53 protein-coding genes (2 of these 53 running past the window's edge) are annotated in these 57415 nt (G+C 65.0%); 22 read left to right on the top strand and 31 right to left on the bottom strand.

Annotation, left to right across the window (positions count from 1 at the left end; all coding sequences use genetic code 11):
- The 3 genes in view from CU669_RS05465 to CU669_RS05460 are tightly spaced (at most 1 nt apart) and all read left to right on the top strand, a layout consistent with a single transcriptional unit that may run on beyond the window.
- Positions 1-303, top strand: partial view of a CHAT domain-containing protein gene (locus CU669_RS05465; RefSeq protein ID WP_112142817.1) — the end only. Its footprint begins 2661 nt before the window's first position; only the last 303 of its 2964 coding nucleotides appear in the window; its start codon lies beyond the left edge, outside the window; the stop codon is at positions 301-303.
- Positions 300-1019 carry a hypothetical protein gene (locus tag CU669_RS21320; protein WP_161539591.1) on the top strand — a complete coding sequence of 240 codons (720 nt, stop codon included), beginning with the start codon at positions 300-302 and terminating at the stop codon, positions 1017-1019. Before CU669_RS05465 ends, CU669_RS21320 begins: the two co-directional genes overlap by 4 nt.
- Position 1020: 1 nt before the next feature.
- Complete coding sequence (locus CU669_RS05460; protein WP_161539590.1) at positions 1021-2958, top strand: CHASE2 domain-containing protein; 1938 nt, start codon at positions 1021-1023, stop codon at positions 2956-2958.
- A gap of 6 nt (positions 2959-2964) precedes the next feature.
- Here CU669_RS05460 and CU669_RS05455 read toward each other — a convergent pair whose 3' ends face one another.
- Together CU669_RS05455 and CU669_RS05450 are read right to left on the bottom strand one after the other, a co-directional pair.
- Entirely contained in the window at positions 2965-3345 is a 381-nt protein-coding gene (locus CU669_RS05455; protein WP_112142815.1) for a cyclic nucleotide-binding domain-containing protein, read from the bottom strand.
- A complete protein-coding gene (locus CU669_RS05450) occupies positions 3342-4931 on the bottom strand; it encodes a Crp/Fnr family transcriptional regulator (protein WP_112142814.1) in 1590 nt (529 codons plus the stop codon). The genes CU669_RS05455 and CU669_RS05450 overlap by 4 nt, the downstream gene beginning before the upstream one ends.
- 94 nt (positions 4932-5025) lie before the next feature.
- On the opposite strand from CU669_RS05450, the gene CU669_RS05445 reads away from it, so the two are divergent.
- Entirely contained in the window at positions 5026-6090 is a 1065-nt protein-coding gene (locus CU669_RS05445) for a Crp/Fnr family transcriptional regulator (RefSeq protein ID WP_112142813.1), read from the top strand.
- A 118-nt stretch (positions 6091-6208) separates the two neighbouring features.
- On the opposite strand, the gene CU669_RS21040 is transcribed toward CU669_RS05445, so the two are convergent.
- The 16 genes from CU669_RS21040 to ftsE all read right to left on the bottom strand — a co-directional run bounded on the left by CU669_RS21040 (position 6209) and on the right by ftsE (position 22853).
- A complete protein-coding gene (locus tag CU669_RS21040) occupies positions 6209-6418 on the bottom strand; it encodes a hypothetical protein (RefSeq protein WP_146747677.1) in 210 nt (69 codons plus the stop codon).
- A 129-nt stretch (positions 6419-6547) separates the two neighbouring features.
- Positions 6548-7888, bottom strand: coding sequence for a flagellar filament capping protein FliD (gene fliD / locus CU669_RS05435; protein WP_239988558.1), 1341 nt, complete (start codon positions 7886-7888; stop codon positions 6548-6550).
- Between the two features lie 212 nt (positions 7889-8100).
- Positions 8101-9456, bottom strand: a complete 1356-nt coding sequence (locus tag CU669_RS05430) for a glycerate kinase type-2 family protein (RefSeq protein ID WP_112142811.1) — start codon at positions 9454-9456, stop codon at positions 8101-8103.
- Positions 9457-9458: 2 nt separating this feature from the next.
- Positions 9459-9662, bottom strand: a complete 204-nt coding sequence (locus CU669_RS05425) for a 2-hydroxymuconate tautomerase family protein (protein WP_112142810.1) — start codon at positions 9660-9662, stop codon at positions 9459-9461.
- Positions 9662-10549 (bottom strand): DMT family transporter, encoded by an 888-nt coding sequence (locus CU669_RS05420; RefSeq protein WP_112142809.1) that lies wholly within the window; start codon positions 10547-10549, stop codon positions 9662-9664. The genes CU669_RS05425 and CU669_RS05420 overlap by 1 nt, the downstream gene beginning before the upstream one ends.
- Before the next feature lie 70 nt (positions 10550-10619).
- The gene (locus tag CU669_RS05415; RefSeq protein ID WP_112142808.1) at positions 10620-12818 is read right to left on the bottom strand and encodes an SLC26A/SulP transporter family protein; all 2199 of its coding nucleotides are present in this window, start codon (positions 12816-12818) and stop codon (positions 10620-10622) included.
- 150 nt (positions 12819-12968) lie between these two features.
- Positions 12969-13517, bottom strand: coding sequence for a hypothetical protein (locus CU669_RS21550; RefSeq protein WP_192884582.1), 549 nt, complete (start codon positions 13515-13517; stop codon positions 12969-12971).
- A 59-nt stretch (positions 13518-13576) separates the two neighbouring features.
- A complete protein-coding gene (locus CU669_RS21035) occupies positions 13577-14548 on the bottom strand; it encodes a hypothetical protein (protein WP_146747675.1) in 972 nt (323 codons plus the stop codon).
- Positions 14549-14765: 217 nt separating this feature from the next.
- On the bottom strand, positions 14766-15089 hold the full coding sequence (locus CU669_RS05400; protein ID WP_112142805.1) for a hypothetical protein: 324 nt from the start codon (positions 15087-15089) through the stop codon (positions 14766-14768).
- A gap of 1 nt (position 15090) precedes the next feature.
- A complete protein-coding gene (locus tag CU669_RS05395; RefSeq protein ID WP_112142804.1) occupies positions 15091-15888 on the bottom strand; it encodes a hypothetical protein in 798 nt (265 codons plus the stop codon).
- 18 nt (positions 15889-15906) lie between these two features.
- Positions 15907-16167: an RNA-binding S4 domain-containing protein gene (locus CU669_RS05390; protein WP_112142803.1), complete on the bottom strand. Its 261-nt coding sequence runs from the start codon at positions 16165-16167 to the stop codon at positions 15907-15909.
- Between the two features lie 38 nt (positions 16168-16205).
- Positions 16206-19649 carry an LAGLIDADG family homing endonuclease gene (locus CU669_RS05385; RefSeq protein ID WP_112142802.1) on the bottom strand — a complete coding sequence of 1148 codons (3444 nt, stop codon included), beginning with the start codon at positions 19647-19649 and terminating at the stop codon, positions 16206-16208.
- 234 nt (positions 19650-19883) lie between these two features.
- Complete coding sequence (locus CU669_RS05380) at positions 19884-20627, bottom strand: lysophospholipid acyltransferase family protein (protein WP_112142801.1); 744 nt, start codon at positions 20625-20627, stop codon at positions 19884-19886.
- The gene (locus tag CU669_RS05375) at positions 20624-21247 is read right to left on the bottom strand and encodes a YdcF family protein (RefSeq protein WP_112142800.1); all 624 of its coding nucleotides are present in this window, start codon (positions 21245-21247) and stop codon (positions 20624-20626) included. Before CU669_RS05375 ends, CU669_RS05380 begins: the two co-directional genes overlap by 4 nt.
- Positions 21244-22137, bottom strand: a complete 894-nt coding sequence (locus CU669_RS05370; RefSeq protein WP_112142799.1) for a cell division protein FtsX — start codon at positions 22135-22137, stop codon at positions 21244-21246. The genes CU669_RS05375 and CU669_RS05370 overlap by 4 nt, the downstream gene beginning before the upstream one ends.
- Positions 22134-22853 carry a cell division ATP-binding protein FtsE gene (gene ftsE, locus CU669_RS05365; RefSeq protein WP_112142798.1) on the bottom strand — a complete coding sequence of 240 codons (720 nt, stop codon included), beginning with the start codon at positions 22851-22853 and terminating at the stop codon, positions 22134-22136. Before ftsE ends, CU669_RS05370 begins: the two co-directional genes overlap by 4 nt.
- Positions 22854-22973: 120 nt before the next feature.
- Here ftsE and CU669_RS05360 point away from each other — a divergent pair, with 120 nt between their 5' ends.
- Positions 22974-24011: a DUF3426 domain-containing protein gene (locus CU669_RS05360; RefSeq protein ID WP_112142797.1), complete on the top strand. Its 1038-nt coding sequence runs from the start codon at positions 22974-22976 to the stop codon at positions 24009-24011.
- 400 nt (positions 24012-24411) lie between these two features.
- Here CU669_RS05360 and CU669_RS05350 read toward each other — a convergent pair whose 3' ends face one another.
- Genes CU669_RS05350 through argH form a run of 4 tightly spaced genes read right to left on the bottom strand, consistent with a single transcriptional unit; the run spans position 24412 to position 29681 of the window.
- Positions 24412-26751, bottom strand: a complete 2340-nt coding sequence (locus tag CU669_RS05350) for a DUF4175 domain-containing protein (protein WP_112142796.1) — start codon at positions 26749-26751, stop codon at positions 24412-24414.
- 1 nt (position 26752) lies between these two features.
- On the bottom strand, positions 26753-28018 hold the full coding sequence (gene lysA, locus CU669_RS05345; protein WP_112142795.1) for a diaminopimelate decarboxylase: 1266 nt from the start codon (positions 28016-28018) through the stop codon (positions 26753-26755).
- Positions 28015-28266, bottom strand: a complete 252-nt coding sequence (lptM, locus tag CU669_RS05340) for an LPS translocon maturation chaperone LptM (RefSeq protein WP_112142794.1) — start codon at positions 28264-28266, stop codon at positions 28015-28017. Before lptM ends, lysA begins: the two co-directional genes overlap by 4 nt.
- On the bottom strand, positions 28266-29681 hold the full coding sequence (gene argH, locus CU669_RS05335) for an argininosuccinate lyase (RefSeq protein WP_112142793.1): 1416 nt from the start codon (positions 29679-29681) through the stop codon (positions 28266-28268). Before argH ends, lptM begins: the two co-directional genes overlap by 1 nt.
- A gap of 115 nt (positions 29682-29796) precedes the next feature.
- Here argH and CU669_RS05330 point away from each other — a divergent pair, with 115 nt between their 5' ends.
- The gene (locus tag CU669_RS05330; RefSeq protein ID WP_161539589.1) at positions 29797-30210 is read left to right on the top strand and encodes a bacteriohemerythrin; all 414 of its coding nucleotides are present in this window, start codon (positions 29797-29799) and stop codon (positions 30208-30210) included.
- 9 nt (positions 30211-30219) lie between these two features.
- Here CU669_RS05330 and CU669_RS05325 read toward each other — a convergent pair whose 3' ends face one another.
- The 3 genes from CU669_RS05325 to CU669_RS22130 all read right to left on the bottom strand — a co-directional run bounded on the left by CU669_RS05325 (position 30220) and on the right by CU669_RS22130 (position 36037).
- Positions 30220-34050, bottom strand: coding sequence for an efflux RND transporter permease subunit (locus tag CU669_RS05325; protein WP_161539588.1), 3831 nt, complete (start codon positions 34048-34050; stop codon positions 30220-30222).
- A gap of 3 nt (positions 34051-34053) precedes the next feature.
- The gene (locus CU669_RS05320; protein ID WP_112142792.1) at positions 34054-35643 is read right to left on the bottom strand and encodes an efflux RND transporter periplasmic adaptor subunit; all 1590 of its coding nucleotides are present in this window, start codon (positions 35641-35643) and stop codon (positions 34054-34056) included.
- 85 nt (positions 35644-35728) lie between these two features.
- On the bottom strand, positions 35729-36037 hold the full coding sequence (locus CU669_RS22130) for a DUF2946 family protein (RefSeq protein WP_407671553.1): 309 nt from the start codon (positions 36035-36037) through the stop codon (positions 35729-35731).
- Here CU669_RS22130 and CU669_RS21030 point away from each other — a divergent pair.
- Together CU669_RS21030 and CU669_RS05305 are read left to right on the top strand one after the other, a co-directional pair.
- The gene (locus tag CU669_RS21030) at positions 35987-36454 is read left to right on the top strand and encodes a nicotinamide mononucleotide transporter (RefSeq protein ID WP_146747674.1); all 468 of its coding nucleotides are present in this window, start codon (positions 35987-35989) and stop codon (positions 36452-36454) included. The two genes, CU669_RS22130 and CU669_RS21030, sit on opposite strands and share 51 nt — an antisense overlap.
- The gene (locus CU669_RS05305) at positions 36451-36657 is read left to right on the top strand and encodes a hypothetical protein (protein WP_112142789.1); all 207 of its coding nucleotides are present in this window, start codon (positions 36451-36453) and stop codon (positions 36655-36657) included. The genes CU669_RS21030 and CU669_RS05305 overlap by 4 nt, the downstream gene beginning before the upstream one ends.
- Positions 36658-36797: 140 nt before the next feature.
- Here CU669_RS05305 and CU669_RS05300 read toward each other — a convergent pair whose 3' ends face one another.
- Positions 36798-37892 (bottom strand): GGDEF domain-containing protein, encoded by a 1095-nt coding sequence (locus CU669_RS05300; RefSeq protein WP_112142788.1) that lies wholly within the window; start codon positions 37890-37892, stop codon positions 36798-36800.
- Between the two features lie 41 nt (positions 37893-37933).
- Here CU669_RS05300 and CU669_RS05295 point away from each other — a divergent pair, with 41 nt between their 5' ends.
- Positions 37934-38926, top strand: coding sequence for a prenyltransferase (locus tag CU669_RS05295; RefSeq protein WP_239988557.1), 993 nt, complete (start codon positions 37934-37936; stop codon positions 38924-38926).
- An 83-nt stretch (positions 38927-39009) separates the two neighbouring features.
- Here CU669_RS05295 and ychF read toward each other — a convergent pair whose 3' ends face one another.
- The 4 genes from ychF to CU669_RS05275 all read right to left on the bottom strand — a co-directional run bounded on the left by ychF (position 39010) and on the right by CU669_RS05275 (position 41981).
- On the bottom strand, positions 39010-40113 hold the full coding sequence (gene ychF, locus CU669_RS05290; protein ID WP_112142787.1) for a redox-regulated ATPase YchF: 1104 nt from the start codon (positions 40111-40113) through the stop codon (positions 39010-39012).
- A 16-nt stretch (positions 40114-40129) separates the two neighbouring features.
- A complete protein-coding gene (locus CU669_RS05285; protein ID WP_112142786.1) occupies positions 40130-40516 on the bottom strand; it encodes a GxxExxY protein in 387 nt (128 codons plus the stop codon).
- Positions 40517-40669: 153 nt separating this feature from the next.
- On the bottom strand, positions 40670-41365 hold the full coding sequence (gene pth, locus CU669_RS05280; RefSeq protein ID WP_112142785.1) for an aminoacyl-tRNA hydrolase: 696 nt from the start codon (positions 41363-41365) through the stop codon (positions 40670-40672).
- 1 nt (position 41366) lies between these two features.
- Positions 41367-41981, bottom strand: a complete 615-nt coding sequence (locus CU669_RS05275) for a 50S ribosomal protein L25/general stress protein Ctc (protein ID WP_112142784.1) — start codon at positions 41979-41981, stop codon at positions 41367-41369.
- A gap of 145 nt (positions 41982-42126) precedes the next feature.
- Here CU669_RS05275 and CU669_RS05270 point away from each other — a divergent pair, with 145 nt between their 5' ends.
- The 13 genes from CU669_RS05270 (at position 42127) to CU669_RS05210 (ending at position 57223) form a co-directional block, all read left to right on the top strand.
- The gene (locus CU669_RS05270; protein WP_112143032.1) at positions 42127-43338 is read left to right on the top strand and encodes an MFS transporter; all 1212 of its coding nucleotides are present in this window, start codon (positions 42127-42129) and stop codon (positions 43336-43338) included.
- On the top strand, positions 43335-43961 hold the full coding sequence (locus tag CU669_RS05265) for an HD domain-containing protein (RefSeq protein WP_112142783.1): 627 nt from the start codon (positions 43335-43337) through the stop codon (positions 43959-43961). The genes CU669_RS05270 and CU669_RS05265 overlap by 4 nt, the downstream gene beginning before the upstream one ends.
- Positions 43962-44136: 175 nt before the next feature.
- The gene (locus CU669_RS05260) at positions 44137-44511 is read left to right on the top strand and encodes a response regulator transcription factor (RefSeq protein WP_112142782.1); all 375 of its coding nucleotides are present in this window, start codon (positions 44137-44139) and stop codon (positions 44509-44511) included.
- An 18-nt stretch (positions 44512-44529) separates the two neighbouring features.
- On the top strand, positions 44530-46578 hold the full coding sequence (locus tag CU669_RS05255; RefSeq protein WP_112142781.1) for a hypothetical protein: 2049 nt from the start codon (positions 44530-44532) through the stop codon (positions 46576-46578).
- 1 nt (position 46579) lies between these two features.
- A complete protein-coding gene (locus tag CU669_RS05250; protein WP_112142780.1) occupies positions 46580-46807 on the top strand; it encodes a hypothetical protein in 228 nt (75 codons plus the stop codon).
- A 2-nt stretch (positions 46808-46809) separates the two neighbouring features.
- On the top strand, positions 46810-49542 hold the full coding sequence (locus CU669_RS05245) for a sensor histidine kinase (RefSeq protein ID WP_112142779.1): 2733 nt from the start codon (positions 46810-46812) through the stop codon (positions 49540-49542).
- 52 nt (positions 49543-49594) lie between these two features.
- Positions 49595-51265 (top strand): helix-turn-helix domain-containing protein, encoded by a 1671-nt coding sequence (locus CU669_RS05240; RefSeq protein WP_146747673.1) that lies wholly within the window; start codon positions 49595-49597, stop codon positions 51263-51265.
- A 280-nt stretch (positions 51266-51545) separates the two neighbouring features.
- Positions 51546-52292 carry a response regulator transcription factor gene (locus CU669_RS05235; RefSeq protein ID WP_112142777.1) on the top strand — a complete coding sequence of 249 codons (747 nt, stop codon included), beginning with the start codon at positions 51546-51548 and terminating at the stop codon, positions 52290-52292.
- Between the two features lie 5 nt (positions 52293-52297).
- A complete protein-coding gene (locus CU669_RS05230) occupies positions 52298-53623 on the top strand; it encodes an ATP-binding response regulator (RefSeq protein ID WP_112142776.1) in 1326 nt (441 codons plus the stop codon).
- A 66-nt stretch (positions 53624-53689) separates the two neighbouring features.
- Positions 53690-54241 carry a SiaB family protein kinase gene (locus CU669_RS05225; RefSeq protein ID WP_112142775.1) on the top strand — a complete coding sequence of 184 codons (552 nt, stop codon included), beginning with the start codon at positions 53690-53692 and terminating at the stop codon, positions 54239-54241.
- A gap of 7 nt (positions 54242-54248) precedes the next feature.
- Complete coding sequence (locus CU669_RS05220; protein ID WP_112142774.1) at positions 54249-54641, top strand: DUF1987 domain-containing protein; 393 nt, start codon at positions 54249-54251, stop codon at positions 54639-54641.
- A 7-nt stretch (positions 54642-54648) separates the two neighbouring features.
- Entirely contained in the window at positions 54649-55668 is a 1020-nt protein-coding gene (locus CU669_RS05215; RefSeq protein WP_112142773.1) for a sensor histidine kinase, read from the top strand.
- A gap of 190 nt (positions 55669-55858) precedes the next feature.
- The gene (locus tag CU669_RS05210; RefSeq protein WP_239988556.1) at positions 55859-57223 is read left to right on the top strand and encodes a sensor domain-containing diguanylate cyclase; all 1365 of its coding nucleotides are present in this window, start codon (positions 55859-55861) and stop codon (positions 57221-57223) included.
- Positions 57224-57227: 4 nt separating this feature from the next.
- Here CU669_RS05210 and CU669_RS05205 read toward each other — a convergent pair whose 3' ends face one another.
- A protein-coding gene (locus tag CU669_RS05205; RefSeq protein WP_112142771.1) for a hypothetical protein crosses the window boundary here: on the bottom strand, positions 57228-57415 show its 3' portion. 10 nt of this gene lie beyond the right edge of the window; 188 of the gene's 198 nt are visible here — the last part of the coding sequence; its start codon lies beyond the right edge, outside the window; the stop codon is at positions 57228-57230.

Genomic DNA, 57415 nt, shown 5'->3' with positions numbered 1-57415 from the left:
GCCTGCAATACCGCTTCGGCGGGGGGAAGCTTCGGCGGCGAGGCCCTGTCCAGTCTGGCCGACGTCTTTTTTCATGCTGGCGCCCGTTCGGTTCTGGCGTCTCATTGGCCGGTTCCCTCGGCGTCCACCACCCAATTGATGACGCGCGCCTTCGAGCGCAATGCCGCCGTGGCGACGGAAGGGTTCGACGCCGCCCTTCGCCAAGCGCAGTTGGATCTTCTCGACAACCGGGCCACCGCCCATCCGGTTCACTGGGCTGGCTTTACCCTGATCGGCGGAACCATGGCGGGAGCAAGTCCATGAGACTCGGCAAGCCCTGGCAAGCTGCCCTGCTGGCGGCCATGATCCTCGCCACTCCCCGGGTTGCCCAGGCGGTGGACGTCTATGTGGTCGAGGCGAAAGGCATCGAACTGGCGCCTGGGCAAGTTCTTGATGGCGCCAAGCCGCTGAGTCTGGCGGTGGGGCAAAAGCTGGTTCTGGTCACCGCCGACGGGCGGACCATCAAACTGAAGGGACCGTCGGAGGCGGCCCCGGCCGCCGAGGTGCAAATGGCCCAGGCGGACATGGCCAAATCCTTGAAGGGCCTGATGACCGCCCAGGCCGCCGACACCACGTCGGCTGGTGTGGTGCGCAGCGGCGGCGACGAGCGACCACCACCGCCGGAGCCCTGGCTGGTGGATGTGCGTCACGGCGGCGACCACTGCGTCATGGCGGGCGGCGAGGTGGTGCTGTGGCGTGGCCTCGGTGCCCTTGGCGAGACAGAGATCGAAATTTCCCCGTCCGATCGATCGTGGCGGGCGAAAGCGCCGTGGCCTGCTGGCGAGGACCGGCTGGCTTTGCCCGCCTCGCTGCCGCTGCACAACGGCAAGGCCTATCTGCTCGCCCTCGGAACCAGTTCGGTGGCGGTCACCATCCATGCCGTGCCCGCCAGCCTGGGCACCGACGCAGCCCGCGCCGCCTGGCTGCTGGAATTGGGATGCGGCGCCCAAGCGAGGGCGTTGGTCAACGGAGCGCAATGACATGGCGAAGATGAAAATCTGGCTGGGGCATGGGGCGGTCGCCGCCATATCGGTCCTGGCCGCCTTTCTTCTGTCCGAATACCTGCCGTTCATGGCCATGGTGGAGAATTGGACCGCCGACTACCGGGTGGCGACGCTGCTGCCGCCTGAACCCCAGCATCCCGACATCGTGGTCGTATCCATTACCGAGGACACGCTGCAGATGTTTCCCTACCGTTCGCCGGTGGACCGCCATTTCCTGGCGGAATTGCTCGATAGCCTGGATAAGGCGGGGGTCAAGGCGGTGGGAGTGGACATTCTGTTCGATCAGGCGTCGGAACCGGCGAAGGATGCCGAACTGCGCGATACCTTGGCTCGGATGAGAATGCCGGTGGTGGCCAGCTATATCGGCGCCGAGGAAGGGCTGAACGAGGATCAGCGGGAGTATCTCGACGAATTCATTCCCTTCGCCATGCGCGGCTACGCCACCTTGCACAAGGACGCCTATGATCAGTCGGTCCGCGAGATGTTCGCTGGCCGCCCATCGCCGGACGGTTTCATTCCCGGACTTCCCCTGGCCCTGGCGTCCAAGCTGTATCCCGGCCTCAATCCGGTCGCTCAGCCAATATCATGGCACGGCAAGCCCGCGGCCGATGTTCCGCCGTTTCGCCAGTTTCCCGCCCATACGGTCAAGCTGATGCCCAAGGATTGGCTGAAGGATAAGGTTGTCCTGATTGGCTCCGATCTCAGCCTGACCGACCGCCATCGCACCCCGTTCTCGGTGGGTGCCGGGGAAGGCGGCCGATTGACGCCCGGCGTGGTCATTCATGCCCATGCCTTGGCGCAATTGCTGGACGGCCGCCATCGCGATGGCATTGATCCCCGTCTCAAGCTGCTCCTATGCATCGTGGTCGCTATCGCGGCCATCGCCATATCCCGACTGCCCTTCGGCGTGGGAATCAAGGCGGGGTTGGCCGGGGGGCTGTTCGTTTTGGTGTGGGTCGGCGGCTTCTTCGCCTTCGCCAGGACCGGAATCAATATTCCGCTGCTGATGCCCAGCCTGGCCCTGACCAGCGCCCTTTGGCTGGCCGAAACCCTGGGAGGGCGCCAGGAGCGCCAGCAGAAGCAATTCATCAAGGATGCCTTCGGGCTTTATATGTCGCCCAGCATCGTTGAAGAACTGGTGCGTGACCCCTCTCGGCTGACACTGGGGGGCGAGCGCCGTGAAATGACCTTCCTGTTCACCGACGTGGCCGGCTTTACCACCGTGACGGAACAGACCGATCCGCCGGTGCTGGGCGCCATTCTGAACCAGTATTTCGACGGCGTGTGCGGCATCATCATGGACCAAGGCGGCACCGTGGTGGACTTCATCGGCGACGCCGTGTTCTGCCTGTTCGGCGCTCCGGTTTCCCATGCGGATCATGCCCGGCGGGCCATCGACTGCGCCCGACGCATCGAGGAATTTTCCCTGCGGTTCCGCAATTTGGATCATGTGAAGGCCTGCGGCTGGGGCATCACCCGCATTGGGGTGCATACCGGTACCGCACTGATCGGCAATTTCGGATCGGGAAAGCGCTTCAAGTATTCCGCGGTGGGCGATTCCGTGAATACCGCGTCCCGAGTCGAGGGGCTGAATAAGTATTTTGGCTCGGCTGTTTGCGTGTCGGAGACCAGCGTCGCCGCTTCGGGAATGACTGGGCTGCGGCCCCTGGGGCGCTTCATGCTGAAGGGCAAGTCCCATCCCCTCGCGGTCAACGAGCCCGTATCCGACGACTGGCTGGCCAGCGGCGCCGGGCGTGGCTATCTGGCGGCCTACGCCCTGATGGCGGAGGGACGAGGAGCCGAAGCGCTTCGGGCCTTCGAGACACTGGACCAGACGGAACCGTGCATCGCCTTCCATCTGGAACGGTTGCGCGACGGCGAGACCTCGGACGTGGTCACCATGAAGGACAAATAGGGAAGGCTACTCTTCCACTCGGCTGGACAGGTCGAGGATGCGGTGCTTGAGAAACAGTACCCAGTTGTGCATGAAGGGATCGAGCCCCGAGATCTTCGCCTTGAACTTCTCGGCGGTGATGACCATCAATTCGGTCTTCTCGGCGGCGATGGCGGCGGCGCTGCGCGGTGAATTGTCGATCAGGGAAAGTTCACCGAACGCCTTGGGCGCCGTCAGCCTGACCAGCACCACGTCGCCGCCGGGATTGCGTTTCACGATATCGACAGCGCCGGAACGTATGATGAAGGCGGTCTCCGACGGGTCGCCTTCCTCGAAAATTATGTCGCCCGCCTGGAAGACCAGACGGTCGAGCATGGCTTCCATGGCCTCTGGATTGACCGTGCTCATGCCGCGGCGCCCTTGTTGCTCTTGGTGACGCGCGCCGAAAGATCGGTGATGCGGCCCACCAGATATTGAAGCCAGTATTGGCAGAAGGGATCGAGCGACTCGATCCTCTTTTGCATTTCGCGCATGTCGATGACCCGCAACTGGCAGCCCTCCAGGGTCGTTGCCGTCGCCGTCCGCTTCATGGGGCTGAACAGCGCCAGTTCGCCGAAGAAGGCGTCCTCGCCCAGTCGCGCCAGCAGGACAAGCTGCTTGCGATGCATGGTGATGATTTCCACCTGGCCGGACACGATCATATAGCCGTGATCGGGGGCGTCTCCTTCGCGGAAGATCAAGCTGCCGGGCGGAAAGGTCCGCACCTCGGCGCCTTGGGCGACCATTTCGGCCAGCTGAGCGGCCATGCGGCGCGGATCGGGCTTGGCGGCCGGTGCCGCCGCCTTGGCCGCCGTCGCGATGCCGCCCGGCCCGAACATCGATATCTCGCGCTTGCTCAGCGCATCGGCAACCAATGTGCCGCCCAGAACCTCGCCGCCCTTGCGCAGGCGCGTGGCCACCGCCTTGAAGGTATCGCGCTCTCGGGCCGGATCATAACGGTCGAGTGGTTGAGAACTGGTGATCTGGCGCGTGAGGCGGTCCAGCAAGACGGCATGGGTCTGCGGCATCTTACCGGCGGCCAAAAGCGGCATGAACAGCGCCAGCTGTTCCTTTGCCTCGGACTTTTGCGCATTGAACTCGCCGTTGCACAGATCGGCGATGGTGCATAGCAAATGCCCCATGTTGCGCTGGAAACCAACGATATCGTCGAAGGCGGACGGCAGGTACAACAGGTCGGCCACCACACCGTCGATCAAGGCCAGGACGTCCTCGCGCGGGTCGGGGCCCGCCAGTTTGGCGAGTCGCTCGAACTTGGCCAGCCACGAGCGGTGCTGGACCAGATCGCGGCACAGCAGCACCAGGGCGGGGAAATCCTCGCGCCCGGCCGGGGCCGATGCTATCGCCGCATCCATCTGATCGACGAATTTGTGGCCGACCATGGCGGGCAGTCCACCACTCTCGCCGACCTTGTGAACCCGTTGGGTGATCTTGGTGACGACGTCGTAGATCTTATCGAGGCGGGTAGAGACCTGATGTCCCGGCATCTTGCCCTGTAACGAGGCGACCCGCTCGGCCCCGGCCTTCAGCAGATTGCCATAGGCCTTGATGTTTTGTAGGGCGCGGTAGTTGTGCAGGAACTCGGTGGGGGTGAGATAGACCCTGTCGATATAGCGGCGCAACAGTCGACTGATGGTCATGCGGCTTTCGATGCCGTAGAAATCATAAATATCGGCGCACATATGGGCGTCGTCGATGGCGACAATTTCTAGATTGGCCTCGGTGATGTCACGGATTTCGCTATAGATCACCTCACCGTCCACGGCGCCGTCGTCCAAGACGGTTTCTTGGACGATGCGAACGCCCATGCAGATGGACGCGGCGAACAGACGTTGAGCCGCCGCTTTGGCGGAATCCTCGTTGGGGTGTTGCTCGACGGAGGTCCAGTGGTCGTCGGCAAAGGACTGAACATCGAAGTTGGTTTTGGCGGCGCCCATTCGACAATCACTCCGGTGCCGATCTGAACTACGAAATTGCCAGTGGCCTTGCTCTGGGTCAAGCTGGGCGGCAAATGGAGAATGGAGATCGCGCGTGACTGTCGCTCAAGCAATCCTAGACCGCTATCGGATTCTCGGCGAACCGGCGACGTTTCCCCTGGGGGGGGTCTATTCCGGCTTCGATCCCTTCGCCGACCGGGCGATTTCCCTCTATGAGGTTGCTCCGGGTCATGCGGGCTTCCGCCCCGGTCTGCTGGTCGAGGATGTGCGCGAGGGCGCCCGCGTCTCCCATCCCAACCTGCTGCCGGCGCTGGCTGAGATTCCATCGCAGACCGGCCCATCCTATCTGGTCACCGCCACCGCCAAGGGGGTCCGCCTCGATATGCTGGCGACCGACAAGGGCCTGACCGCCCAGGGCGCGCTGCACATCATGCGGATCATGGCGAACCTGCTGGAGTATTGTTGGAAAAGCGGCATCAAGGGATGCGGCTTCGGAACCAAGTCCATCTATGTGGCCCCCGAGGGCATCCGCTTCGCCAGCATCGCCGAAAGTCGGCTGTTGGCCCGCGCCGCCGGGCGCGAGCTGAACGGTCGGGCGGGCGACATCACCGATTTCTCCGAGATACTGGCCGCCACCATCGAACTTTGCCGTCGTGCGGGAAATTCCTGCGATCAGGTGGAGGCCGTGGACAAGGCTCTGCGCGAACACGGCTTTCTGGCCGCGAGGAATCTCCTCAACGGCATCGCCGATACCGCCGACGACAAGGACGAGGAAGGACGCAAGACCCTTACCCGCCTGGACGCGGGGGACTTCCTGTTCAAGGAGGGCGATCCCTCCGACGACACCTTTTTCGTATTGGAAAGCGGTCTCGTCCAGGTGCTGAAGGCCGATCCGTCGGGCAACGAGATGTTTCTCGATCTCACCCAACCCGGCCAATTGATCGGCGAGATGGCGGTGATCGATAGATTGCCGCGCATGGCAACCGTCCGTGCCATCGAACCTTGTCAGCTTTTGATCATTCGTGGGACGGTGTTCCGATCGCGTCTGGCCAAGACGGAAAAGGTTGCCATGATGTTGATCGAGACGCTGTCGCGCCGCTTGCGCCAGCGAGCCGACGAGATCACCAGTCTGAAAAGCGCCTTGGGCGGCAATCGCTAGTCCGCCACCATCATGCGCTTACGTCAGGAGACCCATTCATTCGGGCTCGGCGTATCGAAACGAAAACGCCGCCCAGATGACCGGCGGCGCTTTCGGTGCGGCACGAAGTGACAAGGCTTCAGAGGCGTTCCACATCCACGTCAAGATGACGATGGCCGTAGTGATCGCACCATCCTGTGTCATCGAGGCAAATGGGGCGGGCCGGGCCGACGGCTTCGACGAAGCCCTGGCGGACTTCCTTGCCTGGACGCGGCGCGATGACCTGAAGAATATCATTGGCGAGATGGGTGCCGACGGCCAAGGCGACGGCGTTCGGATTTTCTAACATTCGGCCCTCCTCTCTCGGTTGAGGCTCACCCAATATTATGACAAATGGCTTAAACTTCATCGTGTCCTCCCTGCATGGGAGCCCCCCGCGAAGCACAGCAGCATTGTCGTCGGAAGCGCCACTCCCGAATCAGGCGGAACTGCCGTCCAGATAGGACAACAGATCCTTCTGGCCGCCGGAGGTGTCGGTGGACTGTTCACCCCCCAGATAGGACGCCAGGCCGCCTTGTTGACTGGCGCCATTACCGGTCAGGTAGTCGATCAGCGAGGGACCGTTGTGCATCATCAGGGCGCTCAACAGCGATACCTGCGAATTGAGGCTGCCATTGCTTCCCGTATAAGGCTTCATGGCATCGGACAGGGCGGCCGAGACTTGGTTGATCAGCGCTTCGACCCCGGTCGGATCCTTGGCGACCGCGGCGTCCAGGGCTTTCTGATCGACGACGAAGGTTCCGTCGGGCTGGAGGGTCATGCCGATATCGGCCAATTGAGTAAACGAACCCGCGTCGCTATAGCTGGCGGTGGCGGCGTCACCCAGTGACTTGAACAGACCGGCGGCAAGGTTGACGTCTTTTTCCAGTTTGCCGTCCTTGCCGGCCATGGAGGCGATGGACTTCTGTATGCCGTTGAAGGCGTCCATCAGCGACTTCGCCGCGTCGGGCAGCGGAGATTTCGCCACGCTCAGGCTTCCCAGCCCGCTGAAATCCACACGGGTGCCCATGGCGACGGGCACATCGGTGTTCGAGCCAAAGGTGAAGTCCTCTCCGTCGAGGGAGTAGAGGGTGTCGGTGGCATTTTGGACCGTCGCCAGATACGACAGGTCGGGCTTGGCCGGGTCGTAGTCAAGCTCGGCCATGCCGGTGATCTTGAAGGCGCTGGCGGCGCCGGTGTCTCCGGCCAGATGCAAGGAGAAGCCGCCATTCTCTTCCACCACGCTCGCGCGGATGCCGCTCGACGACGCATTGATGGAATCGGCGATATCGTTCAGCGAGCCGCTGGCGATGGGAATGGAGAGCGGGTCCGAGCCCGGCACGAAAGCGCCGCTCTCGGGATCGACCGTGCCGACCTCGATGGTCAGGGTTCCGCTGCCCAGCGAAACCTGGTCGGGATCGCCGAACGGGCCGCTGATCAGCTCTTGGGCGGTGGCCAATTGCTTGACCTCCACGGCGACCGATCCGGCGGCGCCGGGGGCGGCCTGGAGCGGATGGTCCAGCGCGGCCATGTCGGATTCGAACGATTTCCCCAACTGGGCCAGCCGATTATATCCGATCAGGGCATTGCCCGCGTCCTGCTGCCCCAGCGATAGCGTGAAGGCCGGGTCGCTGCCCAGTGCGCCGCGGCCGGACGGCAGGGCGTGCCCGGTGGTGGCGGCGTCGCCGGATTGCGAATTGGCGCTGGAGGTCGAGCCGCTGCTGTATTGGCTGAGCAGGGCGGCCAACGAGGATGGCAAGGCCGAAACGCTGGTGGTCATGGCAAGGTCTCCGATCGACGGGCCGCCGGATTGCTTTGGCGGACGCGGTCCTTGCCAGGATCTTCGCAGAAATCATGCCAGATCAGGGCGATGCCCGTACCGCATTGTTTTCAAATGGGACTGGGTCGCGAGGAGCTTCCGAGACGTCCGGCCTTCCCCCGAAGACCGGCAATAACTGCCGGGAAAATCAAACACTCTTGCCGGTCAATCGGTCATGGACCCTCGTCCACCAAGGTAATCTGCAGGTCGCAGACATTCGTCATGGTGGGGCCGGTTTTCAGCAATCCGCCGAGCCGGTCGAAGAACGGATAAGCGTCGTTGTCGCGCAAGGCCGCGTCCCACGACAGCCCGGCCCGCTCGGCCGCTTCCAGCAATTCGGCCGAGGCGAAGGCCCCGGCGGCGTCGGTGGGGCCGTCGCCGCCGTCGGTGGCCGCCGACAGGACATGGATGCGGCGGCCACGACCGGGCTCCCGGGCCATTTCGGCCAGCACCGCCAGCGCCAGTTCCTGATTGCGGCCGCCCTTGCCCGATCCCCTCAGGGTGACGGTGGTCTCGCCGCCCGCGATGATACAGGCGGGCGGCGTCGTCAACAATCCTCCGTCGCGGGTGTCGCGGGCGACGGCGAACAGCAGCTTGGCCACCTCCCGCGCCTCGCCGGTCAGGCTGCTGGTCAGGGCGGTGACCGCATAGCCCCGCGCCCGCGCCGCTTCGCAGGCGGCCAGCAGGGCGGTGCGGTTGGTGCCGATCAGGATATTGGCGGACAGCGCGGCCGCCGGGTCGCCGGGCTTCAAGGATTCGGGGATGCCTCCGTCCGCTCCCAGGGTCAGGGTCTTGACCACGGCGGCGGGCAATTGGTCTCGAAGATCGAACGAGTCGATGATGCCCAGGGCGTCGGCGAAGCTGGTGTCGTCGGGACTGGTCAGGCCCGAGGCGATGGTGTCCAGCCGGTCGCCCACCACGTCGGACAGGATCAGGTTCAGGCTGCGGGCGGGGGCCAGCAGGGACAGCAAGCGGCCGCCCTTCAGGGTGGACAGGTGCTTGCGCACGCAATTGATCTGGCCGATATCGGCGCCGCAGGCCAGCAGGGCACGGGTGACCGCCTGCTTGTCGTCCAGGCCGAGGCCGCTCAAGGGGGCGGGCAGCAGGGCCGAGCCGCCGCCCGAGATCAGAGTGACGACCAGGGTTTTCCCGTCGGCTCGGCGCGCCATGTCGGCCATGGCTTGGGCCGCCCGGACACCCTGGGCGTCCGGCGTCGGATGGCCCGCCTCCATCACCTTGATCCGCGACAGCGTCTCGCCGTGGCCGTATTTCACCACCACGAGGCCTTCGGTGATGCGGTCACCCAGCACCTGCTCCAAGGCCAGCGCCATGCGGGCCGAGGCCTTGCCCGCGCCCATGACGACGATCCGGTCATAACGGCTCAGATTCTCCTCATGGCGATAGCCGTCGAAGTCGATGACCAGGCGCTTCCCCTCGGCGCGGACATGGTCGGCGATCATGCGGAAGGGATCGACCCGCCGCAGGGCGGCCCGGAAAATCGCTTCCAGATCCTCGACCTGGCGGCTCACGGCTACAGGCCTTTCTTGCGCCGAACCGTGATGGACTCGCCGCCGACCCCCCAATTATCCGTGTCCACCTCGTCGATGACCACGACCGTGGTGGCGGGGTTCTTGCCCAGCACGTCCACCAGCAACTGGGTGGCGCCCTGGATCAGCTTGGCCTTTTGCTCGGGCGTGGCGCCCTCGCGGGTGATCTTGATGTTGACATAGGGCATCAGCGGAACCTTTGCAGCAGTGAAGGATTGGCGTTGCCGACCAGGACGCCCGCCGAGACCAGGGCGAGGCTGACGATCAGCATGGGGGTAAGCGGCTCGCCCAGCACCGGCACCGCCGCCAGGGCGCCCAGCGGCGGCACCAGGGCCACCAGCATGCCCATGCGCGACGTGCCCAGCAGTTCCACCGCCCGCATATAGATCACCATCTGGATGACGGCGGCGAGAACGCCCTGATAGGCGACTTGGAGCAGGATCTCACCGGCTCCGGCCTCCAGGATGCGCTTGGGCAGGGCCAGAAGATAGATCGGCAGATAGACGATGGCGGCCAGCATGGCCACGTTGACGGTCACCTCCCAGGGCGCGATCCGCCAGCGCCGCGCCAGCACGGTGTAGAGCGCCCAGCAGACCGAGGCCGCCACGAACATCAGATCGCCGCCCAGGGTGGACTGGTCGGCCTGGAAGACCTCATAGGCCAGGGTGGCGGCGCCCAGGGCGATAACGGCCATTCCGGCCCAGCGCAGCGGCGACGGCCGTTCGCCCATGATGGCCCAGGCGCAGATGGGCATGGCGAAGGGCTGGAAGCCCGACAGCAGGATGCCGCCATGGGCGGCCGGAGCCAGCCGGAAGGCCGAATAGGTCAGCAGGGTATAGCCGAGCCCGCCCGTCAGGGTCAGGGCGATGACTTTCGGGGTCAGCAGGGACGGCCGCTTGGCCCGCAGCCACAGGGGCAGCACCAGGATGACGGCGGTGCCGAAGCGGATGGCGCCGATGTCGAACGGCGTCAGGGTGCCGGTGCCGCCCAGGCGGGTGACCAGGATGAAGCCGGTCCAGATCACGATGATCATGCCGGCGAAGACATAGCCGCGCATCAGCAGGCTGTCGGACATGGACTCCTCCGCGGGGCGAGACACCCCGCCGGATCATAGTGATAACAGCGATGGATTGGGGAGGAGGATTTTAGCCCTCCAGCGCCCTCAATTCGGCATTGGTGTAGCGCAGGCGGCTGGCGAGCACGCTGGCCAGCCCCTCCATCAGGGTCAGCCCGACCTTCTTGTGGGCGTCGGCGAAGGCGTCGAAGCCCTTGCGCGACAACACGTAGAGATGGGCGTCGGTGAAGGCCACCGCCTCGGCCGAGCGGGCCTCGCCGTCCAGGAAGGCCATCTCGCCAAAGAACGAGCCCTTGCCGAAGGTGGCGAGATGACGGACATGGCCGCCCGCCAGCGGCAGGACGATGCGCACGGTTCCCTTGCGGATCAGGAACAGCTCGTCGCCGTGATCGCCGATGGAGAAGATCGTCTCGCCCGCCTTGACCTCCCGGGTCTCCATGCTCTTTTCAAGCTCGATCAGGGTTTCCTTCTTGCGGTCCTTGAACAGCTCGATATCGGGAAGTTCCAGCAGGCTTTCCTCGTTATCGGGCAAGGCGGCCTCGGCGATGATCTGGTCCTCGGCCCATTCCATGGCCTCGTCGACCTCGCCGAACATCCGCACGGGATGGCCGGACCGCACCAGTCCCAACTGGTCGAAATACTGCTCCATGTCCTTGCCGCTGGGCAGATGCTTGGGAATCTGGCTGAAGATCAGCACGCCATGGCGCTCGCCCAGCATGTCCTTGATCTGGTCCAACATATGGGCGGCGGTGATGTCCACCGATTGAACCCTGCGCATGTCAAGGATCAGGTAGCGGCGGGTCTTCAGGTCGGCTTCCAGGGCGTGGAACAACTGGCTGGTGGTGCCGAAGAACAGGCTGCCCTGCAATTCGACGATGGCGGTCTGGTTGCCGCGTTCGGCCAGGATGTCCATTTCATCTTGGACCCTGACCCGCTTGGAGAAGGTCTGGTCGCCCGAGGCGATGCGGCGCACCACCGAGCCGTGCACCTGTTCGCGGATGAACAGGAACACCGCCAGGACCACGCCGACGCCGGACGCCACGATCAGGCTGATGGACAGGGCGCAGGCGATCACCGCGAGGATGACGGCGAAGTCGAGAATGGTGGAGCGCGATTTCAGGAAGCCGAGGCTGCTCCAGTTGATCATGCGCACGCCGATCACCAGCAATATGCCCGACAGCGACGCCACCGGCACCCACGAGATCAGGTTGGCCAGCAGGGCGAAGGCGATCAGGGCGGCGATGCCCTCGATCAGGCCCGAAAGTCTTGTGGTGGCGCCGCTGGACATGTTGACCAGGGTGGCCCCCATGGTGCCCGCGCCGGGAACGCCGCCCAGGGCGGCGGCAGCCAGATTGCCCAGGCCCTGGCCGATCAGCTCGCGGTTGGAATCGTGGCGGGTCCGCGTCAGGGCGTCCAGCACCACGCAGGTCTTCAACGTGTCGATGGACAGCAGCACCGCCAGGGTCAGGGCCGGAACCACCAGATCGCGCAGCGCGCCGAACCCCAGATCGCCCAGGGCCGACCAGCGGGCGGAAAAGGTCTCCAGCAATCCGCCGCCGCCGCCGCCCAGGGCGCCGACCACGAAACTATTGCCCGCCAGGGTCATCAGCGCCGGATCGAACAGGCCAAGCGCCAGATAGGTCAAGATGCCTGCCACCAGCCCCAGAACCGGGGCTGGAACCTTCTTGGTCACCTTGGGTGCCAGCAGCATGACGGCGATGGTGGCGCCGCCCACCGCCATGCCCTGCCAACGCCACAGGCCGGGCGAGGTCAGGGCGCCGAGAAAGTTGACCCCCTTGGGGGTGCCGAGAAAGCGTGGCAACTGGCTGCCGATGATGATCATGCCGACGCCGCTCAAGTAACCGCTGACCACTGGATAGGGCATGTATTTGATCAGCCCGCCCAGCTTCAGCCCGCCCATGATCAGTTGCAGGCCGCCCGACAGCAGTCCCATCAGGGCCAGCAACAGCAATCCCAGTTCCGGGCTGCCGCCGCGCCCCATGAATTCGATGGCGAAGGCCGACAGCACGGCGGCGGCGGGGGCGCAGGGCGCGCTGATCAACCGGTTGGTGCCGCCGAACATGGGGGCCAGCAGGCCCAGCGCCACGGTGCCGAGAATGCCCGCCACCGCGCCTTGGGCGCCGAACTGGCTGCCCAGCGCCGAGAAGATGGTGACGCCGAAGGCGATGGCGGAGGGTAGGGCTACCAGCATGGCGGCGGTGCCGCCCCAGATGTCGCCCAACACGCTGTCTGACTTCAATGCCTTCATGACGCCCTCCCCCTGTGTCGCGGCGGCATGCCTTTCGAATAGGCTACACCATGGCGGGGGAGGGTTGAACCGGAGATTGAAACAAAACCGTCATATGGCTCGCGGGCGGCACCACGATTGTCCGGGCTGGGTCTGGAAGCGACACGAACGCTAAACCCCCTTCTTGGATTTCAGCGTCGTCGCCTTGGCCGAATCCTTCGGGGGGATGGTTTTGGCGGGAGCCAGCATTTGCTTGGCCATTCTCAGCATTGCCCCCGCACGCCCTTGCTCGTGCTCGTGCTCGTGCTCGTGCTCGTGCTCGTGCTCCTCGTGCTCCTGCTCTTCGTGCTCATGCAGCTCCTGTTCTTCCTGCTCCAATTGTTGGGCCTCATCCGCAAAGACCACGTTGGGGGCGAGCGCCTGGAGGTCGATGCCGGGGGGCAGTCCGTGCAGTCCCGGATTCTGGAGATCGGCAATGCATGCATCAAGATCAGCCTCCTGCAACTCGCCATTGCAGGTGGGGCAGGTCGCGGTCTCCTGTATCTGCAACCGCACATCTGTATGGCGGTCGAAGCAATTGTAACATAGCGGCATGGCGGCCGCCCCGCCCGCGCCGGGAGCGGTTTCGGCGTGCCAGTCTCCCGGAACCTGATACAGGGCCGGGAAGACTTCGGCGCAAATCGAGCAAGGCGCGTTTCCGTCATTCGGATAGAACGGCATGGAATATTCCCCCCATCAATCGCGGGTCGATTCAGAGTGTTTGGTCGAAGGCATGGGCATCACTTCTTGTTCGCCCATTCGACAATATCGAATTGATCATTCCAGTTAATCGGCATTATTCGAGGTGTTGCCTGATGATGCCCAATGTTTCTGAATTGCGGCATGGCAATCATGATCATGTATACATTCGCGCCACCGGAGAATGACACCCGCAGGCTTCCATCGGGGGCGGTCAATCGACGCTTGAAACGCCACGACGCTGTATTGTGGTATTTTAGAGTGGTTCTTGACAGGGACGGTGGAAGCTTTACGTCGTCCCATCCTCCGCCAACATTATAGGCCGCTTCCCACCACGAGAAATCGCGTGTCAGGTCCGCTCGCCCGTCCCAGGCTTGGCCCTGGTAATACAGCCAGGCGGCTTTCCGCGCCCCGACATCGGTTTGTTCAAGCACATTCCAATCCGTCAGATCGAAAGAGACGCCATGCCAGACTTGGGTGCTGGTACTGACGGAAACATCGCCGGTCGGCCCTTCGCCATTGCCGCCGATGGAAATGGAATCGGAGGATGTGGAGACCACTTGATTATCGACCCGGGTGACGTTGTTCGCGTTCGATGGCGAGGAACTGGTCAGGGATACGCCGTCGCCCGTAAGGCTGGGCGCAACGAATGCCTCGATTTTATGGTGGAAATAGCCCTTGCAGAGATCGCCGCAGAGGGGGGAATCATGGTCGCCACCGGTCAGTATTTTTTCACTGATGAGTTGGCCCGGAGTGATGATTCCATCCTCCCGATAGACGACAAGATATTCGTCATTGCCGTGCCCAAAGTCTTCGTAAATATAGTATTCACGTGATATCTGCGCACTCCAGTCTTGGTGCCCGTTTCCAGGTGGTCCTTGTATCTGCGGCGGGAACCACTCATGGTATAGAGTCTCAGATACATTCGTAGTTTGGTGGAAATGCCCCCATTTCACTCCAGACACCGTGGGGGTCAGCCCCTCTCCAATTCCACTATCGGAACGATCAGCCATCAAACCCTCCGAAATTAGCGCTTCGCCAAGCCATGGGTCTCGCCACACTTAGGTGGCATCATTGGCATGCTAATTCCGGCTTTAATATTCTCCTACAATTAAATGCACCTAAAAGAAGATGTATAAAAAATATATTTCCCATCTTGGGACTCATCGTTGCGCTGCCTGGCGGCAATAAGGGGGGGGTGTGCGATTCCCCTCTCTTCGAGGTCGTGGATCATTTCTTGGCGGGCGGCACGTTGCAGCACTGATGGACGATCTTGGATTGGTCGCGCCGGTTGTCGTCCTGGAAAGCGCCCCAGGCACGGCAAAGGCGGGCCAGCAGGCTGTCGGACGGTTCCAGCCCCTGGGCGCGCAGGCGGGGCGTCAGTTCGCCCAAGGTCACCCGTCGCAGGTCATAGCCGAGCCTTAGGCGCGGACCATCGGCCCGCGCCTCGATCACGCCGTCCAAGGCGGCCGCCCGCTCGACCTCGTCCTGCTGGGGCGGGCGGGCGAGGGCGAGGCTTCTGCGGCGAAGGATCGGATGGTCGGCGTGGTCCATCTCACGGCTTGGCGTGTTGGGCGATGATGGAAGCGCGGAGTTCGCCCAGCGTGGACAAAGGGGATGGATGGGAGGGATCGGTGTAATCAAGCACCGTGGCGCCGTCCTGCCGATAGACCACGACCCCAAGCGAGTGATATCGCCAGCCCGCCAGCGGCATGGAGTCATCGAACGGCGGAGGCTGTCGCAGCTTGCTCCAATCGCCGTCCAGCGACATGACATGCGCGCCCGACTTCGTCGCGTAGGTCAGGACGAGAGCGTAGTCCAATGTCTCGCTGTTGCGGCGCGACACCGTGCCGGTCAGTTTCCACGGCGGCCGAAGCTCGATGGAGGCGCTGTTGGTCGCTAGCTGGATGGGGCGTTCCGTTTCCGCGAGGTCCACCTTTCGCGACCCGGCGAGGCTATCGGGGCCGTCGGGAAGCGACCGGTTGAGGAGGGTGATCAAGAGCTGATAGGTCAGGATCGGCGCATCCAGGGCATCGATTTCCTTGCCTTTTGGTAGCGTCAGCCCCCGCGTCAGCATGGCGCGGCCCTCGACCAGCGTCACCGTGCCCTGCTGCGCCTGCCCCTGGTCCCGATTATCCAGATCGATGGTCAGGGTGTTCTGGCCGTGGATGCTGAGGGTGAAGCGCGACGTATCGCTGGAATTGGGATTGGCCGTGGCCAATCGGACGACATTGGCGGCATACCACGGCGATCGCGCATCGCATTCGTTGGTCTTGTCGCGCGGACACTCGGCCAGCGCGCCGGTGGCCAGCATGAACAGGATGGCCGTGAGAAGTCTCAATAAATTCGGCATGGCACCATCCCAGCAGGGTCAGGTCAGCTCTTCATACAATGTCCGCGCTTCCGGGGCGGGGCGGCGGGCCGTGCCCAAGGCAAGAACGCGAACACGCCGCCGCCTGGGGCCGGTGAAGAAGATCAGCTCATCCCCGGCCTTGACCGTCTGTGCCGCCTTGCTTACCACTTGACCGTTCAAGATGGTCTCGCCCGATTCGGCGATGGTAGCGGCCAGTGACCGCGACTTGAAGAAGCGGGCGAAGAACAGCCATTTATCGATACGCAGGCCGTCGGACACGACGCCGGTTCAGTGCGGGCGAGGACGCCCGCGCTCCTTCAGCCGCACTTGGAATAGCCGCAGGAGGTGCAGGTGTCGCAGCCTTCGGTGCGCAGCAAAGCGGGCTGGTTGCATTTGGGGCAGTGGCGCATGCGCGAGCCTTCCATGTTGACCACCTGGCGCTGATCGCGGGCCTCGGGCGGCTCGCGGGCTTCCTTGGGGTCGGGCATGAAGCCGATGGCGATCATGTGGCGCTCGATGACCTCGCCGATGGCGGCCAGCAGCGAGGGCACATAGCGCCCGCCCACCCATTGACCGCCGCGCGGATCGAACACCGCCTTCAACTCCTCCACCACGAAGACCACGTCGCCGCCGCGGCGGAACACCGCCGAGATCATGCGGGTCAGGGCGACGGTCCAGGCGAAGTGCTCCATGTTCTTGGAATTGATGAAGACCTCGAACGGGCGGCGGCGGCCGTCCTGGATGATGTCGTTCAGCGTGATGTACATGGCGTGATCGGAATCGGGCCAGCGCACCTTGTAGGTGGAACCGGGCAGGGCCTCCGGGCGGTCCAGCGGCTGGGTCAGGTGGACGATGCCGCCCGCCTCGAACGGGTCGGAATGGCGCACGCGGGTCTTTTCCAGCGGCAATTCCGGCTCGGCCTCGCGGGCCGCTTCCTTGGCCTTGTCGGGCTTGACCTCCAGCACCGACCCGGTGACGTCGTTGGGCCGGTAGGTGGTGCAGCCCTTGCAGCCCAGCTCGTAGGCCTGGGTATAGACGTCGCGGAAGGATTCGAAGTCGATGCTTTCCGGCACGTTGATGGTCTTGGAGATGGACGAATCCACGTATTTCTGCACGGCCGCCTGCATCACCACATGGTCGCCGGGGGTCAGGCTCTGGGCATCGACGAAGCTGGACGGCAACGGCGCGTTGTCGCCCTTCATGCGGCGGAACAGGCGATAGGCGTAGTCGCTGACCTCTTCCTCCCGCCTTGTGCCATCGCGTTGCAGGACGGCGCGGCTATAGGTGAAGCTGAACACCGGCTCCAGCCCCGACGACACATTGTCGGCGAACAGCGAGATGGTGCCGGTGGGCGCGATGGAGGTCAGCAGGGCGTTGCGGATGCCATGGGTCTCGATGGCCTCGATCACGTCGGCATCCAATCCCCGGACGGTCTCGCCCTGGAGGTACTTTTCCTTGTCGAACAGCGGGAAGGCGCCTTTCTCCTTGGCGATATCCACCGAGGCCAGATAGGCGGACCGGCGGATGGCGGCCATCCAGGTCTCGGTCAGGCGGATGGCGGCGGCGCCGCCATAGCGGGCGCCGCACAGGATCAGGGCGTCGGCCAGCCCGGTGATGCCGAGGCCGATGCGGCGCTTGGACTGCGCCTCGAAGCGGTGCTGTTCCAGCGGATAGTTGGAGACGTCGATGACGTTGTCCATCATGCGCACGGCGACACGCACCAGCCGGTCCAGCCTGTCCAGGTCCAGGGCGGCGGCGTCCTCGAACGGCCTGTCCACCAGCCGGGCCAGATTGACAGAGCCCAGCAGGCAGACGCCATAGGGCGGCAGCGGCTGCTCGCCGCAATTATGCACCACAAGGCCATTGGCATCGAATGCGTTGATACCGGGAACTTGAACGTCGAACACGTCGGCGCTGCCATCAGGATCGATGGACTCGATCTTGGCAATGAACCGTTCCCGATTGAGCCCTCTGCGATAGCCGTTCAACGCATTCGCCAGACGAGTCGCCTTGTCCCCGTCGCCGAACCCGATCAATTCGGCGAAACGCGGCAGATTCTCGCCGCTGATCACCAGTTCGTGCTGGCTCCTGCAATCATAGTCCCGCAGTCCACCCCGGCCATCGGGCAGGGGGCGGGCGCCAGCTTGGCGGCGATCGCGGTAGATGGTGCTTGCGATGCCCAATCGAAGCAGCATCCGCTGGACGGCTTCCAGCATGGCGGCGTCGCTTTGGGCCAAGCGAACGCTCACCCCTTTTATCTGCCCGCCTTGAACACTGCCGTCGCTGTCGAACAGCCCGCGCAGGAAGCCGCGCGAGAAGTCGGTGGATTGACGTTCGATATCGGGGGTGGCGGTCTTGTGTCCCGGAGCGAGTCCAAGCTTCTCGGCGAGGGATTTGATGGCGGCCAGAGCCAAGCGATATTCTCCCCGCCCCGCAACCTCGGCCCAACCGGTGAAATCGGCGCGATGCGGCAGGGTTCGGGCCGCCATTTCCGCGCGTTCCATCATGGTTCGGACGCCGGAGGTTCCCCCGTTGACCGCCTGGGCTTCCGGCCAAGCGCTCAGAATGGCCTTATCAGCCTTGAGGGTGCCGTCACCGACCAGCAGGCCCAGCAAATAGCCTTCACTTTCACCATGGGCGCCGCCCCATGCGGGGGCCGAACGGTGGTCGTTCACCACGATCTCGTCGCCGGGTTGCAATTGGCTGGCCGGAATCCAGGCGGTCTCCATGCGCCAGCGTGTCCGGGTGGTGACCTTGCGGACCGGATGGTCGCCGGTCAGGCGAAGCGAGTGCCCTTCCACGGCGACCAGTTTGAGCACGGGTTTGTGTCCGGTGGCGAAGAAACCCTGGGGGCCAGAGGCGTGGGGCTGTCCGTTGACCATGGCGGTGAAGGGGCGTCCCACCAGTTCGGCCACTTGGCGGGGGCCATCGGACGTCTGGACCCAGGCGTCCGATGTCACGCAGGGATTGGTGGCGTGGATATCCTCGCAGTACCACAGGTTATTCAGCCGGTTGATGCGGTCGATGAAGATCACGCCCGGCTCGGCATAGGCATAGGTGGCGTGCATGATCTTGTTCCACAGATCACGCGCCGGAAGGCTTTTATAGGTGGTGCCCTTGAAGGTCAGCTCCCAACTGGTGCCTTCCTTGACCGCCTGCATGAAATCATCGGTGACCAGCACAGACAGATTGAACATGCGCAGCCGCCCGGCTTCCCGCTTGGCGTCGATGAAGGCCTCGATATCGGGATGGTCGCAGCGCATGGTCGCCATCATGGCGCCCCGGCGCGACCCCGCGCTCATGATGGTGCGGCACATGGCGTCCCACACATCCATGAAGGACAGCGGCCCCGAGGCGTCGGCGCCGACGCCCTTCACCGGGGCGCCCTTGGGCCTGAGCGTCGAGAAGTCGTAGCCGATGCCGCCGCCCTGCTGCATGGTCAGGGCGGCCTCCTTCAGATGCTCGAAGATGCCCGCCATGTCGTCGGGGATGTTGCCCATGACGAAGCAGTTGAACAGGGTCACCTTGCGGCCGGTACCCGCCCCCGACAGGATGCGCCCGGCGGGCAGCACCTTGAAGTCCTCCATGGCCTCGAAAAAGCGGTCTTCCCAGGCGGCGGCATCGGCTTCGACCACCGCCAGGGAACGGGCGACCCGGCGCCACGAATCCTCGATGGTCTTGTCGACGGCTTGGCCGTCGGCGGTCTTTTGCCGGTACTTCATGTCCCAGATCTGTTGGGAAATGGACGCAACCTGTGTCATGGAATCGCTCTCTCCGCCCCGCCGTCGCCCCTCCCAAGTCTAGGACTCCGGGCGGTGGAGAATCAAGTTGAATGTTCTTTCTTTGTACCAACAGGCTTGTGAGTCGCTAAGGCCTTGGCGGACTTGCCAATTCGTCACTTATCCCCGCTTTTCACGGCAAGCGTGCTGGGGATGAAAATGGGGAAACGGCGAATCCACAGACTTATCCACAGCGGAAGGGAAATCCACACCCAATCAATGGTTTTGCCCCGTATCGGGGTGCTGTTCCCGCGCCTCGGCGACCAGGCGGTCGGTGGCGGTCTCGACGCGGGTCTCCAATTCCGCCATGAAGCCCTTGCGATCCATGCCCGGAGGAATGGCGGGCAGCGCCTCGATGGTGATGATTCCCGGCTGTTTCATGAAGCCGCGCCGACGCCAAAAAACACCGGAATTCAATGCGATAGGCACCACTGGCAGCTTCAGGGCGCCATAGATCATGGCGATCCCGGAATGATAGGGCAGCTTGGCTCCCGGCGCGGCGCGGGTGCCTTCGGGGAAGATGATGACGGGGCGGCCCTCGGCCACCGCGTCCTCGGCCCCCTTGACCATGGCTTTCAGCGCCTTGGTGCCCGCCGAGCGGTCGATGGCGATGACGCCGCTCTTGCCCAGATACCAGCCGAAGAAAGGTATCCACAGCAGCTCGCGCTTCAAGATGAAAGCGGGGTCATTGAAGAGCAGATGGAAGACAAAGGTCTCGAAGGCCGACTGATGCTTGGAGGCGATCAGCACCGGACCATCGGGAATGTTCTCGGCACCGCGCAACTCATAACGCAGTCCCGCGATGACGCGCAGACCGCCCTGCACGCCGGCCAGCCACAGGCGAATGGCGGGCTTCATGGCGCCCCGCGGCAGCACCAGCAGCGGCAGGTACAGCACGGACAGCCCCAGGGTCCACAGCCAGATGAAGACGACGAACAGGGCTGATCGGATGGCGGTCACGGCTTTCTCTCCGGTGGCTTGGGAATGAACAGGGGGCGGGCCAGCGCACCCAGATACTTGGTATACTCGGTGGCAAGCAAGTGCGCCGTCCCAGGCCAACGCCACCACTGATCCTTCTTGAAGGCGTCGGGAAACACCGGATGGGCCACGATCAGCACCCCCGGCATGGCACGGCGGAACTCCAACATGGCGCGTTGCATGTGGTAGGAGGCGGTCACCAGCCGCAACGAGGCGAAATGCTCCTCGGCCATCCAGGCGGCGGTCTCGGCGGCGTTGCCCACGGTGTCGTCGGCGGCATGACCCAGGGCGATGCAGCAATGGGTATCCGCCGGTGGGCGACCGGCACGCCGCAGCAATTCCGCCAGATCGACACCCTTGTGGACGCCGGAGACCAGCAGCTTGCGCCCCTTGCCTTGCTCCAGCAGCGCAAGTCCGCCAGCCAGGCGCTCGCTGCCGCCGGTCAGCACCACGACGGCGTCGGTGGCGGTGTCGCGGTCTTCCACCGTGGCGGCCATGGTGGCGGCGAAGACGATCAACCCGCCCGCCCAGGCGCCCACCAGCATGCAGGCGACGGTACCGGCGGCCAGGAGGGCGCGGGGAATTCCGACGCGGGTTCTCATGGCATCCGGGACAAGGTGCCGTGGACGGTCAGCCGCGCCGTCAGCATGGCGAGGCCGCCCGCCAGCAGAGGCAGCAGGCCGATGGTGACATAGCCCATGATGGGAAGGCTGAGGCTGGGCAGGAAGCCGCCTTCCAACCGCTTGGACGCCCAGCCGATGGCGGTGAGCGCGGGCAACGTCATGCAGAGCCCCATCAATCCGCCGGAGATGCCCAGCGCGAAGGCCCGGTCGGCGAATTGCCGGGCGATATAGTCGTCATGGGCACCGATCAGATGCAGCACCTCGACGATGCCGTGATGCACCGCCATGCCGGTGCGGGTGCCGTAAACCACGGTGGCGGCGGTGACGGCCCCGATCAGGGCGACGACCATCACCGCCAGCCATTGCAGGGTACGCGACAGGTTGATCAGGCGCGACAGCCAGACCCGGTGATCGTCCAGCGACGCGCCGGGCACCGCCTGGGCCAGCCGCTCGGCCACCTCGGCCAGATCGACGCGGGCGGTGGGATCGACGGCCACGTCGATCAGGCGCGGCAACGGCAGATCCTGGACCACCTCGGTGCCGCCCAGCCAGGGTTCCAGCAGCGCCAGGGTGCGCTTCTTGTCGAAAGCCTTGACCGCCACCACCCCCGGCACCTTGCGCATGACATCCACGGCAAGGCGCACCCGATCCTCGGTGGCGGCCTCCGCCTGATCGCCGCCCGCGGGCAGCACTTGGACGGTGAGCGTGCCCGAGACGTCGTGGTCCCAGCGGTCGATGATGCCGCTGATGACGAAGGCGCCCGCCACCGCCATGGAGGCGAGGAACACCATCAACGCCACCAGCCACGGCAGGAAGCGCGAGGTGGCGTCGCCCGCCAGCGGCAGATCGGAGTGACGGCGGAACATCATGGCGCGGGCTCCGGCGGCGGCCCTTGGTCGCGGACACGGGTGATGGTGCCGTGCTCGAGATGCAGGCGGGGCAGATGGGCGAAGCGCTGGACCAGCAATTCATTGTGGGTGGCGACCACGATGGTGGTGCCCAGCTTGTTCAGCTCCTCGAACAGATACATCAGCCGCATGGCGATGTGGTCGTCCACGTTGCCGGTGGGTTCGTCGGCCAGCAGCAGATCGGGGCGGCCGATGACGGCGCGCGCGATGGCGACGCGCTGCTTCTGGCCGCCCGACAGGGTGGAGGGACGTGCGCCCAACTGGTCGGCGAGGCCGACCCAGGACAGCAGTTCGGGAACATGCTTGCGGATCTCGGATTCCTTGACGCCCCGCACACGGAGCGGCAGGGCCACATTGTCCAGCGCGGTCAGGTGATCCAACAGGCGGAAGTCCTGGAACACCACGCCGATGCGCCGCCGCAGGGCGGGCAGCTCGTAGCGCTTGGTGCTGGCGATGTCGCGGTCGAACAGCACGACGCGGCCCCGGGTCGGCCGCAATCCCAGATACATCAGACGCAGCAACGAGGACTTGCCGGCGCCAGATGGGCCGGTCAGAAAATGGAACGAGCCCGACGGCAAGGCGAAGCTGATGTCCTGAAGCACTTCCGGCCCCAGGCCATAACGCAGCCCGACGCTGTCGAAACGGATTATGTTTTCCCCACGAGGGCGATGCCGCACGGCGTCTTCTCCGGAACGTGCCGAAGGATGACACGGCGACATCCGTGTTGTCAGCACAAGCTTGTGTTGGTCTTCGCTCCAGCCTATAAGAAAGTACGTCTTTTCGGGTCTTTGCAAAACATGCTCATCACCTGTCCAAGCTGCTCGACCAACTTCTCCATCCCGGATTCCGCGCTGGGTACGACTGGGCGCAAGCTGAAGTGCGCCAAGTGCGGACACAAATGGCACCAGCAGCCCATGATGGTGATGGAGGACGACGACACCGATTTCGATCTGTCCGGCCCGTCGTTCTCGGCGCCGCCGCGTGAAGAACCAAGCTTCGCGCCGCCACCGCCACCGCCCGCTCCGCCGCGCGCCGCCGCGCAGGCCATGGATTCCGATCTCGATGATCTCAACATGGATGCCGGGCCCGCCCCCAATTTCGGGGCGCGCACCGCCGCCGCCGGAAAGGACGACGAGTCGCTTGAAGGGCTGCTCGATGCGCCGCAGCCGATTCCCGATGTGTTTTCCACCGCCGCCCCCGAAGGCAAGAAGGGGACCGGCTTCCTATGGTTCCTGCTGATCCTTCTGGTTCTCGGCGGCCTGGGTGGCGCTGGCTATTACTTCCAGGACCAGTTGGTGGAAGCGGTGCCGGAGGCGGGCGAGATGCTGGCCCAGACCGGATTGCGCCGCGAGAAGCCGGGCGCCGGACTGGAATTGCGCAAGGCGGGAACGCCGGAACGCTTCGTCCATAACGACACCGACGTCCTGGTGGTGCGCGGCATCATCGCCAATATCACCGATCGGGTCCGGCCGGTTCCCACCATGAAGCTGGTGCTCATGGACAAGAACAAGCAGCCGGTGCAGGAAAAGCTGTCGCAACCGCCGGTCTCGGCGCTGGACCCCCAGGGCACCGCCAGCTTCAAGATCATGCTGGAACGCCCCGATCCCAACGCCGTGGAAGTGGTGGTGGTGTTCGTGGAATCCGCCGCCGACGGCAAGCCCGTTCCGCCGCCGGTTCCCAAGGCTCCGGCCGCCCCGCCGGTGCCCGACGTGGCCCCCGCCGCTCCGGCCGCCCCCGCCCCCGCTCCGGCAGCCGAGGCGCCTGCTGCCCCGCCTGCTGCGGCTCCGGCCGCCACTCCGGCCCCGGCAGAGGTGAAACCGGCCGAGACCAAATAACGAAAGCCCCGCTCCGGCGGGGCTTTTTCTTGGTGGACTCTCGTTTTGTCATCCTGCGCCGCAGGCCATTGCCGTCCGGTTTAAATTGACGTGGTTTCATCGAACGCCTGAGTCTGCCGCTGTTTGAAGGCGTCACCTTCGGTATGGCACTCGAAGGTCGATTCACCATCAAGACACCAAGGGCACCAAGAGGGCGACACGGTTTCTTGCCTTCCGTCATGCCCGTGCTTGTCACGGGCATCCACGCCCATCCGTCTGGACTATCGGCTCATAAGGCATTCAAGCGGAGCCGCGTGGATGGCCGGGCCACGCCCGGCCGTGACGAAAGAGTGAGGCTTGGCCGTTTGCTCCGCCCTCTTGGTGTCCTTGGTGCCTTGGTGGTGATTCGGCTTTCGCGGCCTCAGAACTGCTTCAGCAGCCGCCGCAGATATTCGATTTCCAAGTCCGGCCGCCGGGGATCACCGGCGCGGCGACGCAGTTCGTCGAGGATTTCCCGCGCTCTCTGGGTCTCCACCTGCCCCGGCACCTTGGTGGTGCCGTCGTCGCGATGGGCGGAACCCTGCTGGGCGCGGCCGAAGGGATCGCGGGCGATGACGCCGCCCTTGCCCTTGGCCCGCCGGGACTCCATGGCATCGGCCATATCGCGGGCGCCATCGCCCAAGAGGCGAAGCGCGTCGCTCTGTTGTTCGGCGGCAACTGGCCAATCACCCTTGTCCAGGGACTTGGCCGCCTCGCCCATGGAGCGGGCGGCGTCGTCCAAGGTGGTGGGATGGTCGCCCAGGCTCTGGTTCAGCTTGGCCAGGGCGTCCCGCAGGGCTTTTTGGGCCTCGGCGGCCTTGCGCGCCTCGGCGGCGCTGGGCTTGGCCGGAGCGGGGGAGTCCTCTCCTTCGTCCTCGGACGTCGGCGACGGCGACTTGCGGAAGCTGTGGTCGAGCAGATCCTGCTGGCGACGGGCGATGTCGCGCAGCTTGGCCTTGATCTCGGCGGCGCGTTGGTCGGCCTTTCCGGGCGGCCGCGCCTCGCCCAGACGGGATAGGGTTTCCGACAGTTCCGCCAGTCGGCGGCGAAGCGCCTCGCGATTGCCGGTTTCGGCCATGGCGCGGAGCGAGTCCAGCATCTCGTTCAGTTCGTCTTCGCCGATGGTCTCGCTATCGGGTGAGGACTCGGTTTCCATGCCCGATTCCGCCAGGGCGGACAGATAGCGATCCATGGCGGCTTCGAAGCGCTCGACCAGTTCGGCGAGGCGGCTGGGAGGAGCATTTGCGGCGAGCGCCTGCTCCAACTCGCGGCGGGCCTGTTCCAGATCCTTCTCCGCCGCAGGCAGGCCGCCGTCGTCCAGGCGAGCGGCGGCATTCCACAGCAGGTCACGCACGTCGTCGCGATCGAACGACTCCGCCGCCAGCAATCGCTGGGTCAGGGCCAGGGTCAGGAAGACCCGCGCGTCGCCGCCGATGGCGTCGGGGTCGCTCAGCAGGCGCCGCAGCTTTTCAGCCACGTCGGGCCCCAGGCGAGGCGCCTCGCTCACCTCCTTGCGCCATTGGATCAGGGCGCGGGCCACCGGGTGGCGGAAGATGCGTTCCGGCAGGCTGACCACCGTCGCCTCGCCGCTGCCGATCTGACCGGCGCCGTCCTCGGCCTTGGGGATCAGTCGGACTGTCTGGCCAGCCCAATCATGGGCGGCGAGATCGATGCGGCTTGCGAAGGAGAGGCTGCGGGGCTTGTCGCCGGGCAGGGGCATCGGCACGACCAAGGGTGAGGGCAGCACCAGGGGAGGCGCGGCGGTCTCCATGGGCTGAATCTCCAGCCAGATCCTGGCGATGCCATAATCGTCGGAGGCGTCCAGGGAAAGCTGAAGCCGTCCCCGCTCGTCGGGCTCGGGCTGACCGACAAGGGCGATGGAGGGCAGGGCGTCGCGGATCACCGTCATGGGCCAGGCGGCGACGGTGCGCCATCCCTGATCCACCGCCAGCACCGCGCCGCCGGTGATGCGGCCTTCGGCCCTTTGGCCGCCGCCGTCATCATTGGTGAAGGCGATGACGGCATCGCCCGCCTTGAGGCTGGCCCCACCCCATCCGCCCGCCACCACGGCGCGGACGCCGCTTGCCTCGGGAACCGCGATGGCGCCCATGCCGGGGCGCAAAGCCATGGCGGTCAAGCCCGTATAGGCGGGGGGCGTGATCCAAACTTCCAATGCCGAGGGGCCCAATCCCGGCAGGTCCAGCGCGGGCAACAGGAAGCGCCGCGCCCGGTCGTGCCAGTCGGCAAGACCTCCTGCCCCGGCGATCACCAGCAGCAGCAGAGCGGCGAATCTCAGGCCCAGGGGATCATGGCGGGCCATGACCGGCCGAGGCCAACCGGGGGTGAGCCCCTCGGCTTGTTTCTCCATGCGGCGCAGATGGGCTTGCCACAACGCGGCATCGCCACCGGCAAGGCAATCGTCGAGCGCCGCCAGCGGGCGATGGCCGACGCCGCTGTCCTCTTCCAGCCTGCGGGCCGCCTGGGCATCGCTGGGACGGGCAATTCGGGTCAGGCGATAGGTGACGAGACCAATGGCGGCCAGCCATCCCGCCAATCCGGCGGCATGCAGCCAGCCGGGCAGGTCGGCCGCCACGTCCAGCAGCGCCAGGGCCGCCGCCAGGGCCAGCAGCGACCAGAGGGCGGTGACGCCGGGCGCCAGAAGCTCCCCCCACAAGGCCAGCCGGGCAAGACGCAGCCGGTCGGCAAGGGGGAGCGGACTCATGTCAGAGCCAGTCGGGAAGGCTTTCCAGCGCCAGCATGTCCTCGTAGCTGGGCCGGGCGCGCACCACCGCGTAGGCATCGTCCTTGACCAGCACCTCGGGCACCAGCGGCCGGGTGTTGTAGGTGGACGACATGGCGGCGCCATAGGCTCCGGCGGTGCCGAAGGCCAGCAGGTCGCCGGATCGCATGGGCGGCAGCTTGCGTTGCTTGGCGAAGGTGTCGCCGCTCTCGCAGACCGGGCCGACCACGTCCACCTCCACGAGCCCCTCGCCGGGGCGGGCCTGATGCACCGGGACAATGGCGTGATAGGCGTCGTAGAGCGCCGGGCGCATCAAATCGTTCATGGCGGCGTCGACGATCAGGAAGGTGCGCGTCGCCCCCTCCTTCACATAGACCACCCGCGACACCAGGATACCGGCATTGCCCACCAGAAGACGGCCGGGCTCGACCACGATACGGCACCCCAAATCGCCCAGGGTGGAGGCCATGACCTCGGCATAGGCGGCGGGGCTGGGGGGGATTTCGCTGTCATAGGGCACGCCGAGGCCGCCGCCCATGTCCAGGCGGCTGATAGCGATGCCGTCGGCCCGCAGCATGGCCACCAGATCGCGCACCCGCAGGAAGGCGTCGCGGAAGGGATCAAGCTCGGTCAATTGCGAGCCGATATGGCAGGCGACGCCGACCACTTCGATGCCGGGCAGGGAATTGGCCAGGGCGTAGACCTCGCGGGCCCGCGTCCATTCGATGCCGAACTTGTTTTCTTTCTTGCCGGTGGTGATCTTGGCGTGGGTGCCCGCATCCACGTCGGGATTGACCCGGATGGAGATGGGCATGCGCACCCCGCGCGCCGAGGCTACCTCGGACAACAGCCGCAATTCAGGCTCGGATTCCACGTTGATCTGGAAGATGCCCTTGGCGACGGCGAATTCCAGTTCGTGCCGAGTCTTGCCCACCCCGGAAAAGACGATGCGATAAGCAGGCACGCCAGCGGCCAGGGCCTGGCGCAGTTCGCCCTCGCTGACCACGTCGGCGCCTGCCCCCAGATTGGCCAGGGTGCGGATGACCGCGATATTGGGATTGGCCTTGCAGGCGAAGCAGATTGTGGCGTCCAGGCCCGCGGCCTTCAAGGCATCGGCGAAGACGGTGTAATGCCGTTTCAAGGTGGCGGTGGAATAGCAATAGAAGGGGGTTCCCACTTCGCGGGCGATGCGGGAAAGGGCGACTTCCTCGGCGTAAAGCTCGCCGTCGGTGTATTCGAAATGGTTCATCGGGACTCGGCGTCAGGAGGGGTGACATTGGTGGGGGGCGTGGTCATGCGCGGCTGCGGCGGCTGATAGTCGCTGCTGCCCGAGGCGGGCGGGCTGGACTTCTTCTTCGCCCCCTCCGGCTGCGGGATATAGGGGTAGGTGCGCGGATAGACGGCGTCCTCCGGCTCCTCCGGGTTGCCCTTGCGGCCACAACCGGCCAGGGGAACCGCCGTCAGCACCACCAGTCCCAGGATCAGCAGTCGACGCATCACGATCCTCCGCCGTTCAAGCTCTTGCGGGCGGCGGCGACCGCTTCGCGGACCCGGTTCGGGGCGGTGCCGCCGAAGCTGGTGCGGCTGGCCACCGAGGAGTCGACGCTCAGCACCGCCATGGCCTCGGCGGTGATGCCGGGCTCGATGCCCTGCATGTCCGCCAGGGTCAGGTCTTCCAGGCCGATGCCCCGGTCCTCGGCCAGCTTGACCAGCGATCCCGCCACATGATGGGCGCGCCGGAACGGCATATTGATGGCGCGCACGCACCAGTCGGCGATGTCGGTGGCGGTGGTGAAACCGGCCCCGGCGGCGGCGCGCAGCACCTCGGCATTGACCGTCATGTCGGAGATCATGCCGGTCATGGCGGCGATGGCCAGTTCCATGGTATCGGCGGCCTCGAACACCGGCTCTTTGTCGTCTTGCATATCCTTGGAATAGGCCAGCGGCAGGCCCTTCATGACGATCAGCAGGGCGTTGAGATCGCCGATCACCCGGCCGGTCTTGGCGCGGACCAGCTCGGCGGCGTCGGGATTGCGCTTTTGCGGCATGATGGACGAGCCGGTGGTGAAGCCGTCGGACAGGCGCACGAAGCGGAACTGGGCCGAGGTCCAGATGACCAACTCCTCGGCCAGACGCGACAGATGCACGGCGCAGATGGCGGACGTCGACAGGAATTCCAGGGCGAAGTCGCGGTCCGACACGCCGTCCAGGGAATTGCGCATGGGACCGGCAAAACCCAAGTCGGCTGCGGTGGCGTGGCGGTCGATGGGGAACGAAGTCCCGGCCAGCGCCGCCGAGCCCAGCGGGCATTCGTTCAGACGCTTGCGGGCGTCGGCGAGGCGCGAACGGTCGCGCGAGATCATCTCCACATAGGCCATCATGTGATGGCCGAAGGTGACCGGCTGGGCCGCTTGCAGATGGGTGAAGCCGGGCATCACGGTGGCCGCGTGTTCCTCGGCGCGGTTCAGCAAGGCCTCGACCAGCCCCGCCAAGGCGGCGTCCATGCCGTCCACCGCATCCCTGACCCATAGGCGGAAATCGGTGGCGACCTGATCATTGCGCGAGCGCGCCGTGTGCAGCCGTCCCGCCGCCTCGCCGATCAGGGCGGCCAGACGGGATTCCACATTCATGTGGATGTCTTCCAACGCGGTGCTGAACGGGAAGTCGCCCGCCTCGATCTCGGCCAGGACCGTGTCCAGTCCGGCCAGGATGGAATCGCCGTCCTCCTGGGTCAGGATGGACTGGCGCACCAGCATGCGGCAATGGGCCTTGGAGCCCCGGATATCCTGGGCGTAAAGCCGCTTGTCGAAGTCAATGGAGGCATTGATCCGCTGCATGATGGCGGCGGGTCCGCCTGCGAACCGTCCGCCCCACATGGCGGAAGCGGCGGGCTTGGTCGTGTTGTCGCTCATGAAACCCAGTCTTGATACGAATGAAATGGAAATCGGGCGTCGAAGGCGTCAACCTACACCCTTACGCGCCCGCCCGGAAGCGGGAGTGGATGACGAGACGTGGAGAGTACCGCGCATGCCGATCGTGTGGCGAGACCAGATGAATGTTGGAATTCCCGAAATCGATGCCGATCACCGTCACCTGATCAGCATCGCCAATGAGTTCGAGGGCGCCGTCCGTCGCGGTGCCGGCCAAGCCGACGAACTCAGTATTCGCTCGACGCTCCGTCAGATGCAGCACTACGCCCGCGACCACTTCGCCCGCGAGGAGCGCATGCAGGAAAAAATGGGCTATGACGGGCTGGCGGAAAACAAGATCCAGCACGCCATGCTGCTGCGCAGCCTCAACGATTTCATCGTCCTGTTCAGCGATGGCCGGTTGGGCCCCCCGGCCGAGGCGACCGAGAAGATGACCGCATTCCTCAATCGCTGGCTGGTGGACCACATCTTGAAGATCGATCTCAAGATGAAGGGCAAGATCACGCCCTAAAGGCCGCTCTCAGTGGTGGTGATGGGCGTGGTCCGCCGCATTGGCCGCCGGGGCGGGAGCCGCCCCGCCCATGCCGTTGGCGGCCTGCATGGCCCGGATATAGGCGACAAGCTCCTGGTCCTGTCCGGCTTTCAGTCCTTCGGGCTTGGGCATGTCGCCGAATTTCCACATATGGCTTTTCGCGCCGGTATTGACGGCCGCGACGATGGTCTCGTCGCCATGGCCCGAATTGGCGCCGTAGGACGGGTGCAGCAGCGGCGGCGCGCGGTCCGAACCCCGCAAGGCGATTCCGTGGCAAGTGGCGCAGACCTGCTCGAACGCCTGCTTTCCCGCTTGGGCCTTGGGAGACAACCCCGGAGTCGCCACCGCGTCTTGCCCGAAGCGGGCCATGACGGTCTTTCCCTTGACCGTCAGGGACAGCACGGCGGAAACCTTGTCCGCCGCCTGAACCGGGGCCGGGGCGAACAGCGATCCGCCATCCGGGGCGAAGACGGCCTCGACGGTCTTGCCGCCCACCAACAAGGTCGCCTTGCCCGAAGCGACGATGGTCTTGTCGTCGTGATCGCGGACCCAGACCCGGATGCCGCCGTCGCGAACCAGGAATTCGATGCGAATGCTTTCGGCGGTTTCCAGATACTGGCCGCCGTACCAGGCGCTCATGGCCCCATGAGCCAGGGCGGGAGGCGCCGAGCCGAGCAGGACGACGGCAAGGGCGGCGGCGGCGACGGTCTTCATGGTCTTCTTCTCCGAAAGGGATGAGTGCCGCTCCACAGACGAGCGGGCGACGGTTAGGAATAAGACAGGAGTGACGATGGTGTCGAGGATGGTCGACGACATCAAGCCGCCGAAAATCACCACCGCCACCGGGTGAAGGATTTCCTTGCCGGGCGCGCCACCGGCCACCACCAGCGGAATCAGGGCCAGCGCGGCGACCAGGGCGGTCATCAGAACCGGGGTCAGGCGTTCCAGCGAACCGCGTTCCACCAAGGCCGGGCCAAAGCTTTGGCCTTCCTCCTTGGCCAGATGCAGGTAGTGCGACACCTTCATGATGCCGTTGCGCGCCGCGATGCCGGTCAGGGTGATGAAGCCCACCAGACTGGCCACCGACAGGGTCTGGTCGGTCAGCCAGAGCGCGGCGACACTGCCCACCAGGGCCATGGGGATATTGCCCATGATCACCAGGGCCAGCGTCACCGATTGGAAGTGGCTGTACAGCACGGCGAAGACGCCTGCCAAGGCCACCAGCGCCAACAGGGCGATCAGGCGGCTGGCCTCCTGCTGGCTCTTGAACTGGCCTTCATAGGTGATGCTGCTGCCCTGGGGCAGCGCCATGGCCGCCAATTCCGCCTGAACATCGGCGATGATGGCGGCCATGTCGCGGCCGTGGCTGTTGGCCAGCACCACGATGCGGCGCTGCATGTTGTCGCGGTTGATGACGTTGGGGCCCTTGGTCTCCACCACCTCGGCCAGCAGCGACAGCGGTACCTTGCCCGCCGGGGTGTCCACCAGGATCTGGCGGAAATCGGCGGTATGGGCGCGCCAGTCCTCGGCGAGGCGCAGCACCACGTTGAAGCTGCGCTGGCCGTCGCGGACCTGGCTGACGGTCTTGCCGTTCAGGGCGGCTTCCAGCGTCACCGTCAGCTGGTCGAGGGTGAGGCCGTATTTCTTGGCCTCGGCGCGGTCGAGCCGGATCTGAAGCTGGGGGATCAGCACTTGCTTTTCCACCTGAAGGTCGGTCAGTCCAGCAATGCCGCTCATGCGGCGGCGGGCCTCCTCGGCCAGACCGCGCAGGGCGTCGAGATCGTCGCCGAAGATCTTGACGGCGATCTCGGCCCGCACGCCCGACAGCAGATGGTCGAGGCGGTGCGAGATGGGCTGGCCGATATTGAGGGCAACGCCGGGAATGCGCCCCAGCCGTCCGCGCAGATCGGACAGGATGGCCTCGCGACCCCGCCCGGACGGCTTCAGGTCCACGTCGATCTCGGTGTAGTGGACGCCTTCGGCATGCTCGTCCAGCTCGGCCCGGCCGGTGCGCCGCCCGGTCGACTTCGCCTCGGGCACTTCCAGGATCAGCCGTTCGGCGATGGTGCCGATGCGGTTGGATTCCGACAGCGAGGTGCCCGGCGGCAGGATCAGGTTGATGGTCACCGTTCCCTCGTTGAAGGCGGGCAGGAAGGCCCGTCCCAGGAACGGCACCGAGGCGGCGGCGACCAGCACCAGCAGCAGGGCGGGCAGGATGACCTTGGCCCGATTGGCGAAGGACCAGCGCAAAAGCCTGGTGTCCAGGCTCTTGAGCTTGCGCACCAGCCAGCCGTCGCCATGGGCCACGGCCTTGGCTCGGGGCAGCAGATAGGAGGACAAGGCGGGCGTGACGGTCAGTGATACCGCCAGCGACGCCAGGATCGAGACCACATAGGCGATGCCCAGCGGGGTGAACAGGCGGCCTTCGATACCCGACAGGGCGAACAGTGGAATGAAGACCAGAACCACGATGACGGTGGCGTAGACGATGGAATTGCGCACCTCCGACGAGGCGTCGCGGATGACCTCGGCAACCGGGCGGGGATCGGGTGATCGGGCGTTTTCGCGCAGGCGGCGCAGGATGTTCTCCACATCCACCACCGCGTCGTCCACCAGTTCGCCGATGGCCACCGCCAGACCGCCCAGGGTCATGGTGTTGATGGACAGGCCCAGTCCGTGGAACACCAGGGCGGTCGCCACCATGGACAGGGGAATGGCGATCAGGCTGATGAAGGTGGTGCGCATGTTCATCAGGAAGGCGAACAGCACGATGGTGACCAGGACGGCGCCGTCGCGCAGCGCCGCCTCCACATTGTCCACCGCGCGGGCGATGAAATCGGCCTGCTTGAACAGGACGTGGTCGGCGCCGACATCGGGGGGCAGCGACCGCTTCAGCTCGGCCAGGGCCTTTTCCACCTCGCGGGTCAGGGTGACGGTATTGGCGCCCGGCTGCTTCTGCACCGCCAGGATCACCGCCGGGGCGGCGTCGATGGAGGCATCGCCGCGCTTGATGGCGGGGCCGAAGCGGACCTCGGCCACCTGATCCACCGTGATGGGGGCATTGCCGCGCCACGCCACCACGGTGTCGCGCAGATCGTCCAGCCGAACCGTCTGGCCCAGATTGCGGATCAGGAATTCCGAGGCGCGCTGTTCGAGAAACCCGCCGGTGGAATTCTTGGCGAATCCGGCCAGGGCGGTTTCCAGATCGGTATAGGACAGGCCCAGCGCCGACAATCGGGACGGCGAGACCATCACCTGATACTGCTTGACCTCGCCGCCGATGGGAATGACTTGGGACACGCCGGGAATGGACAGCAGGCGCGGCCGGATCAGCCAGTCGGCAAGGCCGCGCAGCTCCATGGGCGGCGTCGCGCCGCTCTCCGAGCGCAATCCGATCAGCATGATCTCGCCCATGATGGAGCTGACCGGCCCCATGACCGGCGTCATTCCGGTGGGAAGCTGTTCCTTGATGGTCGATAGTCGCTCGGTCACCAGTTGGCGGTTGCGATAGATCTCGGCGTTCCAGTCGAACTCCACGAAGACGATGGACAGACCGATGGCCGAGGTGGAGCGAACCCGCGTCACCCCCGGCGCTCCGTTCATGGCGGTTTCCACCGGACGGGTGACCAGGGCTTCCACCTCTTCGGGCGCCAGACCGGCGGCCTCGGTCATGATGGTGACGGTGGGACGGTTGAGGTCGGGGAAGACGTCCACCGGCAAGCGGCTCATGGTCCAGCCGCCATAGATCAGCAGGATCAGGGCGAAGGCCAGCACGAACAGCCGGTGGGTCAGGCTGAAGGCGATGATGCGGTCGAACATCGCTTATCTCCCCGCCCGCAGTTGGTCGACGCCCTGGCTCACCACCCGCTCTCCCGGCGCGACGGAGTCCGAGATCTCGGCAAGGGGGCCGACGATTCGCTCCAGCTTCACCGGCCGCGCTTCGAAGACCTCCGGGGCGGTGCGCACGAACACCACCTGTCGGCCGCCCAGTTCGGTGATGGCGTCGCGCGGCACGGCGGTGCTGAGACGGGTCGCCCCCGTGGCCAGGAAGACGTCCACCGGCATGCCGATGCTGAGATCGCCCACCCGGTCCGAGGTCACCTGGAAGATGGCGTGGATGCCCTGATCCTGGGGGTCGAGCTTGGGACTGCGCCCCAGCAGGGCCAAGGCGAAGGTCTGGCCGGGCAGCAGCTTGGTCGCCGCCATGGCGCCCGATACCCGCTTGGCCAGGGGCAGGTCGTGGATGATGGCCTCCACCCTCAACCGGGTCGGGTCCACCACTTCCACCAAGGCCTGGGTGGGATTGACCACCTCGCCGGGAACCACATGGACGTCGGTCACCACGCCGTCCAGCGGCGCGCTCAGCAGTTCGCGGCCCAATTGGGTTCCGGCTATCTGGGCGCGTTCCCGCCGCAGTTGCTCCACCTGGATGCGGCTGGTTTCCACCTGCTTGACCGGGACGAGGTCACCCAAGGCCGTGGATCGGGCGAGGTCGTTCTCGGCAATGGCCAATTGGCTTTCGATGCGCGACAGCGACGACCGCTTGTCGCCGCGCTCCAAATTGGTCAGCGTCGGTTCCAGCACCGCCAGGACTTGGCCCTTCCTCACCCGCTCGCCGGGGACGGGAATGGGAAAGGCCGGGTCGGCCACGATGCGGGCGGTCTGGGATGGCTGGATGCGGGCATAGCCGGACGGATCGGGAATGACGCGGCCCACCACCCGGACGCTGTCCATGGTCTCGCGCGGCTCGATCTTTTCCGTGCGGATGCCCAGCAGGAATTGGTTCGCCTTGGACATCATGACCGGTTCTCCCGGTGGCGTCTGGGCCTGGGCAGAGGCGGCGGCCAGTATGGACAGGGCCGCCAAGATGGCGCTTGCCCGGTTCCTTCGCAGGCGCGACAGACCCAGCATGACGGCAACCGCGCCGATGCCGATGGCGCCGCCGCCGACCCAATGGGTCCAATGGGAGACCGCCGCAGCGCCCGCCGAGGCGGAGCGCGGACCCAGGCGAACGCCTTGGATCAGCAGCAAATCGTCGCGGTGCCCGGCCAGGATGACCAGCGTCACATCGGCGCCCTCGGGAGGGGGTGCCCAGGCCAGGGCATAGACGCCCTCGCCGTGGGTGGGGGCCGCGCTCCCCTTCCAGTCTGCGGCCTCGACCGTGACGGTGGCGTCCGCGACCGGTGCGTTGGTGTCCGCATCGGCGAGATATAGCAGAGTCCTGCCGTCTCCTCCCGGAACCAGAACGGCCTGGAACGAACCTCCTTCCGCGCTGAATCCCGTCTCGACGGAAATGCTCGCGGCCGCTGGTGGCGGTGCGCCGTGGTCGATGCCGTCATGGGCTTCGGCTGTCGGGGAAAGCAGGCTCAGGACCGCCGCGAACGCGGTGGCCAGCAGGGGTGGATTGAACATGAGGGACGACTCCCAAGGCAAACACGACCATTGGAGCGCGGACGCGCTCCGGCTTCCCCGTCCAAGGCGACGGGGTGACGGCGTGCTAGAGTCTGGGAGGTTTTGGCGGCGGCGCCGAGCCGAGCAGGGGATGCGCCGCCTGCGCGGTCGGTGGGGCGTAGGCGGTGACCTCCGGCGGGGCCAGGGGGGCGACGGCCGGGGGAATCAGCGAGGCGAGGGGCGCCGCCATGCAATGGCCGCAATGATCGGCCATGGAACAGGGGGCATGATGAGACGATCGGGGACAATCGGCGTCATGTGACGCAGGAACGGCAATGGCGGCAGCGGCCGCAGGGGCTTGGGCGTGATCATGAGCCACGGCGGGCCCGGCGACCACCAGCAAAACCGCCAGCATCCCGATCCGCATCACCCACCGCAGAATGCTGTGTTCCGGCATTCGTCGCTTGACCCTATCCATACCTTCAAGGAATTAGGAAGGTCCAGACGGCAGCCGCTCGTCAAGAAAAAAACGCCATGGTGCCGTCACAGTGCGCCATGGCCGCTGATCCGGTCTGATGCTATTTTCCGGGAAAAGGATCGAGGGCTGAGAGTGCTGCAATCAATCAAGTGGGTCGGGACAGCGGCCGGTATCATCGGCGCGCTGTTTCTGGCCGCCAATGTGGCGGAGAGCGGGTGGGGCTTCACCTTCTTCCTGGTTTCGTCGCTGGCCTGGACCTGGGTGGGCGTGCGCACGCGCGACCACGCCCTGACCGCGCTTCAAGGCGTGTTCGTCGGCATCGATCTGCTGGGCATCGTCCGGTGGCTGCTGTGAGCGAGCAAGACCCCGACGTTTGGCGGGTGGCGAAGCTGGTCATGGAACGCCATGGCGACGAGGCCTCGGCCCATGCGGCCGCCAAGGCCAGGGATGCGCTGGCGAGTGGCGAGCGCGACGACGCGGTGGCCTGGACCCGCATCTACGAAGCGATCGAGTCTTTGCGGCAAGGGCTGCCGGGGCCGGGGGACACCGTGCATTAGAGCGCCGAGCAAAAAATATGAGGCGACGCGCTCTGGCGAGCATTGAGCGAGCGGCCAAGCGGCCGGAAGGACGCGCCCGGCGAGGGGCAACAAATGAAGCTAGAGAGTGATGCATATTAATGCATCACTCTCTAGAGACGCTATGCGATCATCACCCGATTGCGTCCGGCGGCCTTGGCGCGGTAGAGGGCCGCGTCGGCCTGCTTCAGCAATTCCGCCACATCGGGCGCCACCGCCTCGGGGGTGGCTTGGTCCGATGGTCCCCAATAGGCCACGCCGACGCTGACGGTAAGGTCGAACACGTCGCCCTTGGCGGGACGCACCACCATCTCTTCCACCTGACGCCGCAGCCGCTCGCCGATCACCTTGGCGCCGTCGATGCCGGTATTGGGCAGGGCGACGGCGAATTCCTCGCCGCCGATCCGGCCCAGGATATCGTATTCACGAATGGCGACGCGGCAGGCGGCGACGAAGGCCTTCAAGGCGTCATCGCCGGCGGCATGGCCCCAGGTGTCATTGATGGACTTAAAGTGGTCGATATCGAGCGCCAGCAGCGAGAACGACCGCCCCATGCGCCGCGCATGATCCAGTTCCAGTCCGGCGAGATGGTGGAAGTGGCGGAGATTGGCGACGCCGGTCAGCGAATCCCGGGTCGCCAGCACCTCCAATTCGGCCACATGCATCTGGGTGTCGCAGAAATCGCGCAGCGACAGCGCAAGGTCCGAGATGCCGCCGTCATCCTCCAAGACCACCGGCACCCGATTGATCACCAAGCGCAGCAAGGCGGCGCCGCTGCCGTCGCAGCCGACATCGGTCACCGGATAGGCGCCGACCACCAGGGTGCCGTTGCCGACGGGAAGCACCAGACGCTGCCATGTCTCGGTCGATCCGCCTTGGAACTGGGCGGTGTAGGAGCGCCACAACGGCAGGTTCAGGCGTCGGGCGTAGGTGTATTCGAATTCCAGCATGCCGCGCCGGTCCGGCGGCAGGATCTCGGCGGGCAGCACGTCGATGACCCGGCCGGTGAGGTCGGCGCCGAAATGGCGGGCGAAGGCGGCACCGTAATGGGCATAGCGATTGCCGCTTCCCTCGGGCTCGATCACCAGCAGATGCGGGGCGTGGTCGGAAAATTCCGCCACCGGATCAGCGATCGCCTGTCCCTTCGCCGCGCCGCGCCAACGGGCCAGCAGTGCCAATAGGCGCGCATCCATCACTGCGGGGATCAGGTCATGCATTGTGCGGCTCCGGGACGTTTGTGGACACAGGAGCTAACACGGTGTTGGTTAAGGATGCCTTCATGGCCAATCTGGTCCATGATCCACGCTTGATCCACGTCAACGCCGTCCTTTTCCTCGACAGTCACCATCGGCCCATGTCGCCCCTCATCCGCCGCCTGTTTCTTGCCACCCGTCCAATGTTCTTCCCCGCCTCGGCCGTGCCGGTGGCGGTTGGCACCGCCTGGGGATTGCGCGACGGCGCGCCCCTCAGCCCGGTTCCGCTGCTGCTGGCCCTGGTGGGGATGGCATGCCTGCATGCCGGTGCCAATGTGATCAATGACGTGGGGGACGCGTTGAACGGCTCGGACCGCCTCAATACCGACCGCATCCCACCCTTCACCGGCGGCTCGCGCGTCATTCAGGACGGTTTGCTCGGCCTTCGGGCCATGGCGCTATGGGGATGCGTGCTGCTGCTGGCCGGAGCCGCCGTCGGCGGTTCGCTGGTCGCCAGCAAGGGCCTGACCATCCTGGTCTTCGGCCTGGTGGGCGGGGGCCTGGCCCTGGCCTATTCCCTGCCGCCCTTCAGCCTCGCCTCGCGCGGATTGGGCGAAGCGGCGGTGGCACTCGGATTCGGCCTGCCGGTGGCGGCCAGCGCTTGGCTGCAAAGCGGCACCTTCAGCCTGGTGGCCATCCTGGCGGCGGCGACGGTGGGGTGCTGGACCGCCGCCATTCTGATCTGTAACGAGGTACCCGATATCAAGGCCGACGAAGCCGCGGGCAAGCGCACCCTGGTGGTGCGCATGGGCGCGAAAAGCGCACCGTCCATTTATGTGGCGGTCCAAGCCTTGGCCTCGGCCCTGATGCTGGCGCAGGGTTGGCTGTCCGAGATGCCTCCCTGGGCGACGGTGCCCCCCCTGCTGACCGTATTGGCCGCCTTGGCGGCGGCCCCCCTGATGATGGGCGGACGCGGATCGCAATTGGCGGCGATCCGCGTCACGCTGGCCATTCACCTGCTGGGCGGCATCTGGCTGACGGCGGCGGCGCTGGTGTAGGGTTGCCCCCACCTCGACCCTCCCCCGCAAGCGAGGGAGGGGAGCCAAGCCGCCGGAGGCGGTGCCCGGCGACCGAGGGCTAACTAGACATTGAACAGGAAGTGGAAGATGTCGCCGTCCTGGACGACGTATTCCTTGCCTTCCAGGCGCATCTTCCCGGCTTCCTTGGCGCCCGCTTCGCCGTTGCAGGCGATGAAGTCGTCATAGGCGATGGTCTCGGCGCGGATGAAGCCGCGTTCGAAATCGGTGTGGATGACGCCCGCCGCCTGGGGGGCCTTGCAGCCCTTCTGCAGGGTCCAGGCGCGGGCTTCCTTGGGGCCGACGGTGAAGAAGGTGATGAGGTGGAGCAGCTCGTAACCGGCGCGGATGACGCGGGCGAGGCCGGTTTCCTCCAGTCCCAGGGTTTCCAGGAACTCCTTGCGCTCTTCTTCCGAGGTCAACTGGGCCACTTCGGATTCGATGGCGGCCGAGATCACCACCGAGCTGTTGCCCTCGGCGGCGGCGAACTTGGCGACGCGTTCGGAGAATTCGTTGCCGGTGGCGGCGCTGGCCTCGTCCACGTTGCAGGCATAGACCACCGGCTTGACGGTCATCAGGCCCAGCGTCTTGGCGATGCGGCGCTCTTCCTCGGAATCGAAGGTGATGGTGCGGGCGGGCTTGCCGTCGCGCAGCGCGGCCAGCAGCGGCGCCATGACGTCCACCTGGGCCTTGGCATCCTTGTCGCCGTTCTTGGCCTTCTTCTCCAGCGGCACGATGCGGCGCTCCAAACTGTCCAGATCGGCCAGCATCAGTTCGGTCTCGATGGTCTCGGCGTCGCGCACCGGATCGACGCTGCCCTCCACATGGGTGATGTCGCCGTCCTCGAAGCAGCGCAGCACATGGACGATGGCGTCCACCTCGCGGATATTGGCGAGGAACTGATTGCCCAGGCCCTCGCCCTTGGAGGCGCCGCGCACCAGACCGGCGATATCGACGAATTCCAACTGGGTGGGAATTTCCTTCTGGCTCTTGCCGATGACGACCAGCCTGTCGAGGCGCGGATCGGGCACCGCCACGCGGCCCACATTGGGCTCGATGGTGCAGAAGGGATAATTGGCCGCCTGCGCTGCCGCCGTGGAGGTGAGCGCGTTGAACAGGGTGCTCTTGCCCACATTGGGAAGGCCGACGATGCCGCAGTTGAAACCCATGAAATCCTCGTTCTTGCTAGAGCGCGAGTCGGCTGATGCCGTCGCGAATGAGAGGGACGTTGAAATTGATGAGAAAGCCGAGGCGTCGGCCGGAGAGCTTCAAATAGGTGAGGAGCTGCGCCATATGGAGCGGCGCGATCTTCTCGACGGCCTTTATCTCCACGATGATCTTGTCCTCGACCAGCAGGTCGAGCTTCAAGGCCGAATCGATAACCTCTCCATCATACGTCACCGGGACCGCCACCTGTCGCTTCACGCCCAAGCCTCGCTTCGCCAGCTCACGCGTCAGGCATTGCTCATACACCGACTCTAAAAGCCCCGGTCCCAGCGTGCGATGAGCCTGAAAGGCCCCATCGACGACGTCCTTCGCCAGGGAGTCGAGATGGTTGGGCACTTCAATCATCTTGGTGTCCTTGGTGCCTTGGTGGTGATGTCAGCGATGCCGACATGACAGACGTCGGTCATTGATCCTGGCGGTGGTTTACCACCAAGACACCAAGGACACCAAGAGGGCGCTCCATGCGTTGGCTTCGTTGCCTGATGATGCCCATGGTGATTATTCATTTTTCTTACGGAACGCCGCCTTCAGCGCGTCGGCGAGGCTGCCGCCGGAGGGCGGGGAGGGTTCGGGAAGGGGAGCCGCGGCCGTCTCCATGGGCGGCTTTTCCTTTTTCGGCTTGGGCGGGGCGGTCAGGTGGGCGACGCGGTTCATGAACCCGGCGTCGTCGCCCTCGGCCAGCATGGGGAAGGTGGCGGCCACGGCGTCGAGCAGCGGGGCCATCCAGGCCTCGTCGGCCTTGGCGAAATCGTGCAGGACATAGCCGGTGACCAGATCGCGGTCGCCGGGATGGCCGATGCCGATCCGCACCCGACGATAGTTCTGGCCCATATGAGAATCGATGCTCTTCAGCCCGTTATGGCCACCCGCGCCGCCGCCGCGCTTGACCTTGAGACGGCCGGGCGGCAGGTCGAGCTCGTCATGCGCCACGACGATGTCGTCCACCGGAATCTTAAGGAAGCGGGCGGCCGCACCCACCGATTGGCCGGACAGGTTCATGAAGGTCATGGGCTTTAGAACCAATACCTTGCGGCTGCCGATGACGCCTTCGGCGATCTCGCCCTGGAACTTGGATTTCCAGGGGGAAAAGGAATGGCGGCGGACGAGTTCGTCCGCCGCCATGAAGCCGATATTATGACGGTTTCTGGCGTATTGGGCGCCGGGATTACCCAGTCCCACCACCAGCAGCGTCATGTCAGCCAGCAGCCTCGGGGGCCGCTTCTTCGGTCTCGGCGCGGGCCACGGTCGGCGCCGCGATGGAGGCCACGGTAGCGTCCAGGGCCATGTGATAGGGCTTCACGCCAGCCGGCAGCGCGATGTCCTTCAGATGCACCGACTGGCCGATCTCGAAGCCGGTCAGGTCGATGACGAATTCGTGCGGGATGGCTTCCGGGCTGCACATCACTTCGATTTCGTGCAGTTCCACATTGACCACGCCGCCCTTCTTGATGCCCGGGGACTTGGCTTCATTGGTGAAGTGGACCGGAACCTTCACGTGGATGGCGTGATCGGCCGACACGCGCATGAAGTCCACATGGATCGGCTGGTCGGTCACCTTGTGCATCTGCACGTCGCGAGCGAGGCAGCGATGCTTGCCGCCCGAACCGAGATCGACGTCGAACAACTGGGTGAAGAAGCCGGACTTGGTGATCTGGGCCCACAGCACGCGGGGGTCGAGTTGAATGCAGACGGGGGCCTGCTTTTCGCCATAAATGACGCCGGGAACCTTACCTTCGCGACGAGTGGCACGGGCGGCCCCCTTTCCGCTCCGATCGCGCATCTCGGCGGCGATGATGATAGCTTCGGACATGGTGTTCTCCTGACAAACACATATAAGCGCGGCCTCCAGGGGTGCCGCGCGGAACCGGTCGTTTACACCTGTTGCCCCGGCTTGGCAAGCATGACTAGACTCGGCGCCCGTTGTTCAAGGCCCGTTGTTCAAGGAAAGCCGTGTCATGACCGCATCGGCGCGGGATGTTCTCGCCATTCGTGATTTCCGCCTGTTCCTGCTGGGCCGCCTGTTGGCGTCCCTGGCGCAGCAGACCGCCAGCGTGGCGGTGGGCTGGCTGGTTTACGACACCACCCACAATCCCATGGATCTGGGGCTGGTGGGCTTGGCGCAGTTCGTTCCCGCCCTGATTTTCGTCCTGCCCGGCGGCCATCTGGCCGACAAGGTCGACCGCCGCCTGATCCTGCTGGCCTGTTCGCTGGTCACCACCCTGGTCATGTTGGCCCTGCTCGCCATCGTGGCGTCGGGATCGCCCGACATGGTGGCGGTTTACGCGGCCATGTCGGTGCTGGGCGCGGTGCGCGCCTTCTGGGGGCCTGCCGGTCAGTCGCTGACTCCCTTGCTGGTGCGCCGGGATCTGCTCAGCCGCGCCGTGGCGCTCAATTCCACGGTCTGGCAGATCACCGTCATCGCCGGACCGGCCTTGGGCGGCTTTCTATATGCCCTGGGACCGGTGGCGGTGTTCGGAACGTCTTCGGTGCTCTTGACCGGGGCGACGCTGGCCACCTTCGCCATGACGGCGCGGCTTTCCATTCGAACCGAGAGTTCGGGCGGCATCTTCGACGGCATCCGCTTCGTGCTGGGGCGGCCAGAAATCCTGGGCTCTGTGTCGCTGGACCTGTTCGCGGTGCTGCTGGGCGGCGCCACGGCCCTGCTGCCCATCTATGCCAGGGACATCCTGATGGTGGGGCCGGTGGGGCTCGGCCTGTTGCGCAGCGCGCCCGCCTTGGGGGCCGCGACCTCCGCCCTGGTCCTGGCCCATCGTCCCATGGAGCGCGGCGCCGGGGCCAAGCTGTTCGTGGCGGTGGCCATCTTCGGCGCGGCCACCGTGGTGTTCGGCCTGTCCACCAGCTTCCCGCTGTCCATGGCGGCCCTGGCGGTGCTGGGGGCCGCCGACATGGTCAGCGTGGTGCTGCGCCAGACCCTGGTGCAGATCAACACGCCCGACGAGATGCGTGGCCGCGTCAGCGCGGTCAATCTGGTTTTCATCACCGCCTCCAACGAACTGGGGGAGTTCGAATCGGGCGTCACGGCGGCGTTGTTGGGCACCGTGCCCGCCGTGGTGCTGGGCGGTGTCGGCACCCTGGCGGTGGCCGCCATCTGGGCCTATCGCTTCCCGGCCCTGCGCCGTTTCGAATTGTCCAAGGAGGGAGCATGATTCCCTGCGCCGATTCCCGCCTCGCCGCCCAGATCGCCTTCATCGTCGAGATCGACAAGCTGAAGACCATCCTGCGCCAGACCCTGCTGATCGATTCGTCGCGGCGCGAGAATGATGCCGAGCATTCCTGGCACATCGCCACCATGGCTTTCCTGCTGGAGGAATACGCCGATGATCCGGTGGATGTGGGCCGGGTGGCGCGCATGCTGCTGATTCACGACATCGTCGAGATCGACGCGGGCGACACCTTCATCCACGACGAGGCCGGGCACGAAGACAAGGACGCCCGCGAGCAGGCGGCGGCACGGCGGCTTTACGGCCTATTGCCCAAGGATCAGGCGGCGGCTTACAGCGCCCTGTGGCGCGAGTTCGAGGACCGCCAAACCCCAGAGGCCCGCTTCGCCCATTCCCTGGACCGGCTGCAGCCGCTTTTGCACAATTTCGAGACCGAGGGCGGCACCTGGAAATCCAACGCGGTCACCGCCGATAAGGTGGAAAAGCTGCTGCCCCGCATCGAGGGCGGGTCCGGCCGCCTTGCCGCCTATGCCCGCAGCCTGATCGCCGAGGCGGTGGCGCGGGGCTATCTCGCTCCCGCAGCCCGGAATGCTTCAGGTTCAGGCTGAAGCATTCCGGGATTCGCGCTGCTTGGAAAAGCGCCGCTTTTCCACGGGCTCAAACGCCGCTCGGGCTTAGGGTTTGATTCAGTGTAACTGCATCAAACCCTAACTGCCCCCTTGGCGCGCCGCCAAATAAGCCCCATGATCATCATTATAAATATAAGATCGGCGGGGGTGAGGCGTGGCACGTTCCGTATTGATCGTCGATGACGAGCCCAACATCGTCATTTCGCTGGAATTCCTGGTCAGGCAGGCGGGCTATGAGTCCCGCATCGCCCGTGACGGCGATGCCGCCTTGGCCGCCGTGGCGGAACGGCTGCCGGACCTGATCCTTCTCGATGTCATGATGCCCAAGCGCGACGGCTACGATGTCTGCCAGACCATCCGGGCCAATCCGGCCTGGGCGGGGGTTCGCATTATCATGCTGACGGCGCGCGGCCGCGAGATCGACCGCGAGAAGGGGTTCGCCCTCGGCGTGGATGACTATGTCACCAAGCCGTTCTCGACCCGCGAGGTGGTGGAACTGATCAAGCACTACCTGGAGCCTGCTCCTTAAGACCGTGAAGGGACGCCTGTGAGCGACAGAAGCTGGATCGCCCTCATCTTCGCCGGATTGGGACTGGCGGGATCCGTCGCCCCGGCGGCGGTGGCGCTTTGGACCGGCGAGCCGTTGGGCTGGGCCGAGAAGGTGTCGGGCGTGATCATCGCCGGTCTGTTCGCCATGGCCTGGAGCTGGGTGGATCACCTTCTGCTGGGGCCCAGCGCCCGTCTTGCCGCCGACATCCAGGATTGGCTGACCGGCTCGGCCCAGGAACGGCCGCTGGGCGATGTGGGCCTGCATTCCCTGGGGGCGCTGCCCGATGTGGTCGGCCATCTGTGCGATGCCGCCCGTATTGAGCGCCAGGGTCTGCGCCAGGCCGCCCGCACCGCCAGCGACCGGGCCCAGGAGCAACGGGCTTGGCTCGACGTGGCGTTGCGCGATCTGGCCGAATGCGTCGTCGTCTGCGATCTCGACCATCGGGTGTTGTTTCACAACCGCGCGGCCGAGCGCCTGCTGGCCGGCGTCGCCAGTGGTTTCGGCTTGGGGGCGCTGGTCCCGCGAGCCTCGCTCGACCATGCGCTGGATTGCCTGAAGGCGCGGCTTTCGACCTTCGGCAAGGATGGCGAGGGACTGGTGGGAACCACCGTATTCGCCTGCCCAAGCCGCAGCGGCCGTCAATTGCTGCATGGACAGATGTCGCTGGTCCTTGGTCCTCGCCGCGTTATCACCGGCTACGTGGCGGTGTTTCGCGACATGAGCGAGAACTGGGCCGACCTCGATCCCCGCGACGCGGTGCGCCAAGCGCTGACCCGTGACCTGCGGGGGCCGCTGGGCTCGCTTTATGCCGCCGCCCAGATGCTGACCGACTATCCCGACATGGCCGCCGCCGACCGGTCGAAATTCGTCGGCGTGGTGGCCGAGGAAAGCGTGCGCATGAGCAACCGGCTGGAAGCCATGGCCGCCGGGTCGAGTCGCTCGGCGCCCGAGGCATGGCCCATGGCCGACATCCATTTCAGCGAGGTCTACGCCTCCATCGCCGCCACCTTGGAACACCGCCTGGACATCAAGCTGACCATGGTCGGCGTGCCGCTGTGGCTGCACGGCGACAGCCACAGTCTGATGGAAGCCTTCCTGGCGTTGTTCGCCGCCCTCCACGCCCATACCGGCAGTTCGGTGTTCGACATGGAGTGCATGCTGGGCGACCGCCGCGTCTACATGGATATCAACTGGAAGGGCGATCCGGTCGCCGACCACCGCCTGACCCATTGGCTGGACGCCGAGATCAACACCGCGCTGGGGCCGCAGCGGGTCAGGGATGTGCTGGACCGCCACGACAGCGAGCCGTGGAGTCTGTCCAAGCGAGGCGGCTTCGCCGCGCTTCGGGTTCCCTTGCCGCTGGCCCGTCGCGCCCAGTTCACCGATGCCGAATGGACCGGCCTCGGCAGTCCGTCGTCACTGACCGAGGCCGATATCAGGGCGGAATTGCTTGTCCGCGCCAATGTGGGCGCCTTTGCCGGGCGCAAGCTGGATCACATGGCATTCCTTGCGGTGGCGGTGGTCACCCCCCTGGGAGCCGCCCAGGCAGGCGATCGCCGACGCATCACCGCCCTGGGCGCCGTCCGCATCGAGGATGGCCGACTGCTGACGGCGCGGAGCTTCGAGCGAAAGGTCGCGGCGGATGCGGAGGGAAGCGCCGACGGCAAGCCGCCGCTGGCGGTGGTGCTGCCCCAGTTCTGGGCCTTCGCCGACGATGCCGTCCTGGCCTTCCACGGCATCGGCTCCGCTCTCGGCCTGCTGGAAGACCGCGAGGGCCAGGGCATTCATCCCCTGGTGGTCGACACCATGATGATCTCGTCCCTGCTGGACCCCATCGAGCCCGACCATTCCCTGGAGGAGACGGCGCGCAGGCTGGGAATCCGGGTGGGCGATCATCGCACGGAAATCGGCAAGGCGCTGATCACGGCGGAAATCCTGATCCGCCAGATCGACCGGCTGAAGGAAAGCGGAATCCATGATTTCGGCCAATTGATGGACACGGTGCGGGGCCGTCTGGCCCGCGCCGAGGCCTTGGTGGAGAGCTGAGATGCCGCATCGCCGCGCCTTCCGGCTTCGCAAGTCCAAGGCCGTTCGCGACAAGCTGGCGGCGGCCTTTCTGTTGGGGGCCGCCCTGTTCACCCCGCCACTGCTGATGCTGTTCATGAACGGCGGCATGGTGGCGGGGGTTCCTGTCTTCGCCCTTTACGTCTTTTCCGCCTGGATCGGCTTGACCGGCGTGGTGGCGCTGATCGCGGAAAAGGGTGAGGGGGACTGACCATGTCCACCGGGGCGCTGGCGCTCGTCTCGCTGCTTTATCTGCTGGTTCTGTTCGCCATCGCCTATGGCGGCGACCGCAGGGTCGGGCTGACCGGGCGGCCGCTCAGCGGGCCTTGGATCTATTCCCTGTCGCTGGCGGTCTATTGCACGTCCTGGACCTTCTTCGGCAGCGTCGGTCTGGCGTCCAGCCGCGGCCTGATGTTCCTGCCCATCTATCTGGGGCCGACGCTGATGGCGGCGCTGTGGCCCATGGTGGTGGGCAAGATGATTCGCATCGGCCGGGCCGAGCGCATTACCTCCATCGCCGACTTCATCTCGTCGCGCTACGGCAAAAGCCATTCGGTGGGCGCCCTGGTCACCGGCATCGCCATCATCGGCATCGTCCCCTATATCTCGCTTCAGCTCAAAGCGGTGTCCGACACGTTCGAACTGCTGACTCACGAGACCACCGCGAACCTGTTCGACACCGCCTTCTACGTCACCGTGATCCTGGCGGCGTTTTCCATTCTGTTCGGGGCGCGCCATATCGACGCCTCGGAGCATCATCGCGGCATGGTCAGCGCCATCGCCTTCGAATCCGTGGTCAAGCTGGCGGCCTTCCTGCTGGTGGGCGGGCTGGTCACCTATTCGTTCCACGATGGATTCGGCGATTTGTTCGCCCAGGCGGCGGCGCGCCCCGATATCGCCCAGCTCTTCACCTTCGCCGGGTCCGGCGATTACGGCACCTGGATATCGCTGACCCTGCTGTCCATGATGGCCATCATCTGCCTGCCGCGTCAGTTCCAGGTGGCGGTGGTGGAGAATGTGGACGAGGCCCATGTGCGCCGGGCGGCTTGGCTGTTCCCGCTTTACCTGATCCTGATCAATCTGTTCGTGCTGCCCATCGCCCTGGCCGGTCGGCTGGCCTTCGCCGATCAGGGCGTCGATCCCGACACCTTCGTGCTGGCATTGCCGCTGGCCAAGGATTCCGCCGTCTTCGCCACCATCGCTTTCCTCGGCGGGCTGTCGGCGGCCACCGGCATGGTCATCGTCGAGACCATCGCGCTCGCCACCATGTTTTCCAACTACATCGCCATGCCGTTGCTGGTGCGCGGCTATCTGGCCTTCGCGCCGGGCCGCGATTCCTTGAGCGGCGTGGTGCTGGCCATCCGCCGTCTCGCCATCGTGGGCTTCTTGTTGCTGGGCTATCTTTATGCCCGGCTGACGGGGGAGAATTTCACCCTGGTGGGAATCGGCCTGATGTCGTTCACCGCCGTGGCTCAGTTCGCGCCGGTGCTGCTGGGCGGTTTGTTCTGGCGGGGCGGCAGCAAGGCTGGCGCCCTGGCCGGTCTGGCGGCGGGGTTTCTGCTGTGGGCCTATACCCTGTTTTTGCCGTCCCTGGCGCGTTCGGGGGTTTTGCCGTCTTCCTTCACCGAATGGGGGCCGTTCGGCATGGCGCTGCTGAAGCCGGGGGCCTTGTTCGGTCTGGCGGGAATGGAGGCGGTGCCCCATGCCCTGATGTGGAGCATGATCGCCAATATCGGCTGTTATGTGCTGGTGTCCCTGATCTCCGAGCAAAGCGCCATCGAGAGAATTCAGGCGTCGCAATTCGTGGATTCCTTCAACGCGGTGCCGGGCGGGACGTCGCAGTTCTGGCGCGGCAACGCCACCATTTCGGACCTCCAGGCCCTGGCCGCCCGCTTCGTCGGCGCCGAACATGCCGAGGCGGCTTTTCGGGGGTTCAGTCAGACGCGCCGGATCAGCCCCAATCCGGACGAAGCCAATCCGGAACTGGTGGAGTTCACCGAACGGCTGCTGGCAGGCGCCATCGGCACCGCCACCGCCCGGGTGGTGGTGGCCTCGGTGGCCAAGGGCGAGATCGTCAGCCTGCACGAGGTGATGGATATCCTGGACGAGAACTCCCAGGTCATCGCCTATAGCCATAAATTAGAGCAGAAATCCAAGGAGCTGGAGACCACCACCGCCGAGCTGCGGGCCGCCTACGAGAAGCTGAGCGATCTGTCGCGCCTGAAGGACGAGTTCATCGCGACGGTCACCCACGAGCTTCGCACGCCGCTGACCTCCATCCGCTCGTTCTCGGAAATCCTGTTCGACAATCCCCAGGTGGACCTGTCCCAGCGCCAGGAATTCCTCGGCATCGTCATCAAGGAAAGCGAACGCCTGACGCGCCTGATCAATCAGGTGCTGGATCTGGCCAAGCTGGAGGCCGACACCGATACCTGGGATCTGGTGGACAGCGATCTGGTCCAGGTCATGGAGGACGCCGCCAGTTCGGTGGGGCAGTTGTTCAAGGACAAGGGCGTGGCGCTGGACCTCGATCTTCCCGCCCAGCCGGTCCATCTGGAGACCGATCGCGACCGCTTTTCGCAGGTGGTCATCAATCTGTTGTCCAACGCCGTGAAATTTTGCGACCCGCAGACCGGCCGCGTCCAGGTCTCCTTGCGTGATCAGGCGGACGGCATCACCGTTTCGGTCCGGGACAACGGTCCCGGCATTCCGGATTGGGCGTGCGAGAAGGTCTTCGATAAGTTTCAGCAGGTGGGCGACACCATGACCTCCAAGCCAGCGGGGACGGGCCTGGGCCTGACCATCAGCCGCAATATCGTCAGCCATCTGGGCGGACGAATCTGGGTGGAGAGTCCGCCTGGGCAAGGGGCGATGTTCGCATTTTTCCTTCCCCGCATCCCAAGCGATGGCAACCTGGGTGCGGGTTCGATTGGACCTGATCACTAAGGTGATGTAAATTCCCGCCTTGGATATGCAAATGGGGATGGAGCGGTTGAGGGTGTCCAGCGCGTTGGCGGCCAGAGAGGAAGACGAGGAGGCCCCGGATTCGGAACAGCCGAGCGCTTCCGCTCCTGTCGGTGGTTGGACTTCCGAGCCCGAGGGGGAGCCCTTCGAGCAAAAGTTCAGGCCGAAGGGAAACGCCAAGGATATCCGCGCCCAAGTGTCCCGACTGTCCGATCTGGCGCGGAACTGGCCGGATGCGGCCAAGGCCGCCCGTGGATTCGGGCAGTCTGTTCTGAGCAAGCTTCAAGCCCTTGCCGCCCAGTATCTGCCGCATCCTCGGGCCGAGGTGGAGCAGTCCAGGTCGCATTCCGCCTTCGGTGGCGCCGCCGAAGCCGATCCGCTGCCGCAGGTGGATCCCGCCGAGGCCAAGGCCCGAATCGATTTCATCTTGCAACGTCTGCCGCCCAAGGGCGATCCCTCGATCCCCGGCAATCTTTCGTCCTTGGCCCTGCTGCTGGCCGATCAGCCGGCCTGCCTGGATTTCCAGGCGGTGGATTTGCTTCATGACTGCTTCCCGCGCGGCACCCGTAACTCCGACAGTCGTCTTCTCATGGCTGTCGCCCGCAACGTCACGCGCAATTTCGGACAGCCGGGCCGCCTGCCCATTTCCAGCGGCAAGGCCTGGACCATGCTGGACCCCGATTTGTTCAACGATGAAATGGCGGCGCAATTGGCCGCCATCTGCAATTTCGTTCGCAACTGGCAGACGACGCAGAGTTCGTTCCTTATCCTGGAATTCGCCGAGATCGAACTGATCGAATACCTGTTCGAGAATATGCACCCGGTCCGCCACGCCTCGCTTTTGCTGAAGGTGATGGAGTTCAAGGTGCTGTCGGCGCGCCGGGTGGGGCTGTTGCGGCGCATTCCCGCACGGGTTCGTCGGTTTGTTCAAAATCCCGGTGGGCGGTCCGCCGCCGTGGTGCGGACTTATGTGGATGACACGATCTCGCTGCTGAACACGCTGACCGGGCCGGAGCATTTTGCCGCGGTTTCCATGGCGGCGCGTATCGCCCTGGCCGAGTTGGAAAAGATCGTGGCGCAGATGGAGACGGCGGCCTTGCCCGCGCTTTCCCTCGGTACGGTCGGCGGGGCGGCTCCCCTGCATCCGGTCATGCGCGGATTGGGCGATAGCGGGGGTGGGGCGTCGGCGGTGGCTCCGGCGGTCGTGGCTCCGCCCGCCGCATCAAGTCTGCCGGTGACCCAGATTCCACGTTCGGCGGCCATGTCCGGCGGCCAGAAATCACCGTCGGCGGGCCGCCGGTTGACCAAGAAGCAAAAGACCGAGGCGGTCATGCGGGTGCTTCACGGCGAGGAGCCCGAATGGGTCGCCCTGTCCGTGGGCGTGAGCCCAAAACAAGTTTCCATGTGGCGGGACGCTTTTCTGGACGGTGGCAACGCCGCCCTGGGCAAGACGCAGCGCAAGGCGCAATCGGTGGACCCCTCCATCGACGAGCTTAAGGACAAGCTGCAATCCCTGATCAAGACGGTGGAGCATTTGAGTTCCCGGATCGCCGAAACGGCATCGGCGCCAGAGGCCTTGCCGGCTCCAAAAACGCCGGCCGTGATTCCGCTGCCGGGGCCGAAGGAAGAGGTTCGGGCGGTGGATAAGGTTCCGCTGGCATTGCCCGCGCCCACTCCGCCGCCGGAAACGCGACGCAAGCGGTGACGCCGATGCGGACAGGAACATATGCAACCTACTACAGACATTCGTCTTATCCATAACGATTGTCGGGTTATTCAAGCCCGCTTGGGCTGTTGATGGGTTGCGAAGTGTGACCGCTCGGAATGCGGCGGAAACCCTCATGTTCAGGTTGTCAACCTTAATCCAGATCTAATATTCGGAGAATCGGGCATTACGTCTCGTCACGAGGCGCCATTACTTGTTATTGTACGTAACGAAACCTGTGTGGTTCATCTGTGCGCTGGGTGTAAGGAGATAGGACGCCATGGCTCGGATCGCAGTGGTGGAGGACGAGGCGCCTCTTCGAACGGATCTGGTGGAATACCTTTCGGCCTGCGGGCACGAAGTGGGAGGCTGTGCCGACGGCAAGGAGCTTGAACGCCTGCTGGACGAGCGCGCCGTGGATATCATCATTCTCGACGTCAATCTTCCCGGCGAGGGGGGCTTTTCCATTGCCGGTCGCCTGCGGTCCCACTCGGAAGTGGGAATCATCATGCTGACGGCCCGCGGCCTGAACGTGGATCGGGTGGTCGGGCTGGAGGTGGGCGCCGACGTCTATATGGTCAAGCCGGTGGAGTTGCGGGAGCTGGAAGCCCAGGTACGCACCCTGGCGCGCCGTATGCGGGCGGGCTCGGCTCTGGCCTCGCCGAATTCACAGGCCATAGATCCGGAAACGGACAGCCGGTCCGGCGGTTTGCCGACCGGTTTGACCGAATGGATTTACGACCAGCTGACCTGGACGTTGATTTCCCCCGATGGCAAATCGATCAAGCTGACCGGCAACGAGCGGGTTTTCGTCTCCCTCTTGGTCTCGCGGCCGGGTGAGCCCGTGTCTCGGGACGAGATTTTTCGTGGCCTTGGCAAGCGCGGCTGGGATCCCGCCGATCGCTCGGTGGATTCCATGGTCCGTCGTCTCCGCGCCAAGGGAGGGGAGGCGCTGGGTCAGGAACTGCCCATCGAATCCGTTCATAGCGTCGGCTACGCTTTTGCCGCGCCTGTCGGTCTTCGGTAAGACGCATGGCCGGACCACGCAAGCTTGCCCTGCGTGATCGCGGCGCTCCTGCCGCGGCGAAGACGAAGGCTGTCGAACCCTGGCCGATCATGGTGGTGGACGACGACGAGCAGGTTCACGAGATGACTCGGGTCTTGCTGCGCGACCTCGAATTCGAGGGGCGTCCCTTCAAATGCGTCAGCGCCACTTCGGCGGCGGAAGCCGCCGCCATTCTCGACCTCGCGCCGGAAATTCCCGTCATCCTGCTCGACGTGGTGATGGAGACCCCGGACGCCGGACTGCGTCTTGTCCGCCATATCCGCGAAACCCTGGGCAATCGCTCGGTTCGCATCATCCTGCGCACCGGGCAGCCGGGCGATGCGCCCGAGCGCGAGGTGGTGCTGGCCTATGACATCAACGACTACAAGAGCAAGGCCGAACTGACCGCCCAGCGCATGTTCACCGCCCTGGTCGGGGCGCTGCGGGCATGGCGCGACATCACCACCATCGCCGATCTCAACAAGACCCTGGCCGAGTTGAATGTGAGCCTCGAACAGCGGGTCGCGGACCGCACCCGCCAGTTGGAGGAGAGCGGTCAGGCGCTGGCCCGCTCCAAGCAGCGCGCCGAAACCGCCCTGGCCCGCGAGACCGAGGCGAAGACCCAATTGCGGCAGTTCCTGTCCATGGTCAGCCATGAATTCAGGACTCCGCTGGCCATCATCGATTCCTCGGCCCAGATGCTTCGGCTGCGGGCCGAGCAGGGTGATCCGGCCGCGCTTCCGCGCATCGACACCATTCGCGGTGGGGTCCAGCGCCTGCTGGGGCTGATCGACACCTGCCTGGCGGACGAGCAGCTGGACAGCGGTCGCATCGTCTTGCACGAAAAGGTCTTCGATCTTGCCCCCATGATCGAGGTGACGCTATCCCATCACCGCGTGGCGACCCCGACCCACAAATATATCGCGCAGTTGAAGGGGCCTCTCATGGTGTGGGGTGATCCCGGCATGGTGGCCCTGGCGCTCAACAATCTGGTGGGCAATGCCGCCAAGTATTCTCCCTCGGGCGGTGAGGTCAACGTGATCGGCCACCATGACGGCGGCGACGTGGCGATCCAGGTGATCGACCAGGGAATCGGAATTCCCGACGAGGATCTGCCCTCCATCTTCGAGCGCTTTCACCGCGCCACCAATGCACGCGGCATTCCTGGATCGGGGATCGGGCTGCACATGGTGCGTCAGATCGTCGAGATGCACGGCGGCAGCATCACGGTGGAAAGCGAAGTCGCCCGGGGATCCCGCTTCATCTTGCGCCTGAGAGCGCCGCCGGGAAGCGGTAAAGAGAAGACGACTTGAGCCCTTATGGCGCGGGTGCTACCGTCATCAAGGAGCCAATTTGGTTCTGACCCCAGAGGAAAATCCATGCTTGCCAAATATTTCAGGTCTTTCAAGCACGACCTAGATCAGCGCGGCATCATATTCTCATTCTCGGGGTATATGTCGGAAGGCATCCTCTATTCGCTGGGCGACGCGCTCCGGCAGAAGATGGCGCTTGAGGATACCGATGTCGGCACGGTGAAGAAGGTGTTCTCGGTCTTCGTCGAGCAGGCCCAGAACATCATCCGGTATTCGGCGGAGAAGGTCTCCGGCGACGTGGGCAAGTCCGTTGAATTGTCGTCCGGCATGGTGACCATCGGAACCGAGAACAACCGGTTCTTCATCGTCTGCGCCAACGTGGTGCACGCTTCCGACGAACCCAAGCTGCGCCAGCGTTTGGAAAAGCTTCAAAAGATGGACAAGGAAGCCATCAAAGCCTACTACAAGGAACAACTGCGCGAAGCTCCCGAGGAGCAGAGCCGGGGCGCCACCATCGGTCTGATCGAGATCGCCCGCCGGGCCAGCGAACCGATCGAATTCGACTTTGATCGCATCGACGCCGAGTCGTTCTTTTTCTGTATGAAGGTATCCATCTGAGGTGGCTATGGAGAGTCTGAAGATTGCCGCGACCGAGCGGTCACCCGAGGTGGACTTCGATTTCAAGCACGGAGTCCTGAGCCTGCGGGGCGAATCCTATCCGGAAGACGCATCGGCGGTGTTCGGTCCCATTTTCGAGGCCCTCGAGCGGTTTCTTCCCACTGTCGGAAACCGCGAGATCCGTGTTGACTTCGATCTGACCTATTTCAACAGCTCCAGCGCCAAGGCGCTGATGAACATGTTCCAGATGCTGGACAATTCCGCGGCCGGCGGTGCCCGCATCGTGGTGTCCTGGTTCTTCGCCCCCGACGACGACACCATGAAGGAATTCGGCGAGGATTTCAGCGAGGATCTGGAACACGTCGTCTTCAATTTGGTCGCCGTCGAATCGGCGGCCTGAGGGAGCCATGGCGAGTTTCAACCTGTTCGACGCAGAGGAAAAGCTCCTCGAACAGGCCGAAGCCCTTCGCGGATCACTGGACGGAACCTCGGCGGTCGTCAGGGGCGGCTTTGACACGCTGCTTGACGGCTATAGCCGCAGCGTGCGCGAACAGCGTCGGCTGGTGAAGGTCAGCGATCGCTTGCAGGCCCAACTGGCGACGGTCAATCAGGAATTGGGGCGCCGCAAGGCCGAGGCCGAGGAGGCGCTCGCCAGTTTGAAGGCGGCACAGGAGTCGCTGGTTCAATCGGAAAAGCTCGCCTCCCTCGGCGCCTTGGTGGCGGGCGTCGCCCACGAAATCAATACCCCCATCGGCATTGCCCTGTCCTGCGCCTCACACCTGGCCGATGCCACCGCGGGCATGCGCAAGATGTTCGAGGCCGACGATATCGGGGTCGAGGATTTCGAGCGCTTCATGGCGACGGTGACCGACACCACCCGCCTGATCCTCGGCAACTGCGACCGTGCCGCCGATCTGATCCGCAGCTTCAAGCAGGTGGCGGTGGACCGCACCACCTCTGACCGGCGCCATTTCGATCTCGGATCCTATATTCGGGAAACCCTGGCCAGCCTGGGGCCGCATCTGCGGCAGGCCGGACACGCCGTGTCCATCGACTGCCCCGGCGGCATCGTGATGAACAGCTTTCCGGGCGCCTTGTCGCAGGTTTTGGGCAATTTCGTGATGAACTCGCTGGTTCACGGATTCGGGCCGGGGGAAATCGGCCATATCGTCATCAGCGTCGATCAGCCCGATCCAACCAGCGTCCGCATCGCCTATTCCGACAACGGTCATGGCATCCCCGAGGAAAATCGGGGGCGGATCTTCGATCCCTTCTTCACCACCAAGCGGGGGGCCGGGGGGTCGGGGCTCGGACTGCATATCGTCTACAATCTGGTGGTCGGCCAACTGGGCGGGACCGTGGCGGTGGAGCCGCGCGATGGCGGCGGGACGTGCTTCATCGTCACCATCCCGAAAGCCATCGACTGATCTCCCCAAATCGTCACGAATTGCCTTAACAAGCGGGTGGCGAGCGACGGCGGGCCCATGACATTCTGTGGTTGGGATCGGGGTTGGGGGCTGCGCCCTGGAATGGGACATAGACGTTATGCCAAGATCGGTGCCGCCACGCGCGAATGAGGGCGACCAAGCGGATTCGAGGGCGGACCGGGGCCGGGCATTGCTTCGCCGCGTCTTCAAGCCGTCGCAATCGTCTAGCAATGCCCGCCCCTGGCCGGTGTTGGTGGTCGATGACGAGCCCGATGTTCATGCCATGACGAAGGTCTTGCTGCGCGATCTGCGCTTCAAGGATCGGCCGTTCGAGGTGGTCAGCGCCCTTTCGGCGGCGGAGGCCCGTCGTATCCTGGCCGAACGGGACGACATCCCGGTGGTGCTGCTGGATGTGGTGATGGAAACCCCCGACGCAGGCCTGGAACTGGTCCGCTATATCCGGGAAGACCTGGGCAATGGCCGCATCGCCATCGTGCTGCGCACCGGCCAGCCGGGTGAGGCGCCGGAAAGCGAGATCATGCTCGCCTATGACATCAACGATTATCGCGCCAAGACGGAATTGACGGCGCAGAAACTGTTCACCGCCCTGGTGGGCGGCCTGCGCTCCTGGACCAATCTGACCACCATCGAGGCCATGAACATCTCGCTGGAACAACGGGTCGAGGAACGGACCAGCCAATTGGACCGGGCGCGCCGCTTCGCCGAGAATTTGGTCGATATGCTGCCCCATCCGGTTTGGTACAAGGATGGAGACGGGCGCTTGCAGATGTACAACAGGGCGTTCCGCGACATGTTCGGCCTGCCGCCAGGCGGTTCCACCATGCCCCCCCAACTGGCGGCGCTGGACCGCGATAGCGACGCGGTGGTCCACGGCGACGGCGATCTCGCCTTCGAGGCGACCGTCGACCTGACCTCGGGGCAGCGGACCATCATGATCAGCAAGGGGCGGCTGATCGAAGAGGCAGCCGGACAGCCGGGCACCATCGGCCTGATCACCGACATCACCGAGCGCAAGCGGATGGAGCATCAGCTGCGCAAGCTGGCCACCATCGACGATCTGACCGGAACCTTGAACCGGCGGGCATTCTTTTCCGCCGCCGAATTGGAAATCGAACGGGCGGCCCGGTATGGCGGCTTGGTGTCGGTGGTGATGTTCGACATCGACCATTTCAAGCAAGTCAACGACCGCCATGGCCACGCCGTGGGCGATCAGGCCCTGCGCTCGGCAGCGGCGGCGCTGCGGGCCAATCTGCGGGAGATCGATATCCTGGGACGCCTGGGTGGCGAGGAATTCGCCGCCCTATTGCCGGAAACCGGTCTGGACGGCGCTGTCGAGGTGGCGGAGCGGCTGCGGGCGGCGGTGGCCTCCATCGCCTTCGTCGTCGACGGCGGAGGGGATTCGCTCCGCTTGACCGGCAGCCTGGGCGTGGCCGAACGCCGACCCGACGAACTGACCGTCGATCCGGTACTGGCGCGCGCCGACGCGGCGCTCTACCGGTCCAAGGAGACCGGGCGCAACCGCGTTTCCGCGTAATTCTTCAGACGGTTATGTTCAGGTTCCGGCCCTTGTTGGGGTCCAGCGGCAATGGCTCGGACGAAGGCTTGTTCGCCTCGGCGGCCTGTTCCGCACCTTCCTTGTCCTTGTCGCCATCGGCGTCGCGGACCACGGGCGCGGTCTGACGGATCGGTTGAATGGGGGGTAATTGGGCCTTGTCGGCAATGGAGG

This window comes from Paramagnetospirillum kuznetsovii (genome assembly GCF_003284725.1).
In the GTDB taxonomy this organism is placed as follows: Bacteria; Pseudomonadota; Alphaproteobacteria; order Rhodospirillales; family Magnetospirillaceae; genus Phaeospirillum; species Phaeospirillum kuznetsovii.
Note: the sequence above shows the minus strand (reverse complement) of the source record. Positions and strands in the feature narration are given on the sequence as shown.

What these genes read in the sequence shown, in the direction of transcription:
- CU669_RS21320 (WP_161539591.1), top strand. Translation starts at nt 300, where the DNA reads ATGAGACTCGGCAAGCCCTGGCAAGCTGCCCTGCTGGCGGCCATGATC.
- CU669_RS05460 (WP_161539590.1), top strand. Translation starts at nt 1,021, where the DNA reads ATGGCGAAGATGAAAATCTGGCTGGGGCATGGGGCGGTCGCCGCCATA.
- CU669_RS05455 (WP_112142815.1), bottom strand. Translation starts at nt 3,345, where the DNA reads ATGAGCACGGTCAATCCAGAGGCCATGGAAGCCATGCTCGACCGTCTG.
- CU669_RS05450 (WP_112142814.1), bottom strand. Translation starts at nt 4,931, where the DNA reads ATGGGCGCCGCCAAAACCAACTTCGATGTTCAGTCCTTTGCCGACGAC.
- CU669_RS21040 (WP_146747677.1), bottom strand. Translation starts at nt 6,418, where the DNA reads ATGTTAGAAAATCCGAACGCCGTCGCCTTGGCCGTCGGCACCCATCTC.
- fliD (WP_239988558.1), bottom strand. Translation starts at nt 7,888, where the DNA reads ATGACCACCAGCGTTTCGGCCTTGCCATCCTCGTTGGCCGCCCTGCTC.
- CU669_RS05425 (WP_112142810.1), bottom strand. Translation starts at nt 9,662, where the DNA reads ATGCCCTATGTCAACATCAAGATCACCCGCGAGGGCGCCACGCCCGAG.
- CU669_RS05420 (WP_112142809.1), bottom strand. Translation starts at nt 10,549, where the DNA reads ATGTCCGACAGCCTGCTGATGCGCGGCTATGTCTTCGCCGGCATGATC.
- CU669_RS05415 (WP_112142808.1), bottom strand. Translation starts at nt 12,818, where the DNA reads ATGAAGGCATTGAAGTCAGACAGCGTGTTGGGCGACATCTGGGGCGGC.
- CU669_RS21550 (WP_192884582.1), bottom strand. Translation starts at nt 13,517, where the DNA reads ATGCCGTTCTATCCGAATGACGGAAACGCGCCTTGCTCGATTTGCGCC.
- CU669_RS21035 (WP_146747675.1), bottom strand. Translation starts at nt 14,548, where the DNA reads ATGGCTGATCGTTCCGATAGTGGAATTGGAGAGGGGCTGACCCCCACG.
- CU669_RS05400 (WP_112142805.1), bottom strand. Translation starts at nt 15,089, where the DNA reads ATGGACCACGCCGACCATCCGATCCTTCGCCGCAGAAGCCTCGCCCTC.
- CU669_RS05395 (WP_112142804.1), bottom strand. Translation starts at nt 15,888, where the DNA reads ATGCCGAATTTATTGAGACTTCTCACGGCCATCCTGTTCATGCTGGCC.
- CU669_RS05385 (WP_112142802.1), bottom strand. Translation starts at nt 19,649, where the DNA reads ATGACACAGGTTGCGTCCATTTCCCAACAGATCTGGGACATGAAGTAC.
- CU669_RS05375 (WP_112142800.1), bottom strand. Translation starts at nt 21,247, where the DNA reads ATGAGAACCCGCGTCGGAATTCCCCGCGCCCTCCTGGCCGCCGGTACC.
- CU669_RS05370 (WP_112142799.1), bottom strand. Translation starts at nt 22,137, where the DNA reads ATGATGTTCCGCCGTCACTCCGATCTGCCGCTGGCGGGCGACGCCACC.
- CU669_RS05360 (WP_112142797.1), top strand. Translation starts at nt 22,974, where the DNA reads ATGCTCATCACCTGTCCAAGCTGCTCGACCAACTTCTCCATCCCGGAT.
- CU669_RS05350 (WP_112142796.1), bottom strand. Translation starts at nt 26,751, where the DNA reads ATGAGTCCGCTCCCCCTTGCCGACCGGCTGCGTCTTGCCCGGCTGGCC.
- lysA (WP_112142795.1), bottom strand. Translation starts at nt 28,018, where the DNA reads ATGAACCATTTCGAATACACCGACGGCGAGCTTTACGCCGAGGAAGTC.
- lptM (WP_112142794.1), bottom strand. Translation starts at nt 28,266, where the DNA reads ATGCGTCGACTGCTGATCCTGGGACTGGTGGTGCTGACGGCGGTTCCC.
- argH (WP_112142793.1), bottom strand. Translation starts at nt 29,681, where the DNA reads ATGAGCGACAACACGACCAAGCCCGCCGCTTCCGCCATGTGGGGCGGA.
- CU669_RS05330 (WP_161539589.1), top strand. Translation starts at nt 29,797, where the DNA reads ATGCCGATCGTGTGGCGAGACCAGATGAATGTTGGAATTCCCGAAATC.
- CU669_RS05325 (WP_161539588.1), bottom strand. Translation starts at nt 34,050, where the DNA reads ATGTTCGACCGCATCATCGCCTTCAGCCTGACCCACCGGCTGTTCGTG.
- CU669_RS05320 (WP_112142792.1), bottom strand. Translation starts at nt 35,643, where the DNA reads ATGTTCAATCCACCCCTGCTGGCCACCGCGTTCGCGGCGGTCCTGAGC.
- CU669_RS22130 (WP_407671553.1), bottom strand. Translation starts at nt 36,037, where the DNA reads ATGCTGGCGGTTTTGCTGGTGGTCGCCGGGCCCGCCGTGGCTCATGAT.
- CU669_RS05300 (WP_112142788.1), bottom strand. Translation starts at nt 37,892, where the DNA reads ATGCATGACCTGATCCCCGCAGTGATGGATGCGCGCCTATTGGCACTG.
- ychF (WP_112142787.1), bottom strand. Translation starts at nt 40,113, where the DNA reads ATGGGTTTCAACTGCGGCATCGTCGGCCTTCCCAATGTGGGCAAGAGC.
- CU669_RS05285 (WP_112142786.1), bottom strand. Translation starts at nt 40,516, where the DNA reads ATGATTGAAGTGCCCAACCATCTCGACTCCCTGGCGAAGGACGTCGTC.
- pth (WP_112142785.1), bottom strand. Translation starts at nt 41,365, where the DNA reads ATGACGCTGCTGGTGGTGGGACTGGGTAATCCCGGCGCCCAATACGCC.
- CU669_RS05275 (WP_112142784.1), bottom strand. Translation starts at nt 41,981, where the DNA reads ATGTCCGAAGCTATCATCATCGCCGCCGAGATGCGCGATCGGAGCGGA.
- CU669_RS05270 (WP_112143032.1), top strand. Translation starts at nt 42,127, where the DNA reads ATGACCGCATCGGCGCGGGATGTTCTCGCCATTCGTGATTTCCGCCTG.
- CU669_RS05265 (WP_112142783.1), top strand. Translation starts at nt 43,335, where the DNA reads ATGATTCCCTGCGCCGATTCCCGCCTCGCCGCCCAGATCGCCTTCATC.
- CU669_RS05250 (WP_112142780.1), top strand. Translation starts at nt 46,580, where the DNA reads ATGCCGCATCGCCGCGCCTTCCGGCTTCGCAAGTCCAAGGCCGTTCGC.
- CU669_RS05245 (WP_112142779.1), top strand. Translation starts at nt 46,810, where the DNA reads ATGTCCACCGGGGCGCTGGCGCTCGTCTCGCTGCTTTATCTGCTGGTT.
- CU669_RS05235 (WP_112142777.1), top strand. Translation starts at nt 51,546, where the DNA reads ATGGCTCGGATCGCAGTGGTGGAGGACGAGGCGCCTCTTCGAACGGAT.
- CU669_RS05230 (WP_112142776.1), top strand. Translation starts at nt 52,298, where the DNA reads ATGGCCGGACCACGCAAGCTTGCCCTGCGTGATCGCGGCGCTCCTGCC.
- CU669_RS05225 (WP_112142775.1), top strand. Translation starts at nt 53,690, where the DNA reads ATGCTTGCCAAATATTTCAGGTCTTTCAAGCACGACCTAGATCAGCGC.
- CU669_RS05220 (WP_112142774.1), top strand. Translation starts at nt 54,249, where the DNA reads ATGGAGAGTCTGAAGATTGCCGCGACCGAGCGGTCACCCGAGGTGGAC.
- CU669_RS05215 (WP_112142773.1), top strand. Translation starts at nt 54,649, where the DNA reads ATGGCGAGTTTCAACCTGTTCGACGCAGAGGAAAAGCTCCTCGAACAG.